Origin of the sequence: Amycolatopsis echigonensis (assembly GCF_002846615.1) — a bacterium.
Classification (GTDB): Bacteria; Actinomycetota; Actinomycetes; order Mycobacteriales; family Pseudonocardiaceae; genus Amycolatopsis; species Amycolatopsis echigonensis.
On record NZ_PJMY01000003.1, the window covers coordinates 7,806,292 to 7,861,664 of the forward strand.

General features: G+C 70.7%; 57 protein-coding genes, 1 pseudogene and 1 riboswitch (2 of these 59 only partly in view). Of the genes and pseudogenes, 33 read left to right on the forward strand and 25 right to left on the reverse strand.

Annotated features, from left to right (window positions below):
• On the reverse strand, positions 1-875 hold the 5' portion of the coding sequence (locus ATK30_RS41850) for a LysR family transcriptional regulator (protein WP_101441352.1). 49 nt of this gene lie to the left of the window's left edge; the window shows 875 of its 924 coding nt (coding positions 1-875); its start codon is at positions 873-875; its stop codon lies off the left edge, out of view.
• An 83-nt stretch (positions 876-958) separates the two neighbouring features.
• On the opposite strand from ATK30_RS41850, the gene ATK30_RS41855 reads away from it, so the two are divergent.
• The 3 genes from ATK30_RS41855 to ATK30_RS41865 are packed head-to-tail and all read left to right on the forward strand — an operon-like array spanning position 959 to position 4,336.
• The gene (locus tag ATK30_RS41855; protein ID WP_101440207.1) at positions 959-1,666 is read left to right on the forward strand and encodes a succinate dehydrogenase cytochrome b subunit; all 708 of its coding nucleotides are present in this window, start codon (positions 959-961) and stop codon (positions 1,664-1,666) included.
• A gap of 1 nt (position 1,667) precedes the next feature.
• On the forward strand, positions 1,668-3,596 hold the full coding sequence (locus ATK30_RS41860; protein WP_101440208.1) for a fumarate reductase/succinate dehydrogenase flavoprotein subunit: 1,929 nt from the start codon (positions 1,668-1,670) through the stop codon (positions 3,594-3,596).
• Complete coding sequence (locus ATK30_RS41865) at positions 3,593-4,336, forward strand: succinate dehydrogenase/fumarate reductase iron-sulfur subunit (RefSeq protein ID WP_101440209.1); 744 nt, start codon at positions 3,593-3,595, stop codon at positions 4,334-4,336. The genes ATK30_RS41860 and ATK30_RS41865 overlap by 4 nt, the downstream gene beginning before the upstream one ends.
• A gap of 65 nt (positions 4,337-4,401) precedes the next feature.
• Here the strand turns inward: ATK30_RS41865 and ATK30_RS41870 are convergent, their stop codons facing one another.
• The gene (locus ATK30_RS41870; RefSeq protein WP_101440210.1) at positions 4,402-5,274 is read right to left on the reverse strand and encodes a DUF2382 domain-containing protein; all 873 of its coding nucleotides are present in this window, start codon (positions 5,272-5,274) and stop codon (positions 4,402-4,404) included.
• A 454-nt stretch (positions 5,275-5,728) separates the two neighbouring features.
• Here ATK30_RS41870 and erm point away from each other — a divergent pair, with 454 nt between their 5' ends.
• Complete coding sequence (gene erm / locus ATK30_RS41875; protein WP_101440211.1) at positions 5,729-6,490, forward strand: 23S ribosomal RNA methyltransferase Erm; 762 nt, start codon at positions 5,729-5,731, stop codon at positions 6,488-6,490.
• A 102-nt stretch (positions 6,491-6,592) separates the two neighbouring features.
• Positions 6,593-8,053, forward strand: coding sequence for an aldehyde dehydrogenase family protein (locus ATK30_RS41880; RefSeq protein WP_101440212.1), 1,461 nt, complete (start codon positions 6,593-6,595; stop codon positions 8,051-8,053).
• On the opposite strand, the gene ATK30_RS41885 is transcribed toward ATK30_RS41880, so the two are convergent.
• Positions 8,044-8,652, reverse strand: a complete 609-nt coding sequence (locus tag ATK30_RS41885) for a TetR/AcrR family transcriptional regulator (RefSeq protein WP_208637567.1) — start codon at positions 8,650-8,652, stop codon at positions 8,044-8,046. The two genes, ATK30_RS41880 and ATK30_RS41885, sit on opposite strands and share 10 nt — an antisense overlap.
• Positions 8,653-8,778: 126 nt before the next feature.
• Here ATK30_RS41885 and ATK30_RS41890 point away from each other — a divergent pair.
• Together ATK30_RS41890 and ATK30_RS41895 are read left to right on the forward strand one after the other, a co-directional pair.
• A pseudogene (locus ATK30_RS41890) lies at positions 8,779-10,686 on the forward strand (primary-amine oxidase); the annotation flags it as partial.
• 14 nt (positions 10,687-10,700) lie between these two features.
• Positions 10,701-11,612, forward strand: a complete 912-nt coding sequence (locus tag ATK30_RS41895) for a LysR substrate-binding domain-containing protein (RefSeq protein ID WP_101440215.1) — start codon at positions 10,701-10,703, stop codon at positions 11,610-11,612.
• 31 nt (positions 11,613-11,643) lie between these two features.
• Here the strand turns inward: ATK30_RS41895 and ATK30_RS41900 are convergent, their stop codons facing one another.
• The gene (locus ATK30_RS41900) at positions 11,644-12,885 is read right to left on the reverse strand and encodes a flavin-containing monooxygenase (protein WP_101440216.1); all 1,242 of its coding nucleotides are present in this window, start codon (positions 12,883-12,885) and stop codon (positions 11,644-11,646) included.
• Positions 12,886-13,111: 226 nt separating this feature from the next.
• Between ATK30_RS41900 and ATK30_RS41905 the strand changes: the two genes are divergently transcribed.
• The 6 genes from ATK30_RS41905 to ATK30_RS41930 all read left to right on the forward strand — a co-directional run bounded on the left by ATK30_RS41905 (position 13,112) and on the right by ATK30_RS41930 (position 19,781).
• Positions 13,112-13,534, forward strand: a complete 423-nt coding sequence (locus tag ATK30_RS41905; protein ID WP_101440217.1) for a RidA family protein — start codon at positions 13,112-13,114, stop codon at positions 13,532-13,534.
• Positions 13,531-14,208, forward strand: coding sequence for a DUF1028 domain-containing protein (locus ATK30_RS41910; RefSeq protein WP_101440218.1), 678 nt, complete (start codon positions 13,531-13,533; stop codon positions 14,206-14,208). Before ATK30_RS41905 ends, ATK30_RS41910 begins: the two co-directional genes overlap by 4 nt.
• On the forward strand, positions 14,208-15,341 hold the full coding sequence (locus tag ATK30_RS41915; RefSeq protein ID WP_101440219.1) for a M20 family metallopeptidase: 1,134 nt from the start codon (positions 14,208-14,210) through the stop codon (positions 15,339-15,341). The genes ATK30_RS41910 and ATK30_RS41915 overlap by 1 nt, the downstream gene beginning before the upstream one ends.
• Before the next feature lie 26 nt (positions 15,342-15,367).
• On the forward strand, positions 15,368-16,774 hold the full coding sequence (locus tag ATK30_RS41920) for an aspartate ammonia-lyase (RefSeq protein WP_101440220.1): 1,407 nt from the start codon (positions 15,368-15,370) through the stop codon (positions 16,772-16,774).
• Positions 16,775-16,928: 154 nt separating this feature from the next.
• Positions 16,929-18,272, forward strand: coding sequence for an MFS transporter (locus ATK30_RS41925; protein ID WP_183122710.1), 1,344 nt, complete (start codon positions 16,929-16,931; stop codon positions 18,270-18,272).
• Between the two features lie 33 nt (positions 18,273-18,305).
• Positions 18,306-19,781, forward strand: a complete 1,476-nt coding sequence (locus tag ATK30_RS41930; protein WP_101440221.1) for an APC family permease — start codon at positions 18,306-18,308, stop codon at positions 19,779-19,781.
• Positions 19,782-19,784: 3 nt separating this feature from the next.
• Here ATK30_RS41930 and ATK30_RS41935 read toward each other — a convergent pair whose 3' ends face one another.
• On the reverse strand, positions 19,785-20,639 hold the full coding sequence (locus tag ATK30_RS41935) for an SAM-dependent methyltransferase (RefSeq protein ID WP_101440222.1): 855 nt from the start codon (positions 20,637-20,639) through the stop codon (positions 19,785-19,787).
• 58 nt (positions 20,640-20,697) lie between these two features.
• On the reverse strand, positions 20,698-21,372 hold the full coding sequence (locus tag ATK30_RS41940) for a hypothetical protein (RefSeq protein ID WP_167442088.1): 675 nt from the start codon (positions 21,370-21,372) through the stop codon (positions 20,698-20,700).
• 143 nt (positions 21,373-21,515) lie between these two features.
• On the opposite strand from ATK30_RS41940, the gene ATK30_RS47175 reads away from it, so the two are divergent.
• Together ATK30_RS47175 and ATK30_RS47180 are read left to right on the forward strand one after the other, a co-directional pair.
• The gene (locus ATK30_RS47175; RefSeq protein ID WP_312877366.1) at positions 21,516-22,124 is read left to right on the forward strand and encodes an alpha/beta fold hydrolase; all 609 of its coding nucleotides are present in this window, start codon (positions 21,516-21,518) and stop codon (positions 22,122-22,124) included.
• On the forward strand, positions 22,121-22,456 hold the full coding sequence (locus ATK30_RS47180; protein ID WP_312877365.1) for an alpha/beta hydrolase family protein: 336 nt from the start codon (positions 22,121-22,123) through the stop codon (positions 22,454-22,456). Before ATK30_RS47175 ends, ATK30_RS47180 begins: the two co-directional genes overlap by 4 nt.
• Before the next feature lie 3 nt (positions 22,457-22,459).
• On the opposite strand, the gene ATK30_RS41950 is transcribed toward ATK30_RS47180, so the two are convergent.
• Both ATK30_RS41950 and ATK30_RS47605 read right to left on the reverse strand, forming a co-directional pair.
• Complete coding sequence (locus tag ATK30_RS41950; RefSeq protein ID WP_101441354.1) at positions 22,460-22,984, reverse strand: dihydrofolate reductase family protein; 525 nt, start codon at positions 22,982-22,984, stop codon at positions 22,460-22,462.
• 59 nt (positions 22,985-23,043) lie between these two features.
• On the reverse strand, positions 23,044-23,460 hold the full coding sequence (locus tag ATK30_RS47605) for a hypothetical protein (protein WP_376772073.1): 417 nt from the start codon (positions 23,458-23,460) through the stop codon (positions 23,044-23,046).
• Between the two features lie 143 nt (positions 23,461-23,603).
• On the opposite strand from ATK30_RS47605, the gene ATK30_RS41960 reads away from it, so the two are divergent.
• Entirely contained in the window at positions 23,604-24,218 is a 615-nt protein-coding gene (locus ATK30_RS41960; protein ID WP_244194882.1) for a S1 family peptidase, read from the forward strand.
• Positions 24,219-24,226: 8 nt separating this feature from the next.
• Here the strand turns inward: ATK30_RS41960 and ATK30_RS41965 are convergent, their stop codons facing one another.
• Entirely contained in the window at positions 24,227-26,479 is a 2,253-nt protein-coding gene (locus tag ATK30_RS41965; RefSeq protein WP_158242579.1) for an FUSC family protein, read from the reverse strand.
• Between the two features lie 88 nt (positions 26,480-26,567).
• Here ATK30_RS41965 and ATK30_RS41970 point away from each other — a divergent pair, with 88 nt between their 5' ends.
• Positions 26,568-27,017, forward strand: a complete 450-nt coding sequence (locus ATK30_RS41970; RefSeq protein ID WP_101440225.1) for a MarR family winged helix-turn-helix transcriptional regulator — start codon at positions 26,568-26,570, stop codon at positions 27,015-27,017.
• A gap of 51 nt (positions 27,018-27,068) precedes the next feature.
• On the opposite strand, the gene ATK30_RS41975 is transcribed toward ATK30_RS41970, so the two are convergent.
• Entirely contained in the window at positions 27,069-28,658 is a 1,590-nt protein-coding gene (locus ATK30_RS41975; protein WP_101440226.1) for an acyl-CoA synthetase, read from the reverse strand.
• 89 nt (positions 28,659-28,747) lie between these two features.
• Between ATK30_RS41975 and ATK30_RS41980 the strand changes: the two genes are divergently transcribed.
• On the forward strand, positions 28,748-30,961 hold the full coding sequence (locus ATK30_RS41980; protein WP_101440227.1) for a serine/threonine-protein kinase: 2,214 nt from the start codon (positions 28,748-28,750) through the stop codon (positions 30,959-30,961).
• A 4-nt stretch (positions 30,962-30,965) separates the two neighbouring features.
• On the opposite strand, the gene ATK30_RS41985 is transcribed toward ATK30_RS41980, so the two are convergent.
• Genes ATK30_RS41985 through ATK30_RS47185 form a run of 3 tightly spaced genes read right to left on the reverse strand, consistent with a single transcriptional unit; the run spans position 30,966 to position 33,217 of the window.
• Positions 30,966-31,418 carry a hypothetical protein gene (locus ATK30_RS41985; RefSeq protein WP_101440228.1) on the reverse strand — a complete coding sequence of 151 codons (453 nt, stop codon included), beginning with the start codon at positions 31,416-31,418 and terminating at the stop codon, positions 30,966-30,968.
• 53 nt (positions 31,419-31,471) lie between these two features.
• Entirely contained in the window at positions 31,472-31,837 is a 366-nt protein-coding gene (locus tag ATK30_RS41990; protein ID WP_101440229.1) for a YrdB family protein, read from the reverse strand.
• A 60-nt stretch (positions 31,838-31,897) separates the two neighbouring features.
• Positions 31,898-33,217, reverse strand: coding sequence for a lysozyme (locus ATK30_RS47185; protein ID WP_101440230.1), 1,320 nt, complete (start codon positions 33,215-33,217; stop codon positions 31,898-31,900).
• 654 nt (positions 33,218-33,871) lie between these two features.
• On the opposite strand from ATK30_RS47185, the gene ATK30_RS42000 reads away from it, so the two are divergent.
• Genes ATK30_RS42000 through ATK30_RS42015 form a run of 4 tightly spaced genes read left to right on the forward strand, consistent with a single transcriptional unit; the run spans position 33,872 to position 38,431 of the window.
• Positions 33,872-35,164 carry a sugar ABC transporter substrate-binding protein gene (locus ATK30_RS42000; RefSeq protein ID WP_101440231.1) on the forward strand — a complete coding sequence of 431 codons (1,293 nt, stop codon included), beginning with the start codon at positions 33,872-33,874 and terminating at the stop codon, positions 35,162-35,164.
• Positions 35,161-36,147 carry a carbohydrate ABC transporter permease gene (locus tag ATK30_RS42005; protein ID WP_101440232.1) on the forward strand — a complete coding sequence of 329 codons (987 nt, stop codon included), beginning with the start codon at positions 35,161-35,163 and terminating at the stop codon, positions 36,145-36,147. Before ATK30_RS42000 ends, ATK30_RS42005 begins: the two co-directional genes overlap by 4 nt.
• On the forward strand, positions 36,144-36,974 hold the full coding sequence (locus ATK30_RS42010; protein ID WP_101440233.1) for a carbohydrate ABC transporter permease: 831 nt from the start codon (positions 36,144-36,146) through the stop codon (positions 36,972-36,974). Before ATK30_RS42005 ends, ATK30_RS42010 begins: the two co-directional genes overlap by 4 nt.
• An 11-nt stretch (positions 36,975-36,985) precedes the next feature.
• Positions 36,986-38,431 carry a glycoside hydrolase family 3 protein gene (locus tag ATK30_RS42015; RefSeq protein WP_167442293.1) on the forward strand — a complete coding sequence of 482 codons (1,446 nt, stop codon included), beginning with the start codon at positions 36,986-36,988 and terminating at the stop codon, positions 38,429-38,431.
• An 84-nt stretch (positions 38,432-38,515) separates the two neighbouring features.
• On the opposite strand, the gene ATK30_RS42020 is transcribed toward ATK30_RS42015, so the two are convergent.
• On the reverse strand, positions 38,516-38,950 hold the full coding sequence (locus tag ATK30_RS42020) for an ATP-binding protein (protein WP_101440234.1): 435 nt from the start codon (positions 38,948-38,950) through the stop codon (positions 38,516-38,518).
• A 292-nt stretch (positions 38,951-39,242) separates the two neighbouring features.
• Between ATK30_RS42020 and ATK30_RS42025 the strand changes: the two genes are divergently transcribed.
• A complete protein-coding gene (locus ATK30_RS42025) occupies positions 39,243-39,734 on the forward strand; it encodes a hypothetical protein (protein WP_167442089.1) in 492 nt (163 codons plus the stop codon).
• A 110-nt stretch (positions 39,735-39,844) separates the two neighbouring features.
• The gene (locus tag ATK30_RS42030; protein ID WP_101440236.1) at positions 39,845-40,027 is read left to right on the forward strand and encodes a CsbD family protein; all 183 of its coding nucleotides are present in this window, start codon (positions 39,845-39,847) and stop codon (positions 40,025-40,027) included.
• A 54-nt stretch (positions 40,028-40,081) separates the two neighbouring features.
• On the opposite strand, the gene ATK30_RS42035 is transcribed toward ATK30_RS42030, so the two are convergent.
• The 3 genes from ATK30_RS42035 to ATK30_RS42045 all read right to left on the reverse strand — a co-directional run bounded on the left by ATK30_RS42035 (position 40,082) and on the right by ATK30_RS42045 (position 43,314).
• On the reverse strand, positions 40,082-41,053 hold the full coding sequence (locus ATK30_RS42035; RefSeq protein ID WP_244194883.1) for an L-threonylcarbamoyladenylate synthase: 972 nt from the start codon (positions 41,051-41,053) through the stop codon (positions 40,082-40,084).
• 71 nt (positions 41,054-41,124) lie between these two features.
• The gene (locus ATK30_RS42040; RefSeq protein WP_101440238.1) at positions 41,125-42,051 is read right to left on the reverse strand and encodes a sensor histidine kinase; all 927 of its coding nucleotides are present in this window, start codon (positions 42,049-42,051) and stop codon (positions 41,125-41,127) included.
• 312 nt (positions 42,052-42,363) lie between these two features.
• Complete coding sequence (locus ATK30_RS42045; RefSeq protein WP_220816321.1) at positions 42,364-43,314, reverse strand: zinc-binding dehydrogenase; 951 nt, start codon at positions 43,312-43,314, stop codon at positions 42,364-42,366.
• Positions 43,315-43,426: 112 nt separating this feature from the next.
• Here ATK30_RS42045 and ATK30_RS42050 point away from each other — a divergent pair, with 112 nt between their 5' ends.
• The 6 genes from ATK30_RS42050 (at position 43,427) to ATK30_RS42075 (ending at position 47,291) form a co-directional block, all read left to right on the forward strand.
• Positions 43,427-44,887 carry an aldehyde dehydrogenase family protein gene (locus ATK30_RS42050; RefSeq protein ID WP_101440240.1) on the forward strand — a complete coding sequence of 487 codons (1,461 nt, stop codon included), beginning with the start codon at positions 43,427-43,429 and terminating at the stop codon, positions 44,885-44,887.
• Positions 44,888-44,918: 31 nt separating this feature from the next.
• Positions 44,919-45,329 carry a four-helix bundle copper-binding protein gene (locus ATK30_RS42055; protein ID WP_101440241.1) on the forward strand — a complete coding sequence of 137 codons (411 nt, stop codon included), beginning with the start codon at positions 44,919-44,921 and terminating at the stop codon, positions 45,327-45,329.
• A 6-nt stretch (positions 45,330-45,335) separates the two neighbouring features.
• Positions 45,336-45,737: an SRPBCC family protein gene (locus tag ATK30_RS42060; RefSeq protein WP_101440242.1), complete on the forward strand. Its 402-nt coding sequence runs from the start codon at positions 45,336-45,338 to the stop codon at positions 45,735-45,737.
• 57 nt (positions 45,738-45,794) lie between these two features.
• Positions 45,795-46,277 (forward strand): hypothetical protein, encoded by a 483-nt coding sequence (locus tag ATK30_RS42065; RefSeq protein WP_101440243.1) that lies wholly within the window; start codon positions 45,795-45,797, stop codon positions 46,275-46,277.
• 255 nt (positions 46,278-46,532) lie between these two features.
• A complete protein-coding gene (locus ATK30_RS46705; RefSeq protein WP_416332936.1) occupies positions 46,533-46,736 on the forward strand; it encodes a DUF4383 domain-containing protein in 204 nt (67 codons plus the stop codon).
• 114 nt (positions 46,737-46,850) lie between these two features.
• Positions 46,851-47,291 (forward strand): SRPBCC family protein, encoded by a 441-nt coding sequence (locus tag ATK30_RS42075; RefSeq protein ID WP_101440244.1) that lies wholly within the window; start codon positions 46,851-46,853, stop codon positions 47,289-47,291.
• 21 nt (positions 47,292-47,312) lie between these two features.
• Here the strand turns inward: ATK30_RS42075 and ATK30_RS42080 are convergent, their stop codons facing one another.
• From ATK30_RS42080 to ATK30_RS42095, 4 genes are read right to left on the reverse strand one after another with little or no spacing between them, the layout of a single operon-like run.
• Positions 47,313-47,807: a GNAT family N-acetyltransferase gene (locus tag ATK30_RS42080; RefSeq protein ID WP_101440245.1), complete on the reverse strand. Its 495-nt coding sequence runs from the start codon at positions 47,805-47,807 to the stop codon at positions 47,313-47,315.
• A gap of 40 nt (positions 47,808-47,847) precedes the next feature.
• Complete coding sequence (locus tag ATK30_RS42085) at positions 47,848-48,834, reverse strand: zinc-dependent alcohol dehydrogenase (RefSeq protein ID WP_101440246.1); 987 nt, start codon at positions 48,832-48,834, stop codon at positions 47,848-47,850.
• Between the two features lie 20 nt (positions 48,835-48,854).
• Positions 48,855-49,658, reverse strand: coding sequence for a helix-turn-helix domain-containing protein (locus ATK30_RS42090; RefSeq protein WP_183122698.1), 804 nt, complete (start codon positions 49,656-49,658; stop codon positions 48,855-48,857).
• 4 nt (positions 49,659-49,662) lie between these two features.
• Positions 49,663-50,379 carry a nitroreductase family protein gene (locus ATK30_RS42095; RefSeq protein ID WP_101440247.1) on the reverse strand — a complete coding sequence of 239 codons (717 nt, stop codon included), beginning with the start codon at positions 50,377-50,379 and terminating at the stop codon, positions 49,663-49,665.
• A gap of 70 nt (positions 50,380-50,449) precedes the next feature.
• Between ATK30_RS42095 and ATK30_RS42100 the strand changes: the two genes are divergently transcribed.
• Positions 50,450-51,394 (forward strand): LysR family transcriptional regulator, encoded by a 945-nt coding sequence (locus ATK30_RS42100; protein ID WP_101440248.1) that lies wholly within the window; start codon positions 50,450-50,452, stop codon positions 51,392-51,394.
• Here the strand turns inward: ATK30_RS42100 and ATK30_RS42105 are convergent.
• The 3 genes from ATK30_RS42105 to ATK30_RS42115 form a co-directional block, all read right to left on the reverse strand.
• A complete protein-coding gene (locus ATK30_RS42105; protein WP_101440249.1) occupies positions 51,343-52,161 on the reverse strand; it encodes an SDR family oxidoreductase in 819 nt (272 codons plus the stop codon). The two genes, ATK30_RS42100 and ATK30_RS42105, sit on opposite strands and share 52 nt — an antisense overlap.
• Entirely contained in the window at positions 52,158-52,682 is a 525-nt protein-coding gene (locus ATK30_RS42110) for a TetR/AcrR family transcriptional regulator (RefSeq protein WP_244194884.1), read from the reverse strand. The genes ATK30_RS42105 and ATK30_RS42110 overlap by 4 nt, the downstream gene beginning before the upstream one ends.
• A 116-nt stretch (positions 52,683-52,798) precedes the next feature.
• The gene (locus ATK30_RS42115) at positions 52,799-53,398 is read right to left on the reverse strand and encodes a nucleotidyltransferase family protein (RefSeq protein ID WP_101440250.1); all 600 of its coding nucleotides are present in this window, start codon (positions 53,396-53,398) and stop codon (positions 52,799-52,801) included.
• A gap of 124 nt (positions 53,399-53,522) precedes the next feature.
• On the opposite strand from ATK30_RS42115, the gene ATK30_RS42120 reads away from it, so the two are divergent.
• Positions 53,523-53,897, forward strand: coding sequence for a nuclear transport factor 2 family protein (locus ATK30_RS42120; RefSeq protein ID WP_101440251.1), 375 nt, complete (start codon positions 53,523-53,525; stop codon positions 53,895-53,897).
• A 220-nt stretch (positions 53,898-54,117) separates the two neighbouring features.
• A riboswitch (glycine riboswitch) is annotated at positions 54,118-54,218 on the reverse strand.
• A gap of 33 nt (positions 54,219-54,251) precedes the next feature.
• Here the strand turns inward: ATK30_RS42120 and ATK30_RS42125 are convergent.
• On the reverse strand, positions 54,252-54,833 hold the full coding sequence (locus ATK30_RS42125) for a MerR family transcriptional regulator (RefSeq protein ID WP_101440252.1): 582 nt from the start codon (positions 54,831-54,833) through the stop codon (positions 54,252-54,254).
• A gap of 259 nt (positions 54,834-55,092) precedes the next feature.
• Between ATK30_RS42125 and ATK30_RS42130 the strand changes: the two genes are divergently transcribed.
• Positions 55,093-55,373, forward strand: the 5' portion of a protein-coding gene (locus tag ATK30_RS42130) for a TetR/AcrR family transcriptional regulator (protein WP_101440253.1). The gene runs 349 nt beyond the window's last position; 281 of the gene's 630 nt are visible here — the first part of the coding sequence; its start codon is at positions 55,093-55,095; the stop codon falls past the right edge of the window.

Consider the following 55,373-nt stretch of genomic DNA (forward strand, 5'->3'; position numbering starts at 1 on the left):
CCGCCCAGGTACTGCACCACGGCCTCCTGGAGCGCCCGCACGGCGCGCGGCTGCTCGACGTCCCGCCGGTACGCCAGCCGCACCACGCGATTCAGGCCCGGCTCGGTGAACCGCGTCCGCCGGAACCGGTCCCCGACCACGGTGCTCGGCACGACCGCCAGCCCCAATCCGGCTTGGACCAGCTCCAGCACCGCGTCCATTTCGCCGCCTTCGATCGCGAAGAGCGGGTCGAAGCCCTCGGCACGGCAAGCGGCCACGGTCGCCTCGCGCAGGTCGTAGCCCTGCCGGAACATCACCAGCGGCTGGCCGCGCAGCGCGGCGATCGGCATCCGGCCGCGCACCGGCGCGGGCGCGTCCTTCGGCGAGATCACCACCAGGTCCTCGACGAACAGCGCGCGGCTCTCCAGCCGCGCATCGTCGTGGACGCGGCTGTCCACGATCATCGCCAGGTCGAGCCCGCCTTCCGACAGCGCGGTCTGCAGGTCGCGGGACCCGCTTTCGTGCAGCACCAGCTCGATCCCCGGATAGTCCCGGCGGAACGCGGCGAGCATCGCGGGCAGCAGGCCGGTGCACAGGCTCGGGGTCGCGCCGAGCCGCACCCGGCCGCGGCCCAGTTCGTCCAGTTCCCGGATTGCCCGGTACGCGGATTCCGTTTCTGCGAGGATCCGGCGCGCGATCGGCAGCAGCGTCTCCCCCGCCTCGGTGAGCGTGACATTCCCGCGGATCCGGTGGAACAGCGCCGCGCCGACATCCCGTTCCAGGGCGCGGATCTGCTGCGACAGCGAGGGCTGCGCCACCCGCATGCGTTCCGCGGCCCGGGTGAAATGCCGCGTCTCCGCCACTGCCAGGAAATACGCCAGCTGCTGGAACTGCATGACCGCCATCATAGGCACTTCCTCTCGTTTTGAGAGAAATCATGTGTTTGCCCTCTCGTCAGCGCCGACCTACCGTCGGAGGCGTGGCACTCGCACCCGCTCCGCCCCGCCGTCGCCCGGCGCTGGTGACCTTCTGGCGTTCGACCATCGGCAAGAAGGTCGTCATGGCCGTCACCGGGCTGATGTTCGTCGCGTTCCTGTTCGTGCACATGGCCGGGAACCTCAAGGTCTTCCTGGGACCGCGGCACTTCGACGACTACGCGGCCTGGCTTCGCACCATCGGCGAACCGGTGCTGCAGAACGCCTGGTACCTCTCGATCCAGCGAGTCGTGCTCGTCATCGCGTTGGTGCTGCACGTCGTCGCGGCGGTGCAACTGTCCAAACGGGACCGGCAAGCCCGCCCGGTGAAGTACGCGCACGGGCAGCGGCGCAAGGCCAGCTTCGCGACGCACACCATGCGCTGGGGCGGCGCGACGCTCGCGCTCTACATCGTGTGGCACATCCTGGACCTCACGGTCGGCGTGGCCAACCAGGACTTCCGCGACGGCCATCCGTACCACAACATCGTCGCGGACTTCCAGGTCTGGTGGGTCAACCTGATCTACATCGTCGCGCTGCTGATGCTCGGCCTGCACATCAACCACGGCTTCTGGAGTGCCGCGCAGACCCTCGGCATCACCAGCACAACCCGCGACCGGGCGCTCAAAACCGTCGGGTCCGTGCTCGCCGTCGTGATCACCGGCGGCTTCCTGATCGTGCCGATCGCCGTGATGGCGGGATGGGTGGCCTGACATGACCGACTACACGGTCGGCGAGCCGATCGCCGACACGCAAGCGCCGGCGGGTCCGATCGAGGACCGCTGGGACAGCCGCCGCTTCGGCGCGAAGCTGGTCAACCCGGCCAATCGGCGGCGGCACCGGATCATCGTGGTCGGCACCGGCCTCGCCGGGGCGTCCGCCGGCGCGACGCTCGCCGAACAGGGCTACCACGTGGTCCAGTTCTGTTTCCAGGACTCGCCGCGGCGCGCACACTCAGTCGCCGCGCAGGGCGGCATCAACGCCGCGAAGAACTACCGCAACGACGGCGATTCGGTCTACCGGCTCTTCTACGACACGGTGAAGGGCGGCGACTTCCGGTCCCGGGAGTCCAATGTGTACCGGCTGGCGCAGGTGTCGACGCAGATCATCGACCAGGCGGTGGCGCAGGGCGTGCCGTTCGCCCGCGAGTACGGCGGGTTGCTCGACACCCGCTCGTTCGGCGGCGTCCAGGTGCAGCGCACCTTCTACGCGCGCGGCCAGACCGGACAGCAGCTGCTGCTCGGCGCGTACCAGGCGCTGGCGCGGCAGATCGACGCCGGCGGCGTGGAGATGCACCCGCGGACGGAGATGCTGGACCTGATCGTGTCCGACGGCCGGGCGCGCGGGATCGTCGCGCGCGACCTGGTGACCGGCGAGGTGACCACGCATCTCGCGGACGCCGTCGTCCTCGCGACCGGCGGCTACGGCAACGTCTTCTACCTGTCCACCAACGCGAAAGGCTCCAATGCCACCGCGATCTGGCGGGCGCACAAACGCGGCGCGTACTTCGCGAACCCGTGCTTCACGCAGATCCACCCGACCTGCATCCCGCGCTCGGGCGAGCATCAGTCGAAGCTGACGCTGATGAGCGAATCGCTGCGCAACGACGGCCGGATCTGGGTCCCGAAGCAGCCGCGCGACCCGCGTCCGCCGCGGGAGATCCCGGAGTCCGAACGGGACTACTACCTCGAGCGGATGTACCCGAGCTTCGGCAACCTGGTCCCGCGCGACATCGCCTCCCGGGCGGCCAAGAACGTCTGCGACGCCGGGTTCGGCGTCGGTCCCGGCGGGCTCGGCGTGTACCTCGACTTCGCGGACGCGATCGAGCGGATGGGCCGCCCTGCGGTGGAAGCCAAGTACGGCAACCTGTTCGACATGTACGAGCGGATCACCGCGGAGAACCCGTACGAGGTCCCGATGCGGATCTACCCGGCGATCCACTACACGATGGGCGGTCTGTGGGTCGACTACGACCTGCAGAGCACCGTGCCCGGCCTGTTCGTGATCGGCGAGGCCAACTTCTCCGACCACGGCGCGAACCGGCTCGGTGCGTCCGCGCTGATGCAGGGCCTCGCCGACGGCTACTTCGTGCTCCCGGCCACGCTCAACGACTACATCGCGCGGAGCAGCTTCCCCGCACTTGACCCGGCCGATCCGGTGGTCGCCCAAGCCGAAACCGCGGTGCGCGACCGGCTCGAACGGCTGCTGTCCGTGCGCGGCACGCGCAGCGTGGACTCGTTCCACCGCGAACTGGGCCACCTGATGTGGGACCACTGCGGAATGTCCCGGTCCGCCGAAGGCCTGCGGAAAGCACTCGACCGCATTCCGGAACTGCGCGCCGAATTCTGGCGGGACGTCCGCGTCCCGGGCACCGGCGCCGAACTGAACCAGGAACTGGAAAAAGCCGGTCGCGTCGCCGATTTCCTGGAACTCGCCGAACTGCTGCTGCTCGACGCTCTGGTGCGCGAGGAATCGTGCGGCGGCCATTTCCGCGAGGAACACCAAACCGAAGACGGCGAGGCCCAGCGCGACGACGAGCGGTTCTCGTACGTCTCGGCCTGGGAGCACGGCGAACACCCGGTGCTCCACCAGGAATTCCTGGACTTCGAGCACGTCCACCCCACCCAGCGGAGCTACACATGAAACTCACCCTGCGGGTCTGGCGCCAGTCCGGCCCGGACGACGACGGCAGGCTGGTCGACTACCCGGTCGACGACGCCAGCCCGGACATGTCCTTCCTGGAACTCCTCGACGTCCTCAACCAGGATCTCATCGAGGACGGCGCCGAGCCGATCGCGTTCGACCACGACTGCCGCGAAGGCATCTGCGGCTCGTGCGGCGTGGTGATCAACGGACGCGCGCACGGCCCGGAACGCACCACCACCTGCCAGCTGCACCTGCGTTCGTTCCGCGACGGCGACGTGCTGGACGTGGAACCCTGGCGCGCCAAGGGTTTCCCGGTGATCAAGGACCTGGTGGTCGACCGCTCGGCGTTCGACCGGATCATCGAGGCGGGCGGCTACGTCACCGCCCCGACCGGCAGCGCCCCCGAGGCGCACGCGACACCGGTGCCCAAGCCGGACGCGGACCTCGCCTTCGACAACGCGACCTGCATCGGCTGCGGCGCCTGCGTGGCGGCGTGCCCGAACGGGTCGGCCATGCTGTTCACCGCGGCGAAGGCGGCGCACCTGAACTCCCTGCCGCAGGGGCAGCCGGAACGCGCCCAGCGGGTGCTCGACATGGTGGAAACCATGGACGCGGCGGATTTCGGCGGGTGCACGAACACCGGCGAATGCGTCGTGTCGTGTCCCAAGGGCATCCCGCTGACGAGCATCGCGAACCTCAACCGGGAATTCCTCAAAGCCAGCCGCTCGCGGCGCTAGCCGGGCGCGCCCGCTGTCTCCCGCCCGGAATCGATCCGGCGGGAGACAGCGGCGTCGCGGGCGCGTCAGGACTTCTTGCCCCGCCGGCTGTCGTCGTCGATGTCGATCCGCTCCTTGCGGACCTTCCCCTCGACAGTCTGCTCCTCGGTGACCTGCTCGGTGCCGAGGCGCACCCGCTCCACCGGCACGGTTTCCTTCTGCACCACCGGCTTTTCGGCGTGCAGCACGACGTCCTGCTCCGTCTCGCCGATTTCGGCCCGGCCGGCCGCCTTGGCGTCGGTGATCGGCTCGCGCTCGACGCGCACTTCCTCGTGCGTGACCGGCACGGTCACCTGCTCGTCCTCGGTCACGACGTACTTGCGCAGCCGGACGTGGCCGGTTTCGACCTGTTCGGTGCCGACCCGCAGGCGTTCCTCGGAACGGACCACGTCGCCTCGGCCGGACGCGTCGTGCCGTCCGCCCTTGGCCGCGGCGGTCTCCTGGCCGGTCGGCTGCCCGCGGCCAGCGGTGCCGCCCATCGCAGCCTCGCGCCCACGGCCCGCGGCACCGCCTGCCGCACCGCCCGCGGCGCCACCTGCCGCCGCGTCACGGCCGCGGTTCTGGGCGTTCTCGCCAGTCGCGCGCGGCGTCGGCAAGCCGTAGTACTTGTACAGCTCGGCGCTTTCCTTTTCGGAAAGGTGGCCCTCGGCGTCGATGCGCGGAGCCTCGGACACCTGGTCCTTCGCGACCTGGACGTGCAGGCCGTCGTTCTCCATGCCCGCACCGGACAGCGGCACGAAGCTCTCCTTCTGGCCGAACAGCCCGGTTTTCACCGTCACCCACTCCGGCCGCCGCGTGTCGTCGGCGAGATAAACCGTTCCGACCTTGCCGATCTTGCTGCCCGCATTGTCCACCACGGTGCTGTCGACGAGATCCTGCGGCTGGATTGCGCGTACCATGGATCCACTCCATTTCCCGAATCGGATTTCGTGCTTCGGTTCCCACTGTCCGGCTGGTCAAAGTGCCGCGCAAGGTCCGCACCCCTCAGCCGAGCGACCCCGTTTCGTGTCAGTTTGCGGGCCGTGATCAGCGGGTAGTTCCGTCACGAGAGGACCGCGCGAAGGCGGTTCCCGCCGGAATTGGCGAAAATTGTTCAGCTGCCGGATCCCGGAAAGGCGCGGCCCCATTCCCGCGAGCTCGCGCGGCCCGGCGGGAAAACTCGGATGCGGCCGGTCGCGCCGGTCGGCTAGGCTTTCGCCCATGGGTGCCGCTTTCGCCGCATACGCAGTGACTCGTCTCCGCAACGCCTGAGCGCCGGACGCACACCGCTCCGCCGCGCTCTCCCCCGTTGTCCGTCCGGGCCGCCTTTCCTGGCCCCCGGGTCGCTTCCTCATGCGCGGAGTCCGCATCCTCATGTCTGCCCGACCTTTCGGCGGACGGCACGAACTCGGCCAGAACTTCCTCGCCGACCCCGCCGTCATCGCCGCTGTCTGCGCTGCCGCCGCCCGCACGACCGGTCCCCTCGTGGAACTCGCCGCGGGCGACGGTGCGCTGACCCTCCCGCTCAGCCGCACCGGCCGTCCGCTGACCGCGGTCGAACTCGATCCCCGCCGCGCCCGCCGCCTGGCGCGGCACACGGGCGACCACGTCAAAGTCGTCCACGGCGATCTGCTCCGGCACCGGCTGCCCGACGTTCCGCACACCGTCGTCGGCAATCTTCCCTTCCACCTCACCACCGCGACCCTGCGGCGGCAGTTCCGGCAGCCGCACTGGGAACTCGCCGTGCTGCTGGTGCAATGGGAAGTCGCCCGCCGCCGGGCCGGAATCGGCGGCGCCTCCCAGATGACCGCTGCCTGGTGGCCGTGGTTCGAATTCGCCGTCCCGGCCCGGGTCCCGGCGCACGCGTTCCGCCCTCGCCCGGCCGTGGACGGCGGAATACTCGTGATCACCCGCCGCACGGACCCGCTCGTCCCTGATCAGGCGGAGTACCAGAAGTTCGTCCGCGCAGTCTTCACCGGACGCGGCCGCGGGCTGGGCGGGATCCTTCCCCGCACCGGTCGCGTCAGCGCCCGCACGGCGCGCGCCTGGCTGGCCCGCAACCGCCTGTCGCCGCAGGCACTCCCCCGCGACTTGACTGCCGAGCAGTGGGCATCGCTGTGGGAGCTGACGCAGTGACCTTGCATCGATTCGCCTGATGCACGGCAGCGAAAAGCTCTGCTTTCCCGCACCGCGGCACATGGCGATAGTGAGCGGAAACGACGAAAGGCGGTTCCGAGAATGAACCACGGCGACTGGGTGCACGAGGCTGCGCGATTGCGCCCCCGTACTGCGGCCTTTGTGGACGGTGATTGGCTCGACGCCAAGTCCGGCAGGACTTTCGCCACTGTCAACCCGGCCACCGGGCACCCGGTCGCCCACGTGGCCGAATGCGGCCGAGACGAGATCGACGCCGCGGTCGCCGCCGCGCGGCGAGCGTTCGAGGACGGCCGCTGGTCCCGGCTCGCCATCGCCGAACGCAAGAAGCGCCTGCGGAGACTGGCCGATCTCATCGGTGCGCACGGACGGGAACTGGCGCTCTGCGACACCCTCGACGTCGGTCGCCCGATCTCGGACACGTTCGGCCAGGACGTGCCCGCGACCGCCGAGTGTTTCGCCTGGCACGCCGAAGCTCTCGACAAACGCTACGACGAGGTCGCGCCCGCGCCCCCGGGCGCCTTCGCCGCGATCCGGCGCGTGCCGCTCGGGGTGGTAGGCGCGGTCGTGCCGTGGAACTTCCCGCTCGACATCGCCGGGTGGAAACTTGCTCCGGCATTGGCCGCGGGCAACAGCGTCGTCCTCAAACCCGCCGAGCAATCCCCGCTGTCCGCCCTGCGGCTGGGAGAACTCGCCGCGGAGGCGGGGATTCCGGACGGGGTGCTCAACGTCGTGCCGGGCTTCGGCGAGACCGCGGGCCAGGCGCTCGGACGGCATCCGGACGTCGACGTCCTCGCTTTCACCGGGTCGACACCGGTGGGCGGGCTGTTCCTGCGCTACGCCGGGGAGTCGAACCTCAAACAGGTCTGGCTCGAATGCGGCGGCAAGAGCCCGGTCGCGGTGTTCGCCGACGCGGACCTCGACGCCGCCGCGGACCTGGTCGCGTTCGGTTTCTGCGCGAACTCCGGCCAGGTCTGCTCGGCGACGACCCGCCTCCTCGTCCAGGCCGCGGCAGCCGGCGAATTCCTCGCCCGCCTGCGGGAGAAGGTCGCCGCGTGGGTGCCCGGCGATCCGCTGGACCCGGCCACGAAACTGGGTCCGATGATCGACGAGAACGCGGCGGCGCGGGTGCTGGCCGCCGTCGAGGCCAGCAGCGGAACCGTTGTCGCCGGCGGAACTCGCCGGGGCGCGTTCCTGGACCCGACCGTCGTGACTGACCTGCGCGCCGACGATCCGCTGGTCACCGACGAACTATTCGGACCCGTGCTCGCGACGCAGTCCTTTGAGACTGAAGCGGACGCGATCAGGCTGGCGAACGACACGGCATACGGCCTCGCCGCGTCAGTCTGGACCCGCGACCTCGCCCGCGCACATCGCCTCTCGGACGCAATCCACGCCGGGACGGTCTCGGTGAACACAGTGGACGCGCTCAGCGTCGCGACCCCGTTCGGCGGCTTCAAACAGTCCGGCTTCGGCCGCGACCTTTCCCTGCATTCGTTCGACAAGTACACCGGCCTCAAGACGGTCTGGACGGCCTACGCCTGACCGAGATCGCGTCCGGTTTCCGCGGCCAGATATCCCAGCAGCAGCTCGCGCGTCCGGGCTGCGGACAAGCTGGTGTTGCGCCCGGCCAGATGCAGACCGTAGGCGTCCTCCAGCGCCACCGCGTTCGCCGCGATGTCCGCTGCGGGCGAGCGCAGCTTGAAGACGCCGGTGTCCCGCCCGTGCGCGAGCGCGGCCGAGTACAGCGACACCTCGCGGTCCCACAGCGCCGTCATCAGCACCGCGTGCGCCGGGTTGCGCGCCGCGTGGACGTGCATTTCGTACAGCACCCGGCCCAGCGGATCGCCTTCCCCGGCGGGAAGCCCCGCGTCGACCAGCCGCACCAGCCGCCGGACCGGATCGCCCTCCGCCTCCGCCGCGTGCGCTCGCGCCCAGTAGAACCGGTCCACCGCGTCGCGGTGCAGCTCGAACAGCAGATCGTCGAGGTCCGGGTAGTAGTAGCTGACCGAGCCCGCCGACAGCCCGGCTTCCTCGGCGACGTCGCGCACGCGGAGGCCGGCCAGCCCCCGCGCCCGGATCGCTCGGGCGGCCGCCGCCACCAGCTCGTCGCGCCGCTTCGCCTGGTCCTTGGGTCGTGCCACGTCCAGGATTATTGATGATGTGCATCGAAAAACCCAGTACCCGTTCCGGAGAACCGACCCCTTAAGGGCCTTGCCAGCCAGACCGCCACGACGCATTCTTTGCGCTAGACCGCAAAGAATGAGGAGACACGCATGGCCCACCCCCTCTCGCGCCTGGCCGAAGACGAGGTCGCCCGCAACCGCGAACTGCTGGTCGAAGCCGGGATCGCGACCGAGAGCACCCGGTTCGCCCTCGTCTCGCTGCTCGAACCGGCGAAGGCGGCCGTGCTGGCCTGGCAGCCGGGCGACCCGGTGGACCGCCGCGTCCGCTCGCTGCTGCTCGACCGGCAGACCGGCGCGGTGCGCGAGGCGGTCGTGTCGCTGACCCGCGGCGAGGTCGTTGCCGACCGGGCGGTCGACGTCGTGGCCGAGGGGCAGCCGCCGATCCTGCACGAGGAGTTCGACCTGGTCGAGGAGATCCTCTGGAAGGACGAGGCGTGGAACGCGGCGATGCGCCGCCGCGGCATCGGGGAACCGCGTTCGGTGCGGATCTCCGCGCTGAGCGCCGGATGCTTCGACCTTCCCGGCGAAACCGGGCTGCGGCTCGTGCGCTGCCTGGCGTTCTTGCAGCTCAACAAGGACGACAACCTCTGGGCGCATCCGATCGACGGCGTCGTGGCCTACGTCGACCTGATCGCCGGCCGCGTGCACGACCTCGTCGACGACGGTCCGGCCGAGATCCCGCGCACCGCCTACGACTACCACCTCGACCGTCCGGCCCGGACGACCCAGAAGCCCATCGCGATCACCCAGCCCGAGGGCCCGAGCTTCACCGTCGAGGGCGACGTCGTCACGTGGGAGAAGTGGCAGTTCCGGATCGGCTTCAACGCGGTCGAAGGCCTTACCCTGCACCAAATCGGGTTCCAGGACGGCGGACGGCTGCGTCCGGTCGTGTACCGCGCCTCGGTCGCCGAGATGGTCGTGCCCTACGGCGATCCCAGCCCGGTGCGGTTCTGGCAGAACTACTTCGACGCGGGCGAGTACTCGCTGGGCAAGGAAGCCAACTCCCTCACCCTGGGCTGCGACTGCCTCGGCGAGATCCGCTATTTCGATGCCACCGTGCACGACGACGACGGCCAGCCGCGCACCGTCGCCAACGCGATCTGCATGCACGAGGAAGACGCCGGCGTGCTGTGGAAGCACACTGACCACTACAACGGGAGTGTCTCCACCCGGCGGCAGCGTCGGCTGGTCATCTCGTTCTTCGTCACCGTCGGCAATTACGACTACGGCTTCTACTGGTATCTCTACCTCGACGGCACCATCGAGCTCGAGTGCAAGGCCACCGGCATCGTCTTCACCTCGGCCTTCCCCGCCGGCGACGACTATCCGTGGGCCGCCGAAATCGCCCCCGGCATCGGCGCGCCGTTCCACCAGCACCTGTTCTCCGCGCGGCTGGACATGATGGTCGACGGCCTCTCCAACGCGGTCGACGAGATCGACGTGGAGCGAGTCCCGATCGGCCCCGGCAATCCGTACGGCAACGCCTTCACCCGGAAGATCACCCGGCTGGCCAAGGAATCCGAGGCCGCCCGGCTCGCCGACGGCAATCTCGGCCGCACCTGGCGGATCAGCAATCCCGAGTCCCGCAACGCGCTCGGCCAACCGGTCGGGTACACGCTGCACCCGGAGGGCCTGCCGCCGTTGCTGGCCGACGACGCGTCGTCCATCGCCCGCCGCGCCGCCTTCACCCGCAAGCATCTGTGGGTCACCGCCTACGCCGAGGACGAGCGCTTCCCGGCGGGCGAGTACGTCAACCAGAACGCCGGCAAGACCGGCATCGACACCTGGATCCAGGCCGACCGCGCCCTCGACGGCGCCGACCTCGTCGTGTGGCACACCTTCGGGCTCACGCATTATCCGCGCACCGAGGACTGGCCGATCATGCCGGTCGACCACACCGGGTTCACGCTCAAACCCAGCGGGTTCTTCGACGCCAATCCGGCGCTGGACACGCCCGCCCCGCAACCGCAGCATCCCGATTGCTGCCACTGAGGCAGGATGTCGGCATGAGCGAGCCTTCCTTCACCCTCGTGCAGCTGCGCTACTTCGAAGCTGCCGCGCGGCATCTGAGCATGACAGCCGCGTCGAAGGAGCTGATGGTGTCGCAGTCGGCCGTTTCGACGGCGATCGCGCAGCTGGAGAAGGAAATGGGCGTGCAGTTCCTGCTGCGCCACCACGCCCGCGGGCTCAGCCTGACCACCGCCGGCGAGGAGTTCTACAAGCGGGTGCTGGATTTCCTGGCGCACGGCGCGGAACTGGTCGAAACCGCCCGGCAGTCCGGCACCGACCTGGTCGGGACGCTCACCGTCGGCTGCTTCACCACGCTCGCGCCGTTCCGCCTGCCGAGCCTGCTGGCCGAATTCGAGGCTCGGCACCCGCGCGTCCACGTGTCGCTGCGCGAGGGCGAGCACAAAGCGCTCAAGACCGCGCTGCGGGCCGGGGAAACCGAACTCGCGATGCTGTACGGCTACGACCTCGACGACGACATCGACCGCGAGGTGGTCGGTACCGCCGCTCCGTACGCGCTCGTCTCCGAGGACCACCGGCTCGCCCGGCGGAAGAGCCGCAAGGTGTCGCTGCAGGACCTGGCGGACGAGCCGATGGTGCTGCTCGACCTGCCGCACAGCCGGGAGTACCTGCAATCGATCCTCAGCGACGCCGGGGTGGCGCCGCGGATCCGGCATCGGACCAGCGGGTACGAGACCGTGCGGGCGCTGGTGGCGTCCGGGCACGGATTCGCGTTGCTCAACCAGCGTCCGCCGAATGACACGACTTACGCGGGCGCCAGCGTCGTGCCGCTCGCTCTGACCGACGATGTTCCGTCGCTGGAGATCGTGCTCGCGACGATGCGCGGCGTGCGGCTCACGCGGCGAGCACAGGAATTCCGAGAGCTGTGCCGCGCCATGTACTCGCGATAGCGGCGCGAGCGAACCCGCGCCGCCCACTCGATCAGAAGTTCTGGTACCCGCGCTGGATCGCGACGTGATCTGCCACGAATTTCGCGTCATGCCATACGCCCCAGATGAAACTCGACCCGCGCCGCGCCAGCCACGGCAGGCCGATGAAGTACACGCCGGGCGCGACAGACACGCCGCGGCGGTGCTTCGGCCGTCCGTTCTCGTCGAAGGCGTCGACCTGCAGCCAGCTGTAGTCGACGGCGAACCCGGTCGCCCAGACGATCGAGGTCACTCCGGCGGCGGCCAGATCCAGCTCCAGCACCGGATCGGTGACGCACTCCGGGTCCGGGCCCAACTCGCGGGCGGACGGTTCCTCGGGCAGGTCGAGCCCGTTGCGGGCCACGTAGGCGTCGGCTTCGTCAAGCAGGGCAAGGTAATTCTCGTCGCCCGCCGCGATGTTCTTCGCCAGGTCCGTCGCGAAGCTGAGCTTGCCGTCGGCATACGCGCCGGTCATGCCGACGAGCGTGATGCCGAGCCCGGCCAGCGCGCGGAAGTCCACGGTGTGCCCGCCGCGCGCGCCGCTGACCGCGATGGTCACGTGTTCCGCGCCGGCGGGCGGCGTTTCGGCGTCCCACTTGCCCAGAACGCCGAGCCACCAGCAGAAGTCGCGGTCGCGGTAGCTGCGCGGCGGACGGTCGTGCGGGCCGACGGACAGGTACACCTCGCGTCCCGCACGACGCAGTTCCTCGGCGATCTGCACGCCCGACGAACCCGCGCCGACCACCAGCACCGCGCCTTCGGGAAGCTGCTCCGGGTTCCGGTAGCCGCTCGAGTGGAGCTGCACCGGACCGGCGTCGGCGGACACGATCGGCGGGATCACCGGCCGCTGGAACGGACCGGTCGCGGCGATGACGAACCGGGCGTCGACGGTTCCGTCCGAGGTTTCGGCACGGAACCCGGGCCTGCCCTCGTGCCTCCGCACCGACGTCACCTCGACGCCGGTCCGGACCGGCGCGGCGATTTTCTCCGCGTACGCCTCGAAATACGCCGCGACCTGGTCCTTCGACGCGAATTCGCCGGGGGCCACGTCGGGGAATTCCAGGCCGGGGAACCGGTCGTGCCATGCGGGGCCGTTCGCGACGAGCGAGTCCCAGCGCTCCGTCCGCCAGCGTTCGGCGATCCGGTTCCGCTCCAGGACGAGGTGCGGCACGCCGCACTCGCTCAGGTGCTCGCTCATCGCCAGGCCGGCCTGTCCCCCGCCCACGACGAGGGCCTCCACCTGTTCGCTCGACATCCCAGACCTCCGCTCCGGCTTCAGCGCGGTTCAGCGCCGTCTCCCCGGATCCTCACGGCCCGCACTGCCCGTGTCCAACAGATGTTTCCGGCACTCAAGATCTGTTTTCCCGATGCAGATTGCATCACTGATTCCGATGCATTGGTCCGGAAAGATCTACTGGACAGAACCTCGGCCGCGCGGTCAGGCTGAGGCGTCCGACGACCGCCGCACGGAAGGCCACGCAGTGACTGTCCACCGTCGCATCCGCCCGTTCAACACCCGGGACACCTACCCGGAGCAGAACCTCGACAACGACCTGTGCCAGGCCGTCGTCGCCAACGGGACGGTCTACGTCCGCGGCCAGATCGGGCAGGACCTCGACACGAGCGAATCGGTCGGGATCGGTGACGTCGCCGCGCAGGCCGAGCGGGCGATGGCGAACATCAAGATGCTGCTCGAAGAAGCGGGCAGCCGGATGGAGCACCTGGTCAAGCTCACGATCTACCTGGTCGACCCGCGCTACCGCGAGGCCGTCTACCGCACCGTCGGGCGCTGGACCACAGGCGTGCACCCGATCTCGACCGGCGTGGTCGTGTCCGCGCTCGCCCGGCCGGAATGGCTGTGCGAGATCGACGCGATCGCGGTGATCCCGGAGGAGGAGAAGTGACCTTTTCGATCGTCGCCCGCGACACCGCCGGTAACGCCGTCCGGTTCGGCATCGCGGCCAGCTCGTCCAGTCCGGCGGTCGTCGCCCGCGTCGCGCACCTGCGCCCGGGCCTCGGCGCGGCGGCCTCGCAGAACATCACCGACCCGCGGCTCGGCGGACGGCTGCTCGACCGGCTCGCCGAGCACGGGGATCCGGAGAAAGCACTCGCCGACGTCACGTCGGCGGCGGAGCACATCGAGTACCGGCAGCTGACTGTGGTCGGCCGCACCGGACCCGGTTTCGCTTACAGCGGCCCGAAAACCCTCGGTACACATGCGTCGGCGACGGCGGACGGAGTGGTCGCGGCGGGCAACATGCTGGCCGGCGAGCACGTCCCCCAGTCCATGGTGGACGCTTTCGCCGACGCGAGCGGCGAGCTCGAACAGCGTCTCCTCGCGGCCATGCGCGCCGGGCTCGCGGCGGGCGGCGAGGAAGGACCGGTGCGGTCCGCCGGGCTCGTCGTCGTGTCCACTGCGGACTGGCCGGTCACGGATCTGCGCGTGGACTGGGCGGACGAGCCGATCGAGCAGCTCGCCGAACTCCTCGACGTCTGGCTCCCGCAGCGCGACGACTACGTGACCCGCGGCCTCGACCCTGCCGCTGCACCGTCCTATGGCGTGCCGGGTGACGAGTGATGGGCACCAGCAAAGCGGCCGCGCGCGCCGAGGTGGAACGGCACGCCGACGAGCTGATCCAGCTGTCCGAGCGGCTGCACGCCGACCCGGAAACCGCCTGGGAAGAGCACCGCTCGGCGGCTGCGGTGCCGGAACTGCTCGACCGGGCCGGGTTCGCCGTCACCTCGAAGTACCTCGGACTGGACACCGCGTTCCACGCCAGCTTCGGCTCCGGTCCCCGGCGGATCGCGCTGTGTGCCGAGTACGACGCCCTGCCCGGCCTGGGCCACGCCTGCGGGCACAACCTCATCGCGGCCAGTTCGATTGGCGCCGCGCTCGGGCTCGCTCGAGTTGCCGATGACCTCGGGATCACCGTCGAGGTCTACGGCACCCCGGCCGAGGAGGGCGGCGGCGGGAAGATCGAGCTGCTGGAACGCGGCGCGTTCGCTGGGGTGGACCTCGCGATGATGGTGCATCCGGCGCCGGTGGACGTGGCCGAAGCCCGGCCGTTCGCCGTCAGCCACTCGAAGGTTGCCTACACCGGCAAGTCCGCACACGCCGCCGCTTATCCCGAGGCCGGGGTCAACGCGGCCGACGCGTTCACTGTCGCTCAGGTCGCGATCGGCCTGCTGCGGCAACACCTTCCGGCCTCGGTCCGGGTGCACGGAATCGTGACGCACGCCGGGGACGCCCCCAACGCGATCCCCGAGCACGCGTCCGGCCGATGGTACGTACGGGCCGAAACGCTGGCGGAACTGTCCGAAGTGGAGCCACGCGTCCTGCGGGCGTTCGAGGCCGGCGCGCTGGCCACCGGCTGCGAGCTGAGTGTCGAACCGGAAAGCAAGCCCTACGCCGAATTCCGGGCTGACGAGACAGCGTTGGCCGCCTACCGCGCCAATGCCCTCGAACTCGGCCGCGAGTTCGCGCCGGACGGCACAGCGTCGCGGATGAACCGCGCCTCCACCGACATGGGCAACGTCTCGCAGGTCGTGCCCGCGATTCATCCCTACATCGGCATCGGCTCGCTGCCCGCGATCAATCATCAGCGCGAGTTCGCCGCGCATTGCGTCGGCGGCACCGCGGAACGGGCCCTGCTCGACGGCGCGATCGCGCTGGCGTGGACCGGCGTCGACCGCACCGACCGCATCTCCTGAACTGCCCCTCCCCGGGAAGGACACCGATGTCCAGTACCCGCTCCGAACACGACATGCTCGGCGAGATCAGCGTGCCCGCCGACGTCTACTACGGCGCGCACACCGCCCGTGCGCTGGTCAACTTCCCGATCACGCGCGAAACGCTCGCCGACCGGCCGCACCTCGTCACCGCGCTGGCGACCGTCAAGGAGGCCGCCGCGCGCGCCAACGCGGAGGTCGGCGCGCTCTCCCCGGAACGGGCCGCGGCCATCGTCCAAGCCTGCGCGGAGATCCGGGACGGCCGCCTGCACGACCAGTTCGTCGTCGACCTCATCCAAGGCGGCGCCGGGACCTCGACCAACATGAACGCCAACGAGGTCATCGCCAACCGGGCCCTGGAACTGCTCGGCCACGCCCGCGGCGACTACGCGCAACTGCATCCGCTCGACCACGTCAACCTCGGCCAGAGCACCAACGACGTCTACCCCACCGCGGTCAAACTCGCCCTCGACCGGCATCTCGCCGAACTGCTCGGTGCGCTCGCCGCGCTGCGGGAAGCGTTCGCGAACAAGGCGATCGAGTTCGCCGACGTCCTCAAGATGGGCCGCACCCAGCTGCAGGACGCCGTCCCGATGACGCTGGGCCAGGAGTTCGGCGCGTTCGCCGCCACGCTCGGCGAGGACGAGCAGCGGCTCGCCGAAGCCCGGCTGCTGCTGCACGAGCTGAATCTCGGCGGCACGGCGATCGGCACCGGCCTCAACGCGCGCCCCGGGTACCGCGAGAGAGCCGTCGAGCATCTGCGCGAGCTGACCGGGATCGCGACGCTCGTCTCCGCGCCCGACCTGATCGAGGCGACCCAGGACGTCGGCGTCTTCGTGCAGCTGTCCGGCGTGCTGAAACGCGCGGCGGTCAAATTGTCCAAGATCTGCAACGATCTCCGGTTGCTCTCCTCCGGGCCGCAGGCGGGATTCGGCGAGATCACGCTGCCCGCGCGGCAGGCCGGGTCGTCGATCATGCCGGGCAAGGTCAACCCCGTCATCCCGGAGGCGGTCAACCAGATCGCCTTCGAGATCATCGGCCACGACGTCACGATCACGCTCGCCGCCGAAGGCGGGCAACTGCAGCTCAACGCCTTTGAACCGATCATCGCGCGGGCTTTGACGGCTGGGCTCGACCACTTGACCGCCGGTGCCCGGGTGCTCGCCGAACAGTGCGTACGCGGCATCACCGCACGCCGAGAACACCTCGCCGACCTCGTCGCCGCCTCGACCGGGCTGGTCACCGCGCTGAGTCCGGTGCTCGGCTACGAAACCGCGTGCACGCTCGCCTTGGAAGCGCACCGAACCGGCCGTCCTGCCCTGGAACTGGTGCGGGAACGGCGGCTGCTGACCGATGCCGAAGTCGGCACGCTGATCACCCCGCAGGCCCTCACCGGCGGACCGTCCGGCACGTGAACGCTGTGTTTCCCCGCCGTCAGCCGCTCGTGTCGGCACAGCTCAGCGCTTCTGCATAACCCGAACAGATGCCTTGCTTTGCTTATTACTTCTTGTTAGATGCCGCGAGCCGCTCTTAGCGTCCTCCCGGAGAACCGGTCCAAGGAGGCCATTCATGACCGCACCCGACGCCTCTCCGGCGCCCGATCTCGCCGGGCACAGCGCCGATCCCGCCATGCTCCGCCGCAGCGTGGCCGCCGGCGCCGTCGGCGTTTTCGTGCACTGGTTCGACTGGGCTGCCTACGCCTACCTCGCCAGCACCATCGCGTCCGTGTTCTTCCCGGCGGGCAACTCGACCGCGGGCTTGCTCGCGGTGTTCGGCGTCTTCGCGGTGTCGTTCGGGATCCGCCCGATCGGCGCGCTGATCTTCGGGCCGCTGGGCGACAAGATCGGCCGCAAGCGCACGCTGTCGGTGGTCATCTTCGTGATGTCCGGGGCGACGCTCGTGATCGGCCTGCTGCCGGGGTACTCCACGATCGGCATCGCGGCCCCGATCCTGCTGGTGCTGCTGCGCTTGCTGCAGGGTCTCGCCGCGGGCGGCGAGTTCGGCAGCGCGGCGAGCTTCCTCGCCGAGTACGCGCCTCGGCGGCGTCGCGGCTTCGGCGTCAGCTGGCTGGAAGTCGGTTCGCTGCTGGGCTTCCTCGCCGGTTCGTTCGTGTTCCTGCTGCTGTCGGTCGGCCTGACGGGCCCGCAGCTGGCGTCGTGGGGCTGGCGCGTCCCGTTCCTGATCGCCGCGCCGCTGGGCGTCATCGGGTTCGTCATCCGCAGCAAGATCGAGGACACCCCGGAGTACCGCGCCCTCGAAGCGACCGACAACGTGCCGCGCAGCCCGGTCCGGGAACTGTTCCGCCACAACAAGAAGCAGCTGCTCCAGGCGGCCGGGCTGATGACCATGATGCACGTGCCGTTCTACGCCGTGCTCACGTATCTGGTCACCTACGAGACCGATTACCTCGGCCACTCGTCCGGCAGCGCGGCGGCACTGTCCACAGTGATCTCGCTCGTCGGGCTGTTCCTCGTGCCGTTCTTCGGCCGCCTTTCCGACCGGGTCGGACGGCGACCGGTCCTGATCGGCGCGGGTGTCGCGCTCTTCGTCCTCGCCATCCCCGCGTACCTGCTGATGCGCACCGGCCTCGTCGGCACCTGGATCGGCGGGCTCGCCCTCGGCGCCATCCTGGCGGCGATTCTCGGCACCTACGCGGTGTGGTCGGCGGAGATCTTCCCGACCCGCACCCGCCAAAGCGGGCTCTCGATCGCGTACAACATCACTGCCGCGCTGTTCGCCGGAACCGTGCCGTACCTGATGACGGTCCTGATTTCCGCCACCGGCAGCACGCTCGTGCCCGGTCCGTACCTGATGGTCGCCGCCGCGGTCGGCCTCATCGCGGCGTTTTCGATGCGCGAGACCGTCGGAACCCCGTTGCTGCACAAGGAAGACCTGGAGAACACCGAAGCCTGACTCCTGCCCTCGATTCACCAAAGGCGGTGAAGCGTGTCCGAGCCTCAGTTCGTCAACACCGAATCAGGAAACCTGCGCCGGAATCTGCGCCGGATCGACTCGATCTTCCTTGCGGTCGCGGCCATCATCTCCGTGGACACCATCGGCCAGATCGCGACTTCCGGAGCGGAGGCGGTCACCTGGACCGCCGTGCTCCTGGTGCTGTTCCTCTTCCCGTACGGCCTGGTCATGGCCGAGCTGGGCAGCGCGTTCCCGGCGGAGGGCGGGCCGTTCGTCTGGCTGCGGCTCGCGTTCGGGAAGCTGCCCGCCGCGCTCGGCACGCTGCTGTACTGGATCACCAATCCGGTGTGGCTCGGCGGATCGATCACCTTCCTCGCCGCGGCGACCTGGCAGCACTACCTCGTTCCCGCTTCGCCGGGCGGGTTCGCGGACTACGCGTTCAAGCTCGTCTTCATCTGGCTGGCAATCCTCGGCGCGGTCGTGAGCCTGCGGTACGGCAAGTGGTTCATCGCCGCCGGGGCTCTGCTCAAGGTGGGCCTGGTGGTGCTCTTCGCCGTCACCGCGGCGATCTACGCGGCCCGCAACGGCGTCCACGGATCGCTGGCCTTCTCCCCCAGCATCGGCGGATTCCTCGCTGTCGTCCCGGTTCTGATGTTCGCCCTGGTCGGGTTCGAGGCTCCCAACGGCGCCGCGGAGGAAATGCACAACCCGCGACGCGACGTCCCGGTCACGGTCGGCGTGTCCGGTCTGGTGTCGGCGTTGTGCTATCTCGTGCCGGTTTTCGGCATCGTGCTGGTGATGCCGCCGGACAAGATCAACGGACTCGGCGGTTTCCTCGACGCGGTGCGCCAGGTGTTCTCCGTCTACGGCGGCGCTTCGGGCGCGATGCTGACGCTCGCCGCCGTCGTGTTCGTCTTCGTCCTGCTGAACCAGGGCTGCTCGTGGATGATCGCGTCCGACCGCATCCAGGCGATGGCCGCCGTCGACGGCGCGTTCCCGCGCTGGTTCGGCGCTTTCCACCCGAAGCTGAACACCCCGCTGCGGGTCAACCTGCTCTCCGGCGTGGTCGCGACCGCGTTCACCGTCGTGGCGACGATTGTGCAGAGCAGTTCCGCGTCGGCGGTGTTCGCCGTCGTGCTCAACATCGCGGTGAGCACGCTGCTGCTGTCCTACCTGCTGATCTTCCCGACGATCCTGGTGCTGCGCCGGAAATACCCGTCGATCGACCGGCCGTTCCGCGTACCCGGCGGACGAGCCGGGCTGTGGATCAGCACCGTGCTGATCTACGCGTGGATCCTCCTCGGCGCCTGGCAAACCATCGCGCCCGGCGTGCTCGACCAAGCCCTCGGCCTGCCCTACGACTTCCAAGCGACCTGGGGCGTCTCCCGGCTCACCTTCGAACTCTTCACCGCAGGCACCCTCGCCGTCCTGATCGGCTTCGGCTTCACCGGCTACCTCATCGCCCGCAGACAACCCACACCGGTCACGGAAGTCCCGCAGCCGGCGTAGCGGTCACACCTTCCGGCCCACCACACCCGCGACGCACCGGGCCGCGTCGCTCAGCGGCTTCAGCCTCGGGCCGTCCTGCCACCATTCGTCGGCGACCGACAGGCCGGGGCCGTCCGTGCGGCTCGGCGGGAGCAGTTCCAGACCGGGCAGCATCGCCTCGATCTCCGCGCGGGTCCGGAACCGGCCCGCGCCCAGCGGGCCGGACACGAGGATCTCCTCGATCCGCTTCGCGACCGCGGTCAGCTCCGGCACCTCGGGGTCGTAGAAATGCGCCAGCGCGACGTACGAGCCAGGCGCGAGAGCGTCGATGTACTCGCGCATCACCTCGACCGCGCCGTCGCCCTCGTAGTGGTGCATCGTGCCGATGTGCAGCAGCGCGATCGGCTCCGAGAAGTCGAGGTACTCGCGCACCGTTTCGTGCTGCAGCACCGCCTGCGGCTCGAAGATGTCGGCCTCGACCATGTGCGTGAAGTCGTTGTCCTCCAGCAGCGCGCGGCCGTGCGCGAGCACCACCGGGTCGTTGTCGACGTACACCACCTGCGCGTCGCGGTGGTAGCGCTGCACGATCTGGTGGGTGTTCTCCGCCGTCGGCAGCCCGGAACCGCAGTCGAGGAACTGCCGGATGTCGGTCTGGCTCGCCAGCATCCGCAGCACGCGGTTGTGGAAACCGCGGTTGCCGCGGGCGATGTGCACCGCCTCGGGGACCGCCGTGCTGATCTTCTCCATCACCGCGCGGTCCACCTCGTAGTGGTGGCTCCCGCCGAGGAATCCGTCGTAGATCCGCGCGATGCTCGGGCGGTTCGGGTCCACCCCCACCGGCACCTGGCTGGGCGACAACGGGGACGACGAGCCGGTCATGGACACCTCGCGGAGCAGTCGGTCGGCAGTGACCTACTCAGAGTAGTACTCCCGCCGCTCAGCCGTGCCAGCGCCGCGGCGCCTGGTCGCCGCCGCCCCATTCCTCCAGGTACGAGCTGACCGCCGAGCGGAACGTGTCGTCCCACGAGTCGTGCGGCTGGTTTCCGCTCTCCTGCTCCGGTTTCTGCGTCGGCTGGACGCGCGGCGGCGGCGCGGTCGTCGCGGGACGGCTGCTGGCGCGGACGACCGTGTCGCGCACCTGGCCGGTCGCCGGGGCCGGGGACGCGCTGAGCGTGCTCACCGCGGGCGGCGCCGACGACGTGTGGACCGGAGCGGGCGGCGGCTCCACGGGCTGCGAATCAGTCCCGCCGGACGCCGACGGCCACAACGCCCACGAACCCAGTCCGGCGCACACCAGGACCGCCGCACCGGCGAAGACGCCGTACCGAGCTGGCCTTCGCTGGGGCGGCGGCGCGGTCTCGGCGGGCGGCGCGGGCGGCTCGGCCAGGGGCACCGGGCCGCGTTTGGCGAGCTGTTCGACCGGGGAGCCGGTCGAGACGTCGAGGACCCCGCCGAACGCCGCCGAGGCCGGGTCGTCGGTGCTGTCGGCCCGGGGCCGCCGCACGAGCGGCGGGGGTTCGCTGCCGTCGATCCGGGGCATCGGCGCCGTCTCGGACAGCCGCACGAGGTTCGCGACCGACTCGAGGTCGCTGCCGGACTCCGGGTTCCCCATCCAGACCTCCACCCCGCCGGGGCCGCGCGTCCGCGGCGCTTCCGGCGCCGCAGATCCTAGGGACCCCCGGTCCGCGCTGTAAACCCGCGCCGGACGTGATCCAGTACGCTCGACGGGTTTCCGGCCTGGGGAGGAGGCCCGCGATGCGGCCGTTTTCCGTCGAGCCCGACGCCGCCGGCATGCTCGACGCCGGCGACGGACAGCAGATCTACTGGGACGCCAGCGGCGCCGGCCGGCCGGTGCTGTGCGTGCACGGCGGTCCCGGCGGGGGCGGCGGCAGCTTCGGCCGCAGCGGATTCGACCCGGCGAAATTCCGCGTCGTCGTGTTCGACCAGCGCGGCTGCGGACGGAGCACGCCGAGCGTCGCGGACCCGGCGGTGAGCCTGGAGCACCAGACCACCGAGCGCCTGATCGCCGACATGGAGAAGCTGCGCGTCCACCTCGGCGTCGAAAACTGGCTGCTCTACGGCGGTTCCTGGGGCGCGACGCTCGCGCTGGCCTACGCCCAGCGGCATCCGGACCGGGTCAGCGGCATCATCCTGGTCGCCGCGTTCACCTCGTCGCCGGACGAGATCGACTGGCTCTACCGCGGCGTCCGGCGGCTGCTGCCCGCGCAATGGGAAGCGTTCCGCGCGGGCGGCCCGACCCGGACGGAGACCTCCTCGCCGGGTACTCGCAGCTGCTCGCGAGCCCGGACCGTGCGGTGCGGCTCCAAGCCGCGCGGGACTGGTGCTCCTGGGAGGACGCGGTGATCTCGCACGAATGGGTCGGCGGCCGCACCGGCCAGTTCAGCGCGGGCACGGACGAGGAGCTGATCACGCTCGCCCGCCTCTGCGCGCACTACTACCGCCACCACGCCTGGCTCGAGGACGACCAGCTGCTCCGCGACATCCACCTGCTGCACGGCATTCCGGCGGTGCTGATCCACGGGCGGGCCGATCTGAGCGCGCCGCTGCGCAAGGCGTGGCAGCTCGCCCAGGCTTGGCCGGACGCCGAGCTGGTCGTGATCGACGCGGGGCACACCGGGAGCCCGTCGATGGGGACAGCAGTTCTGGAAGCGATCGCGCGGTTCGAGGACCGCTGACAGTCAGCGCAGCACGCGATACCGAAGGCTCGTCCCCTGCTGCGCCACCAGCTCCAGCCGCACGGGCGGGCCTGGCCGCTCGAACAACCGCACTCCGCCGCCCAGCAGCACCGGCATCACCAGCACCTCCACCTCGTCCAGCAATCCGGCCTCCACGCAAACCCGCCCCACCGAAGCGCCCAGCACGTTGACCGTCTTCTCCCCCGCCGCCGCGCGAGCGGCCGCGACGCCTTCCTCCAGCGAGGAACAGAACGTCACCCCAGGAACTGCCGCCGGTGCGGGCCGCCGGGTCAGCACCACCTGCGGCCCGTCCCATCCGCCGCCGAAAGCCTTGCCCTCGCCTTCAGTGCCGCGATACGGGTCATCGCCGGAGAAGGTCCGGCGGCCGACCAGCAGCGCCCCGACCTCCGCGGCCAGCTCGTCCGCCGAAGCCTCCCCGGTGTAGGGCGCGAGCCAGCCCATGTCCCCGCCGGGTCCGGCGATGAACCCGTCCAGCGACATCGCGGCGGAATACAGCAGCTTTCCCATGTGGTGCACCTCCGATTCGGTTTCCGGTACCGACTCCGGACGGCACGAAAACTCATCGGTCAGCCGGACAGCGCGAGCCTCACGGCGTTCTCGGTGCCGCGCTGGATCCGCCATCGGGCCCTCCTCGACCACCCCGCCCCGTAGTGCAGCACGACGGCCCGGTCCGCAACCCGCTCCATCACGGCCAAGTCGCGGCCGATGGACAGGCACGCGAACGCCAGTTCCCGCTGCGGGTCCGCCAGCAGGTCCAGCACCGAAGCCTGCACCGAGACGTCCAGCGCGCTCGTCGGCTCGTCCGCGATCAGCACCCGCGGCCGTTGCTCGCGCCGGTCGTCGCGCGCGGATTGAGGGCGAACGCCGGGCCGAAGCTCGCGCGACGTCCACGCCATCGACCGACGTTTGCGCAGGTCGCCGACGGCCCGATGGCCCGGCTCAACACGCCGTTCGACCTCCGGTCCGGCCACCGTTGCGGTCACCCGTTCGGACGCACTCCCGGAACAGTCGGCTGACTCGGTTTGTCCCGCCGGCTGCCCGGCGCTGGACTGGCCGCACGTATCGAGTCTCCTGTGGACGGAAGGATCTGCCGACGTCTCGCTGCTCGCGCCGAAAACTGGTCGGGGTGCTGATTTCCGCGGTTGTCGCCTTGCTGGCTTCCGCGACGCCCTCCGCGGCGAGTGGGGCGGTGAGCGGCGGCGACGCGATGTACACCGTCTCTCCGGGGCCCGGCCGCGAGCCGTACTACTGTTCCGCCGGGTTCGCGATCCTCGTCAAGAACGTGCGGTACGTCCTCACCGCCGGGCACTGCACGGAGCACGGGCTCGACTGGAAAGACATCGGCCGCAACGTGGACTCCCACTTCCCGGTCACCGATTACGGCCGCGTCGAAGACTCGTCCGGCTCCGGGCACAGCCGGGTCGACCTCTACGACGGCAGCACCCAGCGGATCCTGCGCGCGGGCACCCCGCAGGTGGGACAGCTGGTGTGCAAGAGCGGCATGACCACGAAGAAGACGTGCGGGAAGGTCCTCGGCCTCAACCAGACCGTGAACTTCGGCGACGGCAAGCAGGTCGTCGGGACGATCGCCACCGACATCCCGGTCGGGGCGGGCGACAGCGGCGGCCCGTTGTTCTATGCCGGGGTCGGATACGGCGTCCTGTCCGGCGGGAACAACCGGGTCAGCTTCTTCCAGCCGCTGCCGCCCGTGCTCGCCGCCTACGGGGCCGCGCTCGCCTGAGAGCCGCCCTATCCGGCCGAGCGCTCGCCCGGGATGCCCGCGCGGACCTGCCGATACAGCCTCGGCACCGTCGGTGCGGGAAGGGCGGGCAACCGGCGCGGACCCGCCGGTCCGGTCGCCGCGAGATCGCACAGCACGTGGTACAGGTGGCTCAACGCGCGCAGCGCCGGGTCGTTCGCCCGGTCGCCGGGCGCGGCCGGGGTGTAGGCGAACAACGCGAGGTCCGCGCGGGCCAGCGGTCCCTCGGCGGCCGTCCGGCCGGTGCCCGGCGGCGCCAGGGAGAGTTCCTCGACCGCCTCGGCCAGCGCGGCGCACGCCGCGGCCGGGCCGTCCGGGTGCCGGGCGCACGAACCCGGCGGCATCCGCATCGCGACCGCGAGCGCGCGGCCATGCGTCGTCAGCGCGGCGTAGAGCGACAACCGGTGCCGCAGCCGCGGCGAGGTGGTGCCGCCCAGCACCGGGCGCGTGAGCGGGCGGGCGACCAGCGCGAGCTGGTAAAGCCGGTGGTCCAGCGTCCGGGCGAGCGCGTCGAAGTCCGGCGGCGGATCGGAGTGCTGCCGCTCCAGCCGCGCTGCGGCCGCCGTCAGCAGTTCGCGCAGGGAGTCGAGCAGGTTGTTCCGCACCGTGCGCACAGTGTCGCGAGTGGACAGTGGCGTGACGAGCATCGCCACCACCAGCCCGACCGCCGCGCCGATCGCGGTCTCTTCCAGCCGCAGCAGGAGCAGGCCGGGCGAGAACTCGTGCAGCACGCTGTAGAGCTGGCCGACCATGATCGTGATGAAGAAGATCATGTACGCGTACGAGAGCCGGATCAGGTAGAAGCCGAGGAACATGCTCCCGCAGATCACCCCGAGCACCGCGGCGGTGTTGCCCGCCGTCAGCTCGGCCAGCCCGATCGACGCGGCCAGCCCGACCAGCGTGCCGAGCACCCGGTTGAAGCCCTTGAGGAACGTTTCGGTGCGGGTGGCGGTGCCGGTGAACATGATGAACGCGGCCAGCACCGCCCAGTAGTAGCGAGCGTCCGACAGCTGTTTGCCGGCGAGGATCGCGAGCGTGCCCGCGATCGCGCCCTGCACCGCTTGCCGGGAGACGAAGTCCAAGCGGGACAACGGATTCCAGCGCGCCTGCCGCGCCGGGACCTCGCCCGCGGCGGCGGCCGAACCCGGCAGCGCGCCGAACACCAGCCCCACCGCGGGTTCGAAGTCGTCGACCGGTTCCGCGCCGACCGCGCCCGGCTTCCGCGCGCGCTCCAGCACCGGCGCGATTTCCAGCGCGGCCGCGGCGAAGTGCCGCGCGGGCCACCAGCCGCCCGCCGTGCCGCCCGCGCGCTCAGCCAGCGCGGCCAGCCGATACGCGACCTCGGCCGCACCCCGGTCGTCATGCCGCGCCAGCCGGTCCGCGACCTCGGCGGCAGGCACGGCGAGCCCGGACCCGCTGTCGACGAGCGCGCACGCGGCGGTGGCCAGCTGGTCCAGCAGGTGATGCGCGTCGACCATCGCCCGGCGGAGCGCCGCCGCGGAGAACCCGGCCGGGACCGCCCCCGGTTGCGCTGACCAGGCTTCGATCATCAGCGCCGCTTCGGCGATCCTCGCCTGCTTCGCCTGGACTCGCCGGCGCAGCCGGGTCTCCTGCCGCGGGTCCCGGTTGCCCAGCAGGTCGGCGCAGGCGCGCGCGAGCGACCGGCCGCGCGCGTCGAACGAGCGGACCACCTGGCCGAGGGTGCGTTTCGGATTGGTGCGCAGCAAGGTCAGCGAAAGGAGCAGCACCCACGCGGACGCGACCGTGACGGCCAGCAGCAGCGCGGGCAGGGCCGCCATCGTCGCGTGCAGGAAGGACGCGAAGAAGTAGCCCATCCAGGCCATGAAGCCGTAGAAGAAGAACACCGGCCCGAAGCGGCGGACGAACACCGCCAGGAACATCACCACGACGAAGACGACGAGCATCAGATCCGGATGCGCGCCGACCGCCGCGCCCGGAGCCATCCCGGCGGCGAACGCGACCGGGAAGAACACCGCGGTCTTGACCTTCGCCCACGCGCCCGCGTCGCCGAGGGCCATCGATCCCATCATCGCGACCACCGCGCCGAGCAGCATGCCGACCAGCGCGCCCTTCGCGTCCGCGCCGGTGAGATGGGCCAGCAGGTATTCGACGCCCAGCGCGGTGGCCATCGAGACGGTCGCGCCGAGCGCCGAGCGCAGCCTGCTCAGCCCCGGATCCGACGAGACGACGCGGTCCCGGATCTCCGTGCTCCTGGACAGCATCAACCCGCCTTCCGGTCCGTCTCCGCCAATCATCGGTATGATACCGGTATTCCCGCGACGCTTCTTCGGCTCATCGGAGGACCTGGCCATGGAGCAGACCAGCGAGGCGCTCGACGTGCTGGAACGCGCCACCGCGGTGCTGGTGCGCAACTTCGAGCTGCTGCGCCGCCGCACGGACGTCTACGCCGAACTGGACCAGGCGGAGTACCTGATCCTGCGCACCCTGGACGAGCTGGGCTCGGCCGACATCGGCACGCTCGCCGGCGCGCTGGGCCTCGACCCGTCCACCGCCGGACGCCAGGTGTCGGCGCTGCTCGGCAAGGACCTCGTCGAGCGCAGCCAGGCCAGCGACGACCGCCGCCGCTGCGTGATCACCCCGACCGGCCGAGGCCGGGAACTCATGCATCTGACCCGCGCCCGACGCCGGTCGTCGGTCGGCGACCTGCTGGACGACTGGACGACGGACGAGCTCCGCGCCTTCGCCGGATTCCTCGACCGGTACAACGCCGCGGTCGCCCGGCGGTACCTGCGCACCTGACCTCGCGAGCGGCCATGCCGGTGAGAACCGGCAAAGACACTCCTGAGGAGGTCAGGACTTCGCCAGGTCCGCGTGCCCCTCCCGCAGCGCGCGCTTGACGATCTTCCCGCTCGGGTTCTTCGGCAACGCGTCCACGAACACCACGTACTTCGGGCATTTGTACCCGGCGAGATGCTTCCGGGCGTGCGCGAGGACCTCGTCCTCGGTGAGCGTCACACCCTCGCGCGGCACGACCGCGGCGGTGACCGCCTCGATCCAGTGCGGGTGCGCGACGCCGAACACCGCGACCTCGGCGATCCCGTCGAGCAGGTACAGGGCTTCCTCGACCTCGCGGCTCGCGACGTTCTCGCCGCCGGTCTTGATCATGTCCTTCTTCCGGTCCACCACCGACAGATAGCCCTCTTCGTCGAGCACGCCGAGGTCGCCCGAGTGGAACCAGCCGCCCGCGAAGGCCGCGGCGGTTTTCTCCTCGTCCTCGTAGTAGCCGAGCGTCGCGTGCGGGCTGCGGTGCACGATCTCGCCGACCTCGCCGGGCGGCAGTTCGCGGCCGTCCTCGTCCACGATCCGGGTCTCGACGTTGATCGACGCCCGGCCCGCCGAACCCGCCTTCGCCAGCTGTTCGTGCGGGCGCAGGATCGTGGCGAGCGGGGCCATTTCGGTCTGGCCGTAGAAGTTCCACAGCTGGACGTCCGGCAGCCGGCGCGCGAGTTCGCGCAGCACTTCGACGGGCATCGGCGACGCGCCGTAGTAGCCCTTCCGCAGGCTGGACAGGTCCGTCGTGTCGAACGCCGGGTGGCGCAGCAGCGAGATCCACACCGTCGGCGGCGCGAACAGCTTCGTCGCGCGTTCGCGTTCCACCGCGGCCAGCAGCGCCGCCGGGTCCGGACCGGGCAGGATCACGCTGGTAGCACCGAGATAGACGTCCACAGACAGGAAACAGTCCAGCTGCGCGCAGTGGTAGAGCGGCAGCGAATGCACCTCGATGTCGTCGCCGGTCATGCTCCCGTCGATCGCGCACGAGACGTACTGCGCAATCAGCGACCGGCTCGACAGCAGCACGCCCTTCGGCCGCGATTCGGTGCCGGAGGTGTACATCAGCCGCAGCGGATCGTCGTCTGCCACGGCCACGGCCGGGGCGGTTTCGTCGCCGGGCTGGTCGATCCAGTCCGCGACGCTCTCCCATTCGCCGCCGCTGCCGCCGATCCGCCCGCGCACGACATCGGCGCGGCCGGAGCGCTTCACCGCCTCCGCCGCGGTGTCGAGCAGCGCGTCCTCGGCGATCAGCCCGGACACTCCGGCGTGGCCGAGGATGTACGCGACTTCCTCCGCGCCGAGCATGAAGTTCACCGGCACCAGCACCACGCCCAGCTTCGCCGTGGCGAACACGAGCACCGCGTATTCCCAGCAGTTGCGGCTGAGCAGCGCGAGCCGGTCGCCCTTCGCGAGGCCGCGCTCGGCGAGCCGGTGCGCGCACCGGTTGACCGCCGCGTCGAACTCGCGGTACGTCGCCCGGCGCTCGCCGGAGACGATCGCGAGCTTGTCCGGCAGGCGCAACGCGGTGCGCCGCAGGAGATCCCCGACGGAATGCTGGCGGGCGTGCTGGATCGCTTCCGCCGTTTCGGCGCTGAACGGGCTCGGCATAGCGGGAGTCTCATCCACCGGCGCGGCGCGCGCAAGCAGGAGCGGCGGCGGCCCTCGGTAGGCTTTCCGGCACACCTGGGGAGGGGCGCGTGGACGAGACCGAGGCACCGACGCTCGACCGGCCGGACATCACCGGCCGGCTGCCCCGGTACCGGCTCGTCCGCCAGCTCGCGCGCACCCGGATGAGCGAGGTGTTCGAGGCCGCCGACACCTTCGCGGACGACCGCGCGGTCGCGCTCAAGGTCGTCGGCCCGGAGTTCATGGCGGTGCCCGGATTCCGCACCCGGTTCGAGCGCGAAACGCGGATCGCCCGCGACCTGGTGCATCCGAACGTGGTCCCGGTGCTGGACGCTGGGTTCACCGGCGACGGCTGTCTCGGCTACCTCGCGATGGAGTACGTCCGGGGCGCGAACCTCGGCAGCGTTCTCGCCGAGCGAGGCCCGCTGTCCTTCCCGGAGACAGTCGAGATCGGACGCGGGATCGCCGCCGCCCTCGACGCCGCACACGAACGCCGGCTCGTGCACCGGGACGTCAAGCCGGGCAACATTCTGCTCGGTGCCGACGGCCGCGCGTACCTGTGCGACTTCGGCATCGCCCGCCAGCTCGACCTCACGCAGCTCACCGCGACCGGGGCGTTCCTCGGCACGGTCGGCTACGCCGCTCCCGAGCAGCGCCAGGGCAAACCCGCCGGACCGGCCGCCGACGTGTACTCGCTCGCCTGCGTGCTCTGCGAATGCCTGGCCGGCGCTCCCCCGGGCCACCACACCGACCTCGGCCATCCCGGCGTCGCCGCCCTCCGCCGGTCGCTCAGCACCGATCCGGCCGCCCGGCATCCGACGTGCACCGCGCTGGTCGAGGATCTGATCGCCACCGCACGCCGGGACCGGCGCCGCCGCCGGGCGATGCGCGCGGGAGTCCCGGCGACCGCCGGTGCGGCACTGCTCCTCGCCGGGCTGATCGTCGCGAGCCCGTCCGGAATCGACGACGCCGCTCTCGCCCGGCTGCCCGCCGCTCTCCGCGCGGACTGCTCCAGCGCGGACTCGCCGGTCTCCGGCGCGACCGCGACAATCACCTGTCGCGACCCGGCCGGCCGAGCCGCCACCACCGCGCTGTACGCCGACCAGAAACAGGCCGACGACGCCTACTCGGCCGCCCTGTCCCGTGTCAAGGTGGCGTCAGGGCAGGGAGACTGTGCGTCGGCTGCCGGAGCCGAACACCGTTACCCGGCAACCGGACCCGCCCTCGGCCGCGTCTTCTGCTTGGCCGGGCCGTCCCTGTCCATGCTGGTCTGGAAGGACGACGCCGCCCACGCGGTCACCACCGCCCGAGCCTCGGCGAACGACGACGCCGCGTTGCGGGCGGCCTGGGTCAGCTGGACCGGCGCACCGGCTTTCCCGACCCCGGACGAAGTCGCCCTCACTCACCTCGCCGCCGGAAACAAGTGCCGCCGGGCGACACCAGGCGACCTCAGCGGCTACCCCGGTGCCGTCGCCGGGGTCTCCTGCACGCCGAGCGGCACCGGCGCACGCGACGTCTCCTACTACCGTTTCGCCGACGCCGCGGCAGTGCGCAAGAGCTTCGGCAGTCTGGTCGCCGCCGCGAAGGCAGCGAGCGGCGGACCTTGCCCGGGTTCTTTCCTGAGCACGACCCGCTTCGACTGGCTGAGCGTCGACCTCGGGCAGGTGCTCTGCCATCCAGGCCCGGAAAGCACCGTCGCGATCGACTGGAGCCTCGAATCCCTCCGCGTCATCGGCCACGTCGCCGGCACCGTCCCGGCAACCGTCGGCGGATGGTGGTCGCAGTGGCACCTCGCGCCGCTGACTCAAATCGTCGCGCAGGTCAACAGCGACGCCACCCCCGCGTTCCCGAGTCCGGCGGAAAACGCGCTGCTGCAACGGATTCCCGCCGCGTCCCGGGTCAACTGCGTGCGCCCGTCCGCGGACCAGCGATGGCAGGACGTCGGCGTGGCGCCGGCCGACGCGGCCGTCGCCTGCGGACGCACCAGCGGCGCCGAACTGGTCGTCTACTACCAATTGCCCGACACCGCCACGATGAACCAGGTCTTCAACAGCACCCAGACCACGGAAAAGGCCTGCACCGACCAGCCGTCCGGCTTCTCCGCCGACCGCCCGTACTCCCGCGGCGGCCACACCGGACGGCTCGCCTGCGCGACTCTCGACTCGAGCGGCGAGCGCTATCTCAAGTGGACCGACGACCAGACGAGGATCCTCGCGGTCGCGCATCGCGGCACCGAGCCGTTCGCGATGATCGACTGGTGGACCCACGACGCGGGCCCGTCCTGAGCCCTCAGCCCTGGACGGAGCCGCCGATCGAGGCCGACCCGGTGACGTTCCCGGAACCGCCGCTCGCGGTGTGCACGGATTCCTTGCCGTCCACGACCGAATACATCTCCACGTGGCCGCTCGCTCCGGAGTAGGTGATCTCCAGCGTCCACTGGTGCGGTTTCCCGTCGGCGGGCACGGTCAGCGACTGCCGCCACGGCATCTTCACCTGTCCGGTCTCCTTGGCGGCGCCGTCCAAGGTGTAGGTGACCTGTTTCAGCGAACCGGACCCGGTCGAGTTCAGCACGAGTGTGTGCGGCGGGCGATCGGGCACCTGTTCCTTGACCGGCGCGGCCGACGACGAGGGCGGCACCGGCTTGGGCGCGGGAGCCGGGGCGGGGCCGCCCGAGCACGCGGTCAGCGCGGCGAGCAGCGCGACCGGCGCGAACACCGTCCGGGCGGCAGTGCGAAAGTCCATGCGGGGACCATACTGAGCAACTGCCGGGACCGGTCCCGGCTCGGGAAATCCGCTCAGCCGTCCTTCGCCCAGATCCGCACTGCCACCGCGACCGCGATCCCGGCCACGCCGAGCACGATCCCCGCGACCAGCAGCCCGGACGCGATCAACCCGAGCGCGGCCACCGCGAACAGACCCGCCTCCAGGAAAAACCGGGTCGGTTCCGGACTGCGCCGCTTGGCCTTCGGCGCGATCACGAGCCACCAGATCGCGCCCGCCAGCGCCGGCCACAGGACCGCGGCCAGAATGTCGAGGAACACGCTCCCGCCGAGTCGCGCGCCGGCGACCGCGAGACCGGCCAGCAGCGCCAGTTCGGTCAGGAAGCGGACGACGAGCACCGCGCCGGGGAAACCGCGCACTTCGGGTCGAGTCGTGGTCACGCCGGGAAGCCTAACGGCCGGGCCCGCGCTCCGTGCGCGGAGTCGCGGACCCGGCCGGAATCAGCGCCGGGCCACCATCCGGGAGAGCGTCATCAGGATCGCCCCGAACACGAGCAGCGCCGCGCCGAACACGGCGAGCCGAGGGGTGCTCACGCCGGTTTTCGCCAGCGCCTGCTGCTTCGGCTGGCTCGCATCGGGCGCTGAGGTCTGCGTCGGCTGGCTGGTGGTCACCTCCTGCGGGGCCGAAGCCTTCGGCGTCACCTTCGCGACCTCGTGCACGTTGGCGGTGAGCGAATCGGCGTGCTTGGAGTCCGACAACGACCCCGGCGGGTTCGCCTGCTTGCCGCCCGCCCAGACGAGACCGCTGATGTCCTTCTTCGCCGCGGGCGACGACGTGGACGGGGTGGACGTGGTCGGCTTCGTCGCCGAGGACGTCGGGCTGCTGGACGTCGTCGGGCTCGCCTTCGTGGTCGTCGTCGGCGAAGTCGTGGCCGAACTGGTGGGCGTCTTCGTCGGTGTCTTAGTCGGCGTCTTCGTGGCCGACGACGTCGGCGGCGCGCTCGTGGTCGGCGGCGTCGACGTCGGCGGCTTCGTCGACGTGGTCGGCTTCGGCGGAACCGGGGCCTCGCTCTTCGGAGCGTCGCCGCCGGCGAACTTGATCAGCTGCTCCATCGAGCCGTTGAACGAGTCCTGGTCGCCGGGTTTGCTGCCGGAGTCGGAGTACTGCCAGACCGTGTAGTAGCGCCAGCCCGAGGGCAGCGGTCCCGCGCTTTGCGCGTACCGGGCGATGAACAGCGGATGCGTGTCGCCGAACGCCGCCGAGTTCCCGGTGCAGGTCTTCCACCAGTCGGTGGTGGTGTAGAGCATCGGCCAGCGCGAGGTTTTCGCGTGCAGCCGCTCGGAGAACGACCGGACCCACGACACCATCGCCGACTGCGACAGGCCGAAGCAGGTCGAGCCGTAGGGGTTGTATTCGATGTCCAGCATCGGCGGCATCGTGCGGCCGTCCGCGGACCAGCCGCCGCCGTGCGCGACGAAGTAGTCCGCCTGCGTCGCGCCGTCGGACACGTCCGGACGCGCGAAGTGGTAGGCGCCGCGGATCATCCCGACGTCGTAAGAGCCGTTGTACTGCTGCGCGAAATACGGGTTCTGGTACCCGGTGCCCTCGGTCGCCTTGACGTACGCGAAGCGCGCACCGGCGTTCCAGGCCGCTTTCCAGTCCACATTGCCCTGGTGCCCGGACACATCCATGCCCGGCACCTCGGCAGGTGCCGCAGCCGCCTGGGGCGCGTGCAGCAGCCCCAGCGCTCCGGCGGCAGCCACCGCTGCCGCCGCGACGACCGCACCCGCCCGAGCCGCTATCCGCCCGGAGCCCGTCATCCTCTACTCCCTCTTCTTTTCCCGCCCTGGGAGCGCTCCGGCCGTCCGCGTCTCTTCCCCAAGAGCGGCACCGGATCACCTGGGCGAGCCCCAGTGTGTGTGACACGCGGGACGCCTGTAAACCACCGGGAGTGATGTGACACGTGGTACACAAGAGGTTTTCCGAGGTCATCGGGGGTACGGCGAGCGTCGGCCGGAATGAAACTCACCCACCCCGGGTCACTGTCGGCGGCCAGTCCGGCACTCGTCGCAGTGGGTAATCACCTCTCCTGGAGGCCGAAACGCGGCGCCGCGCCGGGCCGGATGGCAGCTGTCGCGAGTCCGCTGCCGCGTCCTCGCGCAAGGGCCGGAAGTCGTCCGCGCGGAGCTTCCAGACGTGACCGCGCAGCGCCCGGCTCGGCGAGCCGTTCACGAACAACTCCCCCGCCCCGGAAACCGTTGCCCGTACTGCGGAAACCGCGCTCTACCAGCACATTCCGCCGCGACACGGGTAACCGCGCGGATACGCAGCGTCACCCCGGCGGCCGTCTTCGCAACATCTTGGCAACCGGCTTGACACCGGCTGTGGTCCGGACCACTCTGCTGGACATTGGTCTACACCATTTGTCATTCAGCCCCGGTCGCCGACGACCGGGCACCGAAAGGACGAGACACGTGAAGCGCTGGCTCAAGCTGGCGGCGGGAGCCGCCGCCATCACGCTCGCCACGGCCGGGTGTGCCGGCTCCGGCGGGAGTGAGAACGCCTCGAGCGCTGGGGGCGCGCAGGACGGCAAGCTGACAGTCTGGCTGATGACCGGCTCCGCGCCGGACAGCCTGACCTCCGCCCTGAACAAGGAATTCGAGGCCGCCCACCCCGGCGTCAAGGTCGACTACCAGATCCAGCAGTGGAACGGCATCCAGCAGAAGCTGACCACCGCGCTGGCCAGCGACACCCCGCCGGACGTCATCGAGGTCGGCAACACGCAGACCCCGGCGTTCGCCTCGCAGGGCGTGCTGGCCGACCTCTCCGGCGACGTCAACAACCTCAACGGAGGACAGTGGCTCGCCGGGCTCAAGGCGTCCGGCCAGTACGACGGCAAAACCGTCGGCGTGCCGTTCTACGCCGCGAACCGCGTCGTCATGTACCGCAAAGACATGTTCGAGCAGGCCGGCATCGCGAAGCCGCCCGCCTCGAACGACGAATGGCTCGACGACATCGCGAAGCTGAAGGCGAAGTTCGGCAGCGACCCGCAGTTCCAGCCGCTCTACATGCCGGGCCAGAACTGGTACGCGCTGTCGTCGTTCATCTGGGACAACGGCGGCGACATCGCCAAGGCCGAGGGCAAGTCCTTCAAGTCCTCGCTCACCACCCCCGAAGCCAAGGCAGGCCTCGAGTTCTACAAGAAGCTCGTGGACACCTCCGGCACCACCGCGCCCAAGGACAACGACGAGGCCACGCCGCAGCAGGCGGGCATCTACGGCGCGGGCAAGGTCGCCATGTTCATCGGCACCCCGAACGAGGTGGCGACCGCGGCCAAGACCGACCCGGGCATCACCGCCGAGACCGGCGCGTTCCCGATCCCGTCGAAGACCGCCGGCCAGACCGCCCCGGTGTTCCTCGGCGGCTCGAACCTGGTCGTCCCGCTCAACAGCAAGCACCAGGACCTCGCCAAGGACTACCTGAAGCTGCTGACCAGCACCAAGTACATGACGCAGCTGGCCGCGAGCGGCTACGTGCCGGGCACCTCCACCGACGTCAGCGCCCTGGACAAGGACCCGCTGGGCTCGGTGATGGCGAAGGCGTCGAAGAACGGCCGCGCGATGCCGGCCAGCCCGAAGTGGGGCGAGGTCGAATCCGGCCAGAACCCGCTGAAGGACATGCTGACCGCTTACCTGACCGGGAAGAAGACCCTGGACCAGGCCGCGGCCGACGCGAACACGGCCCTCGACAAGATCATCGGCGGATGACCGCGACGAAGGACACGCCGGTGCCGGCGGGGGCGACCCCGCCGGCACCGGCGCACGTCGGCGCGGCGCGCCGGCGGGGCGGCGGCTGGATCAGCGAACGGCTCATGCCGTACCTGCTGCTCCTGCCCGCGCTCGCCGCCGTGCTGGTGCTGCTCGGCTGGCCCACCGTCCAGATGCTCGGCATCAGCCTCCGCCGGCTCGACCTGCGCGAGCTGGTGACCGGCAAGATGGTGTGGATCGGCTTCAAGAACTACACCGACGTGCTGTGCGACCCCGAGTTCTGGGCAGTCGCGCTCCGCACGGTCCTCTTCACCGGCGCTCTCGTCGCCGCGACGCTGCTCGTGGCGCTGCTGATCGCGGTGCTGATGCGGCATCTCCACCCGGTGCTGCGGATCTTCGTGCAGATTTCCCTGGTGCTCGCGTGGGCGGTGCCGGTCATCGCCACCACCACCGTCTTCCAGTGGATCTTCGACCAGCAATACGGCATCCTCAACAAGACGCTGGACCGGCTGGGTTTCCATTCCTTCATCGGGTATTCGTGGTTCTCCACCGGCACGAGCACGCTCGTGGTGATCGGGCTGCTGGTGCTGTGGCAGGCGGTCCCGTTCGTCGCGTTCACGCTCTACGCGGGCCTCATCGGCGTGCCGCGCGAGCAGTACGAGGCGGCGGGCATCGACGGGGCCGGGCCGTGGCAGACGTTCCGCGCGGTCAGCTGGCCGGCGATCCGGCCGATCCTGACGATGGTGACGTTCCTGTCGATGCTGTGGGACTTCAACATGTTCGCCCAGGTGTGGGCCATCCGCCAGGGCGGCCCGGGCGGCGCGAGCACGACCCTGGCGATCCTGCAGTACCTCAAGGGCATCGCGGGCAGCCACTTCGGCTCCGCCGCGGCCATCGCCACCATCATGCTGGTGCTGCTCCTGCTGGTCACCGGCCGGTACGTGCAGCTGCTGGTCCGGACCAAGGACGGGGAGATCGCATGAGGAAGTCCCTGCCCGCCCGGGTGCTGGTGTCGGTCGCCGGCGTGCTCGTGGCGCTGCTGTTCCTCTTCCCGACGTACTGGATGTTCACGACGTCGCTGAAGACGCCGGGCGACGTGCTGTCGCCGAAGTACGACCTGATCCCGACCTCGGCGACGCTGTCGAACTTCGCGTCGGCGCTGACCAAGCCCGGGTTCGTCACGTACCTGACCAACAGCCTGATCGTGACGCTCGGCGCGGTGCTGGCCGCGCTGGTGGTGGGCGTCCTCGCGGCGATCCCGCTGGCCCGCTTCCGTTTCCGCGGCCGCAAGGGGTTCCTGCTGCTGATCCTGGTCGCGCAACTGGCCCCGCTCTCGGCGCTGTTCATCCCGATGTACCTGCTGATGCGCGACATCGGGCTGCTCAACACGCTGCCGTCGCTGCTGCTGGTGTACTTCGCGACGTCGCTGCCGTTCACCGTGTGGATGCTCTACGGGTTCGTCAACGGCATCCCGTACGACCTCGAAGAGGCCGCGATGATCGACGGCTGCAGCCGAGTCGGCGCGTTCCGCCGGGTCACGCTGCCGCTGCTCGGACCGGGCCTGGTGACCACGTCGGTGTTCAGCTTCATCACCGCGTGGAACGAATTCCTGTTCGCCCTGGTGTTCATGCGCGACCAGGCGAAGCAGACACTGCCAGTCTGGCTGTCGTCGTTCAAGACGGCGTTCTCGATCGACTGGGGCGGCGTCATGGCCGCGTCCGTGGTCTACGCGATCCCGGCGGTGATCTTCTTCCTGATCGTGCAACGGAAACTCGTGTCCGGCATGACCGCCGGCGCGGTGAAGGGATAACGGTGGCTGAGCTGTCCGAAACCCGCCGGCTCGCCGAAGCCGTGCTGCTGCCCGGATTCGCCGGGACGACCGCGCCGGACTGGGTGCGCCGCCGCCTCGCCGAAGGCCTCGGCGGCGTGATCCTGTTCGGGCGCAACGTGGTCGACGACGAACAGGTCGCCGCGCTCACCTCCGCGCTGCGGTCCGAGCGGGACGGCGTGGTCGTCGGGATCGACGAGGAAGGCGGCGACGTCACCCGCCTTGACGTCGGCAAGGGCTCGTTCGTGCCCGGCCCGCTCGCCCTCGGCGCGGCCGGGGATCCGGAGCTGACCGCGTCCGTCGCCGCGGCTCTCGGAGAGCGGCTGGCGGCGTGCGGGGCCACGGTCAACCTCGCGCCCTGCGCGGATCTCACGCTCGCGGCGGAGGATCCGGGCATCGGCGTGCGCGCGTTCGGCTCGGATCCGGCGGCGGCCTCGCCGCACGTCGCGGCCTTCGTCACCGGCCTGCAGAAGTACGGCGTCGCCGCGTGCGCCAAGCACTTCCCCGGCCACGGCGCGGCGACCGAGGATTCGCATCTCTCGCTGCCGGTGCTGCCGCGGACCGCGGCCGAGTTGCGGGAGGTCGAACTCGTCCCGTTCGCCGCCGCGATCGACGCGGGCGTCCGGACGGTCATGTCCGGCCACCTTGTCGTGCGGGAATGGGGCGACGAACCGGCGACGTTCAACCGGACCGCGCTCGTCGACGTGCTGCGCGGCGAACTGGGGTTCACCGGGGCGGTCATCACCGACGCGTTGGAGATGGGGGCGGTCTCCGGGGCGTACGGACGGCACGACGGTCTCGGCGAAGCTTCCGTCCGGGCCCTTCTGGGCGGTGCCGACGCGCTGTGCCTCGGTGGGGCCGCGTTCGACGCCGAGACTCTCGACCGGACCGCGGAGGCGATTGTCGCGGCCGTGACCGAGGGACGGCTTTCCTTGGAGCGGCTGGCTGATGCCGCTGCCCGGACCGCTTCGCTGGGCACCTCCCCTGCTCCGGCAACGGTGCAGCCGGTGGACTGCTCGCTCGGTCTGTCCGCCGCGCGAGCCGCGTTGCGGATTACCGGCACGCCCCGGCTGACGGGTCCGTCGCTGGTGGTGGACGTGCAGACCGAGCCGGGCATCGCGGCCGGGCCGATGCCGTGGGGGCTGGGCGCGCATCTGGCGGAGCTGGTCCCGGGCACCAGGACCCTCTCGGTCTCGCCCGACGACGTCTCGACGGTTCTGGCCGAGGCCTCCTCGGCGGAGAGCGTCGTGATCGTGACCCGGGAAGCGCACCGGCATCCGGCGGTGCGGGAGTTCCTGGCCGGTCTGTCCACTGTGGACTACATCCGGGTAGAGACCGGGGTTACCGGGCCGGAGACCGGGCCGGGGCCGAGGATCGACACCTTCAGCGGTTCCTACGTGAGCCTGCGGGCCGCGGCGGAGCACTTGGCTCGATCGTAAGGCTGTCCGTGACGGGAACCCTGCGGGACTCCGCTTCCCTCAGGGTTCCCCTCCCCACTGGCAGCGCACCGGACCGGGACTGGTTCAGAGGGGCAGCTCTGCCCAAACAGTCTTCCCGCCCGCCCCGGGTGTCTGGCCCCAGCGGGCGGCGAGCGCGTCGATCAGCGCCAGCCCGCGTCCCCCGCCCTCGTAGCCTTCCCGGCAACGAGCGAGAACCGGGAGCGAGTCGGACACTTCGATCAGGAGCCGGTCTCCGCGCAGCGACAGAGCCAGATCGCACGGCGGGCGAGCGTGCCGCATCGCGTTGCTGGCCATCTCGTCGAGCACCAGGCTCGCGTCGGCCACCGCGTCTGGGGCAGCATGCGGGCGGTGGCGGCGCACGAACGCGACCGCCTCGTCGCGAACCTGTCGCAACGCCGGGAAATCCCGGCCCAGCACCAGGTCCAAACGGGCGGCCCCGCCCTCCGGCGACGCGGCTCGCACGGGCAAGCGACTGTGCCGGAATTCGTCCACACTCACGGTTGACCTCCCCTCGGCGCCCCAGCCAAGAAGGAGGTACCCGCGCGTGCACCTGTCCACTCCAGCCACAGTGCCGGAACCGTGAACTCGCCGCGGAGAAGACGGATCAGCAATTTGCGGGGCGCCCCGCGAATTCCGCAGCGATTTCGCGGGAATTCCCCTGAATACCCGGCGAGCGGAATCCCAAACCGGAAATCCGGCACAGGTGCGCGATCTCGTTCACCGCCAGGTTTTCCGGCCTCCGTTTCTCTCTTTCCGTGCGGGGTTTCGCGCACTGTGCCACCGTTTTCTCATGACTGACATGCCTGCCTACCCCTCCCCTTCCGACGGAACTCCCGCCGCGGCCCCGCCGCGCCCCGCGGTGATCACGGGTGCGTTCTGGTCGTTCGTCGCCGCCACGGTCGTCGGTTTGGCCGGAGCCGTGTTCCTGTTCTTCGCGCGAGACACGTTGACGGACGCGATGCGAAGAGCGAACGGGCAGAACGCCACCCGCCTCACCGAGGCCCAGATCGACCAGGCGGTCACGATCGGCATCGTCGTCGGAGCGGTGATCGCTGTCGTGTTCGCGTTGCTGCACTTGCTGTTCGCGTTCAAACTCCGCGCGGGCCGCAACTGGGCGAGGATCGTGCTCACCGTGCTCACCGCCCTCCAAGTCGTCTCCTTGCTGGCGGGACAGGGCACAGTCGTCAGCTACGTCGGCGCCGCCTTCGCCGTGCTCGGCGTCGTCCTGTCGTTTCTCCCCGAAGCCAATCAGTACATCGCCGCCGCCAAGGTTCGCCGCTGACCGCCGGTTTGCGCACTGCTCCGGACGGGTAATCCGGAGTCATCGCCAAGATCGTTTTTCTTGCTCCGCCGCGGGATGAGGAATCCCCGAGACGAGAAGAGGTCATCGACATGAGCGACACCGCCGGAAACAAGGCCGAGGAACTCAAGGGCAAGGCCAAGGAAGCTGTCGGCGACGCCACCGGGAACGAGCAGTGGCAGGCCGAGGGCAAAGCCGAGCGGGCCAAGGGCGCGCTCAAGCAGGCGGCGGAAAAAGTCAAGGACGCCGCCAAGAGCGTCAAAGACCGTCCGTGAGGGCAACCCTGAGGGACTCTGATTCCCTCAGGGCTCCCCGCAGCTCGGAAGCGTTCAGGGGCGCGGCCCCGCGGCGCGGCGAAGGCGGTTCGCGATCGCGAGGCCCAGCCCCTTCTCCTCCGGGAGCGACGCGACGATCAGGTCGCACCCCTGCCGGTCCAGCTCGCGCAGGAAGCCGTACAGGCCGCGGGCGTACTCGGCCGGCGAAGCCGGAACGGCCACGACGGCGCGGACCTCAGGCGGCGCGCCGTCGTGAGACGGCGGCAGGAAGACGCCCACCTGGTGCCCCAGCCCCTGGGCGCGTTCCGCCTCGGCGACGACCTGGTCCGGTTCGACGAGAACCACCCGCGCCCGCGGCGCGTAATGCGACGGGTGCTGGCCGGGAACCCGGATCGGGCTCGCGGACGGCACTTCGAGGGAAAACCCGAGCACGGCTTCGAGGTCTTCCCGGGCCACGCCGCCGGGCCGCAGCACGCTGAGGGTGTCGCCGGTGGCGTCGACGATGGTGGACTCCACCCCGACCTGGCAGGGGCCGCCGTCCAGCACGAAGTCGACGGCGTCGCCCAGTTCCGCGCGGACGTGGTCCGCTGTGGTCGGGCTGACCGAGCCGAACCGGTTGGCCGACGGAGCCGCGGCGCCGCCGCCGAACGCCGACAGCAGCGCCAGCGCCACCGGATGGTCCGGGACGCGCACGCCGACGGTCTCCAGGCCGCCGGTCGCCGCCAAGGACGCCCGCGGGCCGCGCCGCAGCACCAGGGTGAGCGGGCCCGGCCAGAACTGCTCGGCCAGCAGCCGCGCCGGTTCGGGCACCTTCTCGACCCAGCCGTCCAGGTGCTCCGCACCGGCGACGTGGACGATCAGCGGATGCGTGGGCGGGCGGCCCTTCGCCTGGAAGATGCGGGATACCGCCGCCGGATCCGAGGCATCGGCGCCCAAGCCGTAGACCGTCTCGGTCGGGAAGGCCACCAGGCCCCCGTCGCGCAGCACCCCGGCCGCCTTCTCGATGTCGCCAGCTGCCGCGGTCACGCTCGCACTCTCCTGCCAGACGGATAGCTTTCTGTCGGCCATCAGCCTAAGACGCGGCTTCCCAGCGCCCTTCACCCGGCGGCAAACCGCGCCTCCACCGTCGACCCGGCCGGGTCCGAATGCATGCGCACCAGATCCGCGAGATGGTTCACCAGGAGCAGCCCCCGGCCGCGGACCTGATCCGGGAGAACCGGGACGCGGCCGGCCATCGGATCCGCCAGCCAACCCTCGTCCCAGACCTGGCAGACCAGCTCGCCGTCGGCGGAACCCAGCCGCACCACCGCGGCTCCGCTGCCGTGCTCCACGCTGTTGACCGCCAGCTCCGACACCGCCATCACCACGTCCTCGACCCGGTCTTCGGCAAGACCGTGCCGCCGCGCCGCCTCGGCGGCCACCTGACGGAGGTGGACGAGGTCCGGTTCCGCGACGACAAAGGACCGGGCGTCAGGCGGGGGCGGCAGTTCGCGGTTGTAGTCGGCGACCACCGCGTCGGGTGCGTAGTCCGCGCTCGCTCGCCACTCCCCCGCGCCGTCGATCAGCCACGGATGCGTCCGGAGCGCGTCGGCCAGTTCCGTCGGGCCCAGCGCTTCGGCGTCGTACGGGCACAGGATCGTCGCCCAGCGGTCCTCGAACGCCACGTTGATCAACGCCTCGTGCTGGGCGCACGCCGGGTACTCGGCCGCCGACCGGCCGGCCCAGATCGGCTCCCCGACGATCCGCACGTGCCGGTCCGGGTGCTCGTCGGCGAACGCGCGCAGCACGCCCGGGATGATCCGGCCCGGATTGCGGCCCGCCTCGGTCATGTCGACCAGCAGCACCCGCCCGGCGTCGTCGCCCAGTTCGGCCCGGACCAGGCGCACGTGCTCCGGCGGCGCGGCGACCGCGACCGGCTCGCCCGCCGCCAGCCCGTCGCGGACGAACCGGCCGACCCCGGCCGCGAACTCGCCGGCGTCGCGGTAGAACAGCGCCGGATGCAGGAACGCCTGCCCCGTGTCCATCACGGACACCCCGCCGGAAACAGCGTCTTCTCCGCGGGCACCACGATCACAACCTCACCTCTGCCGTCCGCCGGACAGCTCGGTTCACCTTGCCGGCCAAGGCTAACTCAGCCGCCGGACGCACACGCACCGGCGGCGGGGATCCTAGGGGGCGACAGGCCTCGTGACCTGCCCGAACTTCCTGCGCCAGAAGCCTTTTCGGGACAACTGACGACTGCCTCGCTCCGCGGGTTCAGGGCACTTTCTCCAGGCATCGCCGCCGTCTCGGTCAGGGGAAGGGAAATCGCGGCAACGGGCGCGGCGGCCCGCCGCTCAAGTGAGCGCGAGAACTGTCTTTCCCCGCCCGTGCCCGGAATCGAGCCGTTCGTGGGCTCGCCGCACCTGGTCGAGCGGCAGGACCTGGTCGACGACGGGGCGGGCCTGGCCGCGTTCGAAGAGCGGGGTCAGCTCCTCCAGGCGGCCGCGCTCCCGGGTGAGCAGGATCCCGTGCAGCTCCTGGTTCCGCTGGTACAGGGCGCGCAGCTCGCCCTTCGGCGGCAGCACCGTCGCGATCCGGCCGAACGCCCGGGCCGCCGCGGAGCTCTTCGCGACGTTCTCCCCGCCGACGAGGTCGAGCACCGCGTCGGCGCCCCGGCCGCCGGTGTGCTCGAACACCGCCTCGACCGGGTCGGTCTCGTGGTAGTCGATCGGGACGGCGCCGAGGTCGCGCAGCAGGTCCTGGTTGTCCGGACCCGCCGTGGCCAGCACCCGGGCGCCCGCGGCGATCGCGAACTGCACGGCGAACGAGCCGACCCCGCCGGCGCCGGCGTGCACCAGCACCGTCTCCCCGGGCCGGACCGCCAGCCGGCGGACGATCGCCTCCCACGCGGTCCCGCCGGCGAGCGGGATCGCCGCCGCCTCCACGTGGCTGAGCCCGCGCGGTTTGGGCGCCGCGATGGCCGCCGCGACGACGTTCAGCTCGGTGTAGCTGCCCAAGCGCGACGCCATCTCCGGGGTGTAGAACACCTCGTCGCCCTCGGCGAAGTCAGTCACGCCGGGGCCGACTGCCGCCACGACGCCCGACACGTCGCCGCCCAGCACCGCGGGCAGCTCGAGGTCCGGGATCGCCACCCCCTGCCGGATCTTCGCCTCCACCGGGTTCGTCCCCGACGCGAACACCCGGACCAGGATTTCACCCGGTCCCGCTTCGGGGCGTTCGATCTCCCGCACCGCCAGGACGTCCGGGCCGCCGAACTCGTCCATCACCACAGCTTGCACAGACATTCCGCCCTGGTACCCGGCACCGGCCCGGCGAAACGTCTTCCCGGGCCCGGTCCGGGTTTGCCGGTCCGGCGCCCGGGTAGCCGACCCGCGTACCCGGACGAAAGGACAGGACGTGGGACTGCTCGACGACCGGGGCCGCTGGTCGGGCCGGGTGTTCACCGGCGAGTGGACGCGCACCGGCGCGGCGGCGGCCTCGACCGAACCCTCCACCGGCGACGAACTCGGCGAGGTCGGCACGGCCACCGCCGGCGACCTCGCCCGTTCCGCGGCCAGGGCGGCCGAGCGCGGGCAGGACTGGGCGCACGCCGACTACCGCGAGCGCGCCCGGGTCCTGCGCCGCGCGGCGGCCTTGTTCGAACAGCACCGGGACGAGATCGCCTGCTGGCTCACCCGCGAGGCGGGGAAGACGGCCACCGCGGTCGAGCTCGAACTGGACCTCGCCCTCGACGAACTGCATGAAGCCGCGTCGCTGGCGAGCGCGCCGTGGGGCACGCTGCTGCCCACCACCCAGGAAGGCCGCACGAGCATCGCCCGGCGCGTCCCGTTCGGCGTCGTCGCGGTGATCGCGCCGTGGAACTTCCCGCTCGTCCTCGCCCTGCGCTCCGTCGCCCCGGCGCTGGCGACCGGCAACGCCGTGCTGCTCAAACCCGCGAGCGACACCGCGATCTGCTGCGGCGTCGTCATCGCCCGCCTCTTCGAGGAGGCCGGACTTCCGTCGGGCGTGCTGCACATGCTGCCGGGCAAAGGCAGCGAGCTCGGCACCGCCGTCGCCGACGACCCGCACATCGACATGATTTCCTTCACCGGCTCGACCCCGGTCGGGCGCGAACTGGCCAAGGCCGCGGCCGGCGGGTTCAAGAAGTTCGTCTCCGAACTCGGCGGCAACAACGCGTTCGTCGTGCTCGACGACGCCGACATCCCGGCCGCCGCGGCGGCCGGCGCCTTCGGCAGCTTCGTCCACCAGGGCCAGGTCTGCATGGCTGTGGGCCGGCACCTGGTCGCCGAGGAGATCGCTGACGCTTACGTCGAAGAGCTCACGCGCCTCGCCGACGGCCTCCGGGTCGGCGATCCCCGCGAGGACGTCGATCTCGGCCCGGTCATCACCTCCGGCCAGGCCGACCACATCGACGACGTCGTCCGCCGATCGGTCGACGCGGGCGCGAAAGTCACTGCCGGCGGCGACCGCGACGGCCTGTTCGTCCGCCCGACTGTGCTCGCCGGCGTCTCGCCCGACGCGGCCGCCTTCACCGAGGAAGTCTTCGGCCCGGTAGCGGCCGTCACCACGTTCGCCGACGACGACGAGGCCGTCCGCCTGGCCAACGCCACGCCGTACGGCCTCGTCGCGGGAGTCCACAGCGGATCTTCCGCTCGCGCCCGCGCGGTCGGCGACCGGCTGCACGCCGGGATGATCCACGTCAACGACCAGACCGTGAACGACGAAACCCTCGCGCCGTTCGGCGGGATCGGCGATTCCGGCGGGAGCAGCCGGTTCGGCGCGTTCGTCAACCTCGAGGAATTCACCCGCTGGCAATGGGTCACCGTCCGGGACGAGCAAAGCCACCCCTGCCTCTGAGGCCGGCCGTCCCGCGAAAGGAGAAGACGCCATGACGCTGCCCTTGATCGAAAGCCACCCCGAGCAGCTCGGCGGGCTCGACCCGGCGGCCATCGCGAACTGCGTCGACGAATGCCTCGCCTGCGCCCGCGCGTGCTCGGTCTGCGCCGATGCCTGTCTGTCCGAACGAGATCCAGCCAGTCTGGTCCACTGCATCCGCACCGATCTCGACTGTGCTGACCTCTGCGCCACAACGGCGCGAGTGCTCTCCCGCCGGACCGGGACGCAGAGCGTCGTCGGCACGCTGCTTCAAGCCTGCGCGCAAGCATGTCGAGCGTGCGCCGACGAATGCGAGCGGCACGCCGCCCGCCACCGGCATTGCGCGCTGTGCGCGGAAGCCTGCCGCGGCTGCGCGGACGCCTGCCAGCAACTGCGAGACCATCTCGTCGGCTCCGGGGAGTGATGCGCCATGGCCGAATTCGAATGCGAACGACGGGTCGACGCGGACGCCAGCACCGTGTTCCGCACCGCGGCCGATCGGTCCTCTTTGGACCGCTGGCTGCCCGGCACCGTGCGGGTCCACCCCGCGGAACCGCCCGGCGTCGACGTCGACGTGGCCGGTTCCACCGGCGAACCCGGGCTCCTGCGGGAACGCCGCGACCAGCTCCGGCTCGAGTGGGGACGACGGGGCAGCCCGGACTACAGCGGCTGGCTCCAGGTCGCGTCCGCCGAGGGCGGCACCAGCTACGCGACGCTGCACCTGTCCTTCCTCGGCGACGATCCGCGCAACCACGGCGGCGAACCGGCCGAGGAGGTCGACCGGCAGCTGCGCGAGTCCCTCGACCGGCTGGCCGCCCTGGTCGAGAGCTGAGAAGCCGCGCCCGCCGCTCCCCGGTTGCCCGCGACCGTGCCGGGTATCTCCGCGCGCATGGAGACGTTGCTCGGGATCTATCTCAACGACCAGCTGGCCATGGGACTGGCGTGGCGCGAGCTGGCGCGCCGCGCCGCCCGCAACAACCGGGGCACCGAATTCGAGGTGCCGCTGCGGGAAGTGGCGTCGGCGATCGCGCAGGACCTGGAGACGTTCCGCGGAATCATGCGCGCGGTGCCGGTACGGGCGAATCCCGTCAAGACCGGTTTCGCGTTCGCGGCCGAGCGGCTGGGACGGTTCAAGCCGAACGGCCGGATCGCGTCGTACTCGCCGCTGAGCCGGTTCTGGGAACTGGAGGCGCTGGCCATGGGAATCGAGAGCAAGAAAATCCTCTGGACTACCCTGCGGGACCAGGCGAACCTGGGAAAACGGCTGGCCGCCGTGGATTTCGACGGCCTCCTCGCCCGCGCGGACCGGCAGCGCTCGCTCCTGGAGCCGGCGCGGGCGCGGGCCGGAGAGGAAGCGTTCGCCCGACGCTGACCAGGAACGTCGGCGCAGCCGATCTCTCCGGCTGGACCGCAGGCGGAAATCCGCGCAGCACAACGGGACTCGCTTGCGAAGGCGCCTCTTTCCCGTAGTTCCGAAGCTGTCTCAGCGGTCGACCCGGCCGTTTGCCCCGCTCGCCGCCGGGTAGCCGGGCCTCCGTCTCCCAGCACGAGACCACCGCTTCCCGGCGGCCGGTCCAGGTGGCGGCCTGCTCGCGGCGGCGGCCGCCCTTGTCGTCGGCATGCCGCGATCGACAAGCACAGCGCCGCCAACTTCGTCCCCCTCGACCACGCCGACGACTGGCTGCACCTCGGCCTCGGGATCGGACTGATCGTCCTCGGCGTCACGGGCACCGCCGGGGAACGCGCCCGCGGCCAGTACCCGCAGGGCAGTCCGGCCGGACAGCTCCCGGAAGACACCTCCGCCGGTCCGCGAAGCCTTCCTGACGACTGACCCCCGTCCGGCGATTCCCCCCGCGCGGAAACGGAAGCGCCGGTTTGTCCCGCCGAGGGGCCGGGTAGCCGGAGAACTCGGCAAGATTCCGCTGAATTCCCGAGGAAAGGTGCCATGGCTGCTGCAGCGCATTACGTCGAGGTCAACGCTCCCGCGCAGGCGTGCTACGACTGGTGGCGGCCGCTGACCCGGCTGCCGGAACTGTTCTCCGACGTCCGGTCGGTCGAAGCCGTCGACCAGGACGGGACGCGCACCCGGTGGAAGGTCGACGGACCGGCGGGGTCCACAGTGGAGTGGGAGGCGCGGATCGTCGAGGACGCGCCGCCGCGCAAGATCGCCTGGACCACGGTGGACGACGCCGATCCGGACGTGCGCAACTCCGGCGTCGTCCGGTTCGAGGACAAGGGCCACGGCCGCACCGGCGTGGAGATTTCGCTCGAATACCGGCCCCCGGCGGGCAAACTGGGCGAGGCGGTCGCGTCGCTGCTGGCCGACCCGCAGAAGAAGGTCGAGCGGGCCGCCGAACAGTTCCAGACCGTCATCGAGGCCCGCTGAGCAGGCCCCGGAGGGACCGGGTCAGGCTGGGCCGGCGGCCAGGCCGCGAGTGAACGCGACCCGGTCCAGCCCGGGCCCGTCGTAGTCCGGAAGCACGTCGGACACCTCGAACCCGAGCCGGGCGTGGTACGCCCGCGAAGCGGTGTTCTGCGGGCTGGTGACGCACTTGACTTTCCGCACGCCCAATTCCCGCACCCGCTCGAAGAACCACTCGTACAACGAGCGGCCGATCCCCTGCCCGTGCAACGCGGGGTCGACGCCGACGAAATGGATGTAGGCGGTCGCCGGGTCGGTCTGCGAGACGAAGCCGATCAGGAAGGCCGCCAACGCCCCGTCCGGACGCTCGACGACGCGGCTGGTCGGGGTGAAGTGCTGGAAGTACAGGCGGGGCACCAGCAGCGCCCGCTCCTTCGCGCCCGCTTCGCCCTTCAACCCGCCCCACCACGGGCCCAGCGCGGCAAGCACGCGCGCGTGGTCGTCTTCGGTCGGCTCGCGGAACGTCAGGTCGGCGCTCATGTCCCGACCTTTTCGTTTTCGCACCCGCCAAGCAACCCAGTTACCGGCGCGGGTCGACGTGGATCTTCGGCGCGCCGGCCGGCCGCTCCCCGCCGAGCACCGCCGCGACCTCGCCCAGCCCGACCGTCGCCGCCACCAGCGGCCGCGGATCCACCTCGCCGGACGCGTACGCGTCGATCGCCTGCTCCAGCCCCGGAGACCCGCTCAGCACGCCGATCGCGGTGACGTCCTTCAACGCCAGCGTCCGCGTGTCCAGCATGCTCGGCCGCCCGGACAGTCCGATGCAGACGATCCGGCCCGCGGGTTCGACCACCTCGGCCGCGAGGGCGGGAGACGCGGGATCGCCGGTCGCGTCCACCACCGCGTCGAACGGCGGCTCCGGAACGCTCGTCCCGGCGGAAAAACCCAAGCCGCGCGCGAATTCCACCGACCACGGCGTCGCGCCCACCAGATAGACCTCGCTGCCCGCGGCCCGCAGGAACAACGCGGTGAGCAGCCCGATCGTCCCCGGGCCGAGCACCAGCACCCGCTCGCCCGCGGCCGCCCGGGCGGCCCGGCACGCGTTGCCGCCCGGTTCGACCAGCGCGCCCGCGACGGGATCCACCCCGTCCGGCAGCTCGTGCAGCGAGCGCACCGGCACCGCGAGGCGTTCGGCGAGGGCCCCCGCCCGGCCGCCGCGGATGCCGACCTCCTGCCGGTCCGCGCAGACGTGCTGGCGGCCGCTCCGGCACCGCCGGCACTCCCCGCATCCGAGCATCGTGTCGCCGGTGACGCGGCGACCGACCCACGCCGGATGCACACCAGGACCGGCCTGCGACACCGTGCCGCACCATTCGTGGCCGAGCCGCATCGGGTACCGGGCGTGCCCGTCGGCGAGGTACTGCATCTCGCCGGTGAAGAACTCGACGTCGGTGCCGCACACCCCGGCCCGCTCCACGTCGACGACGACCTCGCCGACCCCGGCGACCGGCTCCGGCACCTCGGCCGGTCCGGCCTCCCCCGGTCCGGTCACCACGAACGCCCGCATAGCCCCGATCGTAGCGGCGCTCAGCCGGTCACGCGCTCGCGCAAGAACGCCGCGGTCGCCTGATCGGCCGGATAGAACGACTCGATCACCAGCTCGGCGACGGTCACGTCCAGCGGAGTCCCGAAGGTCGCGACAGTGCTGAAGAACGTCAGCTCGACGTCGCCGTGCAGATAGCGCAACGGCACGAAAATGTCGCCGGGGCCGGGGATTTCCACCTCGGGGACCTCGTCGTCGCACGGATAGCCCCGCAGCTCCTCCAGCAGCTCCGCCAGCCCGGCGTCCGCGGTCTGCTCGACCTGACGGCGCAATCGGCCCAGCAGATGCGCCCGCCACTCCCCGAGGTTCAGCACCCGCGGCGCCATCCCGTCCGGGTGCAGCGTGGCGCGCAGGACGTTCACCGGGCCGGTCAGCAGCGACGGCGCGACGCCTTCGGTGAGCACGCCGAGGCTGAGGTTGGCGTCGACGAGGTTCCAGCCGCGGTCGACGACCGCCGCCGGGTACGGGTCGTGCCCGGCCAGCAGCCGCCGGACGGCCTCGCGGATCACGGTCATTTCCGGCGCTCCGATGTCGGACTCGCCGTAGGCCGGCGCGTAGCCCGCGGCGAGCAGCAGGCGGTTGCGTTCGCGCAGCGGGATGTCGAGGTGCTCGCCCAGGCGCAGCACCATGTCGCGGCTCGGCTTGGACCGGCCGGTCTCCACGAAGCTCAGGTGGCGCGTCGAGATGTCCGCGGAAATCGCGAGGTCGAGCTGGCTGATGCGGCGGCGGTCGCGCCATTCCCGGAGCAGTTCGCCGATCGGGGCCTTCACCGTGGTCGTCACCCGCACGACGCTACGGCGTCGCCGGTCGCGAGACCATTACCCCCGAGGTAACGGCGCCGTGCACCACCAGCGCTTCGCCGAGCGGTTTGCGTTCGAGGTCCGGCACCTCGCAGTCCGGCGCGGGATAGCCGACCGGGAACAGGATGTACGGGCGTTCGGTCGCCGGGCGCTGGAAGACCTCGGTGAGGAAGCCCATCGGGTTCGGCGTGTGAGTGAGCGTCGCGAGACCCATCGTGTGCAGCGCGGTGATGAACATGCCGCACGCGATGCCGACGCTCTCGTTGACGTAGTAATTCTTCCGCAGCGAACCGTCCGGCAGCGGCGTGCTCTTCTGCGCGAACGCGACCACCAGCCACGGCGCGATCTCGAGGAACTCCTTGTGCTCATCGGTCTCGAGCCGGGCGAGCGCGGCGTGCCAGTCCGGCGCGCTGCGCTCCCGGTAGAACTTCCGCTCCTCGACCTCGGCCGCCTCGCGGACCGCACGCTTGACGTCCGGGTCGGCCGTCGCGACGAACGTCCACGGCTGGTGGTGTGCCCCGCTCGGCGCGGTGTTCGCGATCCGCACCGCGGTCTCGATCGCCTCGAGCGGCACCGGGTCCGGGGAGAACCAGCGGACCGACCGGCGCCGGTCGAGCAGCCGGTACAGCTCCTGCCCGCGCGCGAGGCTTTCCTCCGGGGACAGCCGCGGCGGCGCGTACGGGACGAACGGGTGCTGGTGCCGGGTCATGTCTCGACCCTGCCGCGGCACCGGTCATCGGTCCAGTTCACATTTCTGGTAAAGGACATAAGCTGAGCTCATGAATCCGTCGTTGCGCCAGCTCGAGTATCTGGTCGCGGTCGCGGACACCGGCGGCCTCACCGCGGCCGCGGACAGCTGCCACGTGTCGCAGTCCGCGGTCTCGCTGGCGCTCGCTTCGCTGGAGCGGACTCTGGGCGTGCAGCTCATCCTGCGCGGCCCCGGCCGGACGACCGCGCTGACCGACGCCGGCCGCCAGGTCGTCGGCGAGGCCCGCGCGGTGCTCACCTCGGTCGCCGAACTCGGCACCGCCGCCCGCGACTTCGGCCACGACCTCGCCGGACGCTTGAACTTGGGCTGCTACACGCCCCTCGCGCCGCTGCACGTGCCCGCCGCGCTGGCGACCTTCCGCGCCCAGCACCCGGAAGTCGAGGTCACGTTCGTCGAAGGCACCCTGCCGGACCTGCAGCGTCTCCTGCTGGAGGGCCGTTGCGACCTCGCCGTGCTGTACCGGCAAGATCTCGTGCCCGGAATCGCGGTGGACAAGCTGTACGACCAGCCGCCCAGCGTGCTCCTCCCGCCGGACCATCCGCAGGCGCGCCGCAAGACGGTTTCATTGCGCGCCTTGGCCGACGAGCCGTTCATCCTGCTGGACGTACCGCCGTCGGAGCGCTATTTCCGGGACGTCTTCGCCGCCGTCGGCCTCCCGATGCCCGTCGCGCATCGCACGACGAGTTTCGAGCTGGCCCGCGCATTGGTCGCGCGGGGTCTCGGCTACACGCTGTCGGTGCAGCGCCCGCCGTTGGAACTTTCCGTCGAGGGCACACCGTTCGCCGTACGCCCGTTGCGCGAGCGAGTCCCGACAACACCGGTCGTGCTCGCCCGCGCGGAGGGCGCGCGGTTGACCCGGCGAGCCGAAACGTTCCGCACCTTCTGCCGCGAGTTTTTTCGGGTCTACAGCGTAATTCCGCGCGGTTCGCGCCCCAGAAGTTCGGCCAGCACCTGACTCGTCTCGGCGAAGTGGCCTTGGCGAGAGGCCTGGAACATCGTGAGCTTCATGCGCGCGATCTCCTCCGGCTCGCCCGCGGTCCACTCCTCGTCGTCCACGACTACCCGCTTCACCTCGCGTCCGCTGACCCGGGACGCGAGTTCGGCCACGTCGTCGAACGTCACCGCCTGCCGCGCGGTCAGTGTCACCGGACCGTCGAACGCCCGGTTCCCGGCAAGGATCACCGCCGCCGCTTCGGCGACGTCAGCCCGGTCGGTCCAGGAAACCGGGCCGTCCGCCGGGGCCGTGATCACCCCGTCCTCCCGCCAGTTCCCGAGCAGCCAGCCGATGCTGTGCGCGTAAAACCCGTTGCGCAGCGCCGTCCACGCGACCCCGGATTCGGCGAGAATCCGCTCGGTCGCCGCGTGCTCCGGCCCCGGCGGAAACGGAGTGTCCATGCGGGAATTCTGATGGCTGGTGTACAGAATCCGTTGCGCTCCAGCGTCTACCGCCGCCTCGATGCCCGCACGGTGCAGGCTGACCCCGTCCGCGTGCGGATCGTTCGAGGACACGAGGAGAACCTTTTCCGCCCCCTCGAACGAATTCCTCAGCGCTGCCGGGTCCTCATAGGAACCCCGCCGCACCCGCACGCCTCGGTCCGCGAAGTGCCGCGCCTTGGCGACATCCCGGACGCTGACGCCGATCTCCTCCGCCGGAACCCGCTTGAGGAGGTGCTCCACTGTCGCTCCGTTCAGCGCACCGGTCGCCCCCATGATCACGATCATGTCCGGATTCCCTTCCGCAGCAATGGAAGCAGGATGTCGTCCACGACATGCCGCACGAACCGGTCGTCGCACCGCTGTCCGGCGAAGACGATCCGATGCACGATCACCCCTGGCGCGACCTCGGCGAACAACTCAGCCGCACCAGGCGCCAGCTCTTCGCCCCGCAGCCGATCCGTCATCGCCGTTTGGTCCCGGCGCAGAATGCGGCGCATCTCTTCGGCCAACCGGGGATCGCCGCGCATGCCCGCGAACAGCGCGCCCAGCACCCCGATCTCCTGCTCGGCGATCTCCCGGGCCAGCCACCGCACGACGGCCAGCAGGTTTTCCCGCAGTCCGCCGCCTCCCGGCTCGGGCGGAGCAGACCCTTGCCGCTGCTCCACCGCCGCCGCGACCAAGGCCGCTTTGTCGCGGTACCGCCGGTAAATCGTCGTCTTGGCCACGCCCGCACGGGCCGCGATCGCCTCGATCGACAGCTGGTCGTAGCCCACCTCGGTCAGCAACGCCAAGGCCGCCTCGTGCATCGCGACATCCCTCCGGACATCGCGCGGCCTGCCCACTCCTGACGACTCCGACACCTGCGCCCACTTTCGATACGCTACTGTCCCGTATCGAAAGTACGCCATCTTCGAGGCGTGCGTCAACCGGGCCACGGCAGGACGGTCAGCTCCGGCCATTGTTCTTGCCAGCGCCGGGCTTTCGCCTCGTAGCTGCTCCGCGGCGCGTGCCCGGGATTGGGCCGCACGACGAGGTTGAAGACGTCGGCGAACCCGTGCGGCGCATAGACCCGCCACTCCCCTTCGCTGCCCAGCCGGACCCCGAGGCAAGACGTCGCGGACGGGAACGAGTCGATGGCCGCTTCGGTGGACGAGTACGGCGCGCACGGAATGCCGAAGTGGTCTTCGTACCAGAGGTGCACCCGCGCCTCGTTGCGGATCTCCACTGTCGCCGGGAGATCCCCGAACCGCCGGGCACCCTCCTCGATCACCGAGTTCTCCGCTTCCCAGCTGAGGTCGGAATCGTCGAAGTAGAACAGGTCGTAGTCCTTGATGCCCTCGGCGGGCGGACGTCCGGTCACCGCGTTCCACACGGTCTGGCACAGGCAGCCCGCGGTCAGGTACCAGCCGGGAAGATCCAGGGCCGCCGCGCGGCCGAGCACTTCCGGCACCAGGTCGTTGCGAGTCGCGATCTCGCGGAACTTCTCGAGTTGCCCGTCGATGGTCAGGCGGCCGTAGTCCATGCCCCGGTTTAGCACGGCCAGCCGGTTACCTCCCGGGTAATCGACCAGCCGCCGATCCTCCGCCAGGCTTGGCCCTACCGAAACCGGGACACCGAAAACCCGGCCGACACAAGGAGAACCCGTCATGACCGCCATCGCCCCGACCGCCGCCGACCTCGCCCGCCGCTACGTCGACGTCTGGAACGAGACCGACCCGCAGCGGCGCCGCCAGCTCGTCTCGGAGGTCTTCGCGCCGGGCGCGACCTACACCGACCCTCTCGGCGCGGTCGCCGGACAGGACGAGATCGACGGATTCATCGGCGGCGCGCAGGCGCAGTTCGCCGGGCTCGTCTTCAGCCTGCCCGCGGAGCCGGACGCGCACCACGATCTCGCGCGGTTCCAGTGGCACCTGTCGGCTCCGGGCGACCCGGACCCGATCGCGATCGGCTTCGACGTGGTCGAGATCGCCGACGGCCGGATCGCCAAGGTGCACGGCTTCCTGGACAAGATGCCGGGCTGACGCGCCGAAAACCGCCGGGCATGTGGTCTTGACCACAGCTGGAGGTTCAGACCACCCGGGAGGTCTGAACCTCACCGGCGCACACGCGCGAAGGCGTGGCCCTCCCCACTCTGTCCGTACCCCGCGGGGCGCCTGAGAGTTTCACCCGCGTGGATAGCCGGGTTTGCACCGTCGGCGGCACCGGCTGGTGGTCTCCTGCCGATGCGCTTTCCAGAGGCGTCTCGTCCGCGCGGTCCAGGGTGCCTGAGAGGTTCCGGGGAGGACTTGCTCCTTCGGCGCCGGGCCGGGGATGCCCGGTCCGGTCTCTCCCGCGCGGGATCGTCGATCGCGCGGCCAGTCTAGCGCGGAGGAAGATCAGCCCGTGCGGCGGGCGTTGCGGCGCTGCGTCAGCTCGTCCGGCACGACGGCCTCGACCAGTCCGCCGTCGGCGCGTTCGGCCGGGAACTCGTGGATCGTGCCGCTGATCTCCTGCATCGCCCCGCTCACCGCGATGCCGAACACGCCCTGGCCGCCCTGGAGCAGATCCACGATCTCCTCCGGCGACGTGCATTCGTACACCGTGGTGCCGTCGGAGAACAGCGTGACCTTCGCCAGGTCGCGCACCCCGCGCACGCGCAGATGGTCCACCGCCACGCGGATGTTCTGCAGCGAGACCCCGGTGTCCAGCAGGCGTTTCACGACCTTGAGGACCAGGATGTCCTTGAACGAGTAGAGCCGCTGCGACCCCGAACCGTGCGCCGTCCGGATGCTGGGCGCGACCAGCTTCGTGCGCGCCCAGTAGTCCAGCTGGCGGTAGGTGATCCCGGCGATCTGGCAGGCCGCGGGACCGCGGTAGCCGACCAGCTCGTCGGGCAGCGAGGCGTCGGGGAACAGCTCGCCCTGCTCGCCGTCGGCGACAGGTCCGGCGGGTTTCTCCGGACGACCAGCCTCGACCACCGCAAGCCTCCCCTCGCCCGGCCTCGCGGCGGGGCGTTCGACAGGCCGGTCGAGCCCAGGATCGGGATCGGCCGGGGAAAACTGCCACGAGCGCGCCGGGTCGGCGAATCACATCGTGGCGATTTACCGCCTTTGACGGTAAGGCTGCGCCGCGACCCGGTCAACGCGACGCGCGGCGCCCCTCAAGCCCGTGTCGAGGCTTTGGCCCGTTCGCCGTACGGGATTGCCCTGGTTTACTCAGCCGAGTAACTTATTACTCATGCAGGTAAGCATCGACACGCAAGCCGAACTCGGCCTCAGCGTCACCGAGGCGACCACCCGGGCGCAGATCATCGGCGCGACCATCGCCACGATCGCCGACCACGGATACGCGCGCACCACCTTCGCGCGCATCAAGGAGCGGGCCGGGCTCAGCAGCACGCGGCTGATCTCGTACCACTTCACGAACAAGGCCGGCCTCATGCAGGCGGTGCTGAGCACGGTGTCCGAGACCAAATCGGAATACCTGCGCCGGCGCAGCGAAGGCCTCGACCCGGCGGA

Bases quoted from the DNA above. Each gene is read 5' to 3' on its own strand.
- ATK30_RS41860 (WP_101440208.1), top strand. From the start codon at position 1,668: ATGACCGACTACACGGTCGGCGAGCCGATCGCCGACACGCAAGCGCCG.
- ATK30_RS41865 (WP_101440209.1), top strand. From the start codon at position 3,593: ATGAAACTCACCCTGCGGGTCTGGCGCCAGTCCGGCCCGGACGACGAC.
- ATK30_RS41870 (WP_101440210.1), bottom strand. From the start codon at position 5,274: ATGGTACGCGCAATCCAGCCGCAGGATCTCGTCGACAGCACCGTGGTG.
- erm (WP_101440211.1), top strand. From the start codon at position 5,729: ATGTCTGCCCGACCTTTCGGCGGACGGCACGAACTCGGCCAGAACTTC.
- ATK30_RS41880 (WP_101440212.1), top strand. From the start codon at position 6,593: ATGAACCACGGCGACTGGGTGCACGAGGCTGCGCGATTGCGCCCCCGT.
- ATK30_RS41895 (WP_101440215.1), top strand. From the start codon at position 10,701: ATGAGCGAGCCTTCCTTCACCCTCGTGCAGCTGCGCTACTTCGAAGCT.
- ATK30_RS41900 (WP_101440216.1), bottom strand. From the start codon at position 12,885: ATGTCGAGCGAACAGGTGGAGGCCCTCGTCGTGGGCGGGGGACAGGCC.
- ATK30_RS41915 (WP_101440219.1), top strand. From the start codon at position 14,208: ATGGGCACCAGCAAAGCGGCCGCGCGCGCCGAGGTGGAACGGCACGCC.
- ATK30_RS41920 (WP_101440220.1), top strand. From the start codon at position 15,368: ATGTCCAGTACCCGCTCCGAACACGACATGCTCGGCGAGATCAGCGTG.
- ATK30_RS41925 (WP_183122710.1), top strand. From the start codon at position 16,929: ATGACCGCACCCGACGCCTCTCCGGCGCCCGATCTCGCCGGGCACAGC.
- ATK30_RS41935 (WP_101440222.1), bottom strand. From the start codon at position 20,639: ATGACCGGCTCGTCGTCCCCGTTGTCGCCCAGCCAGGTGCCGGTGGGG.
- ATK30_RS41940 (WP_167442088.1), bottom strand. From the start codon at position 21,372: ATGGGGAACCCGGAGTCCGGCAGCGACCTCGAGTCGGTCGCGAACCTC.
- ATK30_RS47175 (WP_312877366.1), top strand. From the start codon at position 21,516: ATGCGGCCGTTTTCCGTCGAGCCCGACGCCGCCGGCATGCTCGACGCC.
- ATK30_RS41950 (WP_101441354.1), bottom strand. From the start codon at position 22,984: ATGGGAAAGCTGCTGTATTCCGCCGCGATGTCGCTGGACGGGTTCATC.
- ATK30_RS41965 (WP_158242579.1), bottom strand. From the start codon at position 26,479: ATGCTGTCCAGGAGCACGGAGATCCGGGACCGCGTCGTCTCGTCGGAT.
- ATK30_RS41970 (WP_101440225.1), top strand. From the start codon at position 26,568: ATGGAGCAGACCAGCGAGGCGCTCGACGTGCTGGAACGCGCCACCGCG.
- ATK30_RS41975 (WP_101440226.1), bottom strand. From the start codon at position 28,658: ATGCCGAGCCCGTTCAGCGCCGAAACGGCGGAAGCGATCCAGCACGCC.
- ATK30_RS41985 (WP_101440228.1), bottom strand. From the start codon at position 31,418: ATGGACTTTCGCACTGCCGCCCGGACGGTGTTCGCGCCGGTCGCGCTG.
- ATK30_RS47185 (WP_101440230.1), bottom strand. From the start codon at position 33,217: ATGACGGGCTCCGGGCGGATAGCGGCTCGGGCGGGTGCGGTCGTCGCG.
- ATK30_RS42005 (WP_101440232.1), top strand. From the start codon at position 35,161: ATGACCGCGACGAAGGACACGCCGGTGCCGGCGGGGGCGACCCCGCCG.
- ATK30_RS42010 (WP_101440233.1), top strand. From the start codon at position 36,144: ATGAGGAAGTCCCTGCCCGCCCGGGTGCTGGTGTCGGTCGCCGGCGTG.
- ATK30_RS42025 (WP_167442089.1), top strand. From the start codon at position 39,243: ATGACTGACATGCCTGCCTACCCCTCCCCTTCCGACGGAACTCCCGCC.
- ATK30_RS42030 (WP_101440236.1), top strand. From the start codon at position 39,845: ATGAGCGACACCGCCGGAAACAAGGCCGAGGAACTCAAGGGCAAGGCC.
- ATK30_RS42040 (WP_101440238.1), bottom strand. From the start codon at position 42,051: ATGGACACGGGGCAGGCGTTCCTGCATCCGGCGCTGTTCTACCGCGAC.
- ATK30_RS42045 (WP_220816321.1), bottom strand. From the start codon at position 43,314: ATGTCTGTGCAAGCTGTGGTGATGGACGAGTTCGGCGGCCCGGACGTC.
- ATK30_RS42055 (WP_101440241.1), top strand. From the start codon at position 44,919: ATGACGCTGCCCTTGATCGAAAGCCACCCCGAGCAGCTCGGCGGGCTC.
- ATK30_RS42060 (WP_101440242.1), top strand. From the start codon at position 45,336: ATGGCCGAATTCGAATGCGAACGACGGGTCGACGCGGACGCCAGCACC.
- ATK30_RS42065 (WP_101440243.1), top strand. From the start codon at position 45,795: ATGGAGACGTTGCTCGGGATCTATCTCAACGACCAGCTGGCCATGGGA.
- ATK30_RS42075 (WP_101440244.1), top strand. From the start codon at position 46,851: ATGGCTGCTGCAGCGCATTACGTCGAGGTCAACGCTCCCGCGCAGGCG.
- ATK30_RS42080 (WP_101440245.1), bottom strand. From the start codon at position 47,807: ATGAGCGCCGACCTGACGTTCCGCGAGCCGACCGAAGACGACCACGCG.
- ATK30_RS42085 (WP_101440246.1), bottom strand. From the start codon at position 48,834: ATGCGGGCGTTCGTGGTGACCGGACCGGGGGAGGCCGGACCGGCCGAG.
- ATK30_RS42095 (WP_101440247.1), bottom strand. From the start codon at position 50,379: ATGACCCGGCACCAGCACCCGTTCGTCCCGTACGCGCCGCCGCGGCTG.
- ATK30_RS42100 (WP_101440248.1), top strand. From the start codon at position 50,450: ATGAATCCGTCGTTGCGCCAGCTCGAGTATCTGGTCGCGGTCGCGGAC.
- ATK30_RS42105 (WP_101440249.1), bottom strand. From the start codon at position 52,161: ATGATCGTGATCATGGGGGCGACCGGTGCGCTGAACGGAGCGACAGTG.
- ATK30_RS42110 (WP_244194884.1), bottom strand. From the start codon at position 52,682: ATGCACGAGGCGGCCTTGGCGTTGCTGACCGAGGTGGGCTACGACCAG.
- ATK30_RS42115 (WP_101440250.1), bottom strand. From the start codon at position 53,398: ATGGACTACGGCCGCCTGACCATCGACGGGCAACTCGAGAAGTTCCGC.
- ATK30_RS42120 (WP_101440251.1), top strand. From the start codon at position 53,523: ATGACCGCCATCGCCCCGACCGCCGCCGACCTCGCCCGCCGCTACGTC.